The sequence below is a fragment of the Embleya sp. NPDC056575 genome, assembly GCF_042793325.1.
Lineage (GTDB): Bacteria > Actinomycetota > Actinomycetes > Streptomycetales > Streptomycetaceae > Embleya.
In genome coordinates, this window is record NZ_JBHTVA010000048.1 from 1 (window position 1) to 57,671 (window position 57,671).

Sequence of the window (57,671 nt, forward strand, 5' to 3'; positions counted from 1 at the left end):
CCGGGGTTTGCCTCCCGTTTTTGCGCCCCTCCGCGGGTTGGGGGGGGGGGGCGCGGTGCCCCCCTACTCGGCCCCCCCCGGCGCCCGATCGCGCCCTGCCCGCTACTCCATGCCGGTGCGTCCCGGCGACCAGAAGGGCTTGGTGAGCACCGATCTGCGGTCCCAGCCGTGGTCGGCGACCAGGCGGTCCCGAACCAGCTTGACCGTCCTCGCCTCGCCCGCCACATACGCCACCCCGGGCGTCGCGGGCAGCGCCAGTCGGCCGACCGCCGCGGCCAGGGTCGCCGAGGACGCCGCCGACGCGTCGCCGCGTTCGAGCCAGGTGAGCCGTTCGGCGTGTGGCATCGGCAGCCGATCGGCCGCGCCCGCGGTCTCGATCACCCCGTACACATCCGCCCCGGAGCCCACCGCCGCCAGCATCGCGCCCAGTGCCACCGACGCGGTCTCCTCGCCGACGAACACGTGGTACGGCGCGTCGGGACGCAACACGAAGCCGCCCTCGGGCCGGCCGAACCGGACCCGGTCACCGCACCGCGCCGCCCGGCCCCACGCGGCTCCCGGGCCCGGGCCGCCGTCGTGGTCCAGTACGCACAGATCCAGCGTCCCGGCCGTCGGGTCGTGGGCCCACACCGAGTAGGTGCGCAGCAGGTTGCCCATCCCCTTGCGCCAACCCGCCATCGAGAGCACGTCGTTCACATGCACCCGGACCTGTTGGCCGGGCCGGCAGACCACCCCGCGCAACCCCGCGTCCTCGATCCGGATCCGGCGCATCCGGGCCGCGATCGGCTCGGTCTCGACGATCGTGCCGGACAGGAACACCCGGTCGAGCAGTCGGTTCATCGGCCCCCGGCGCCGACTCGTCTCGGGGCTCATGCGGCGCTCCCGGAGGACACCCGGACGCCCGAGGCTCCGGCCCGGTCGCGATAGCCCACCGCGACCGCGGCGGTGGCCACCAGGACCAGGAGGCCGACCACCAGCAGGCCCATCGACATCGCGTCGGTGAACGCGTCCACCACGCGGGCCTGTTCCGCGCCGCGGGCCCTGGACAGTTCCACCGCCGGCTGACCGTCGAACCGCACGGCCAGGATGGTGCCGAACACCGCGACCCCGAGCGCGGCGCCGATCTCACGCGCCGCGGTGTTCAGGCCGGAGCCCAACCCCGCCTGGTGCCTGGGCAGTTCGGAGACAACGCCGAAGGAGAGCGCGGGCGCGCACAGTCCCATGCCCGCGGACAGGATCAGCAGGTAGGCGGCGTAGACCGCGTACGGGGTGCGGGCGTCCACCGTCGCCACGCACAACAGCCCGACCCCGATCAGGCCCAGGCCCAACACCACCAACGGCCGGGCGCCGAAGCGTTGTTGCGCCTTGACCGCGACCTTGGGCGCGAGCGCCATGCCGACCGTGAGCGGGACGATCGCGAAGCCCGTGCGCATGGCCGAGTAGCCCTTGACGTATTGCAGGTACTGGGCGTTGATGAAGAACAGCGCGAACAGTCCGAAGAAGCTCGCGCCGATCCCGAGCACGCCGGCCCGCAACTTGGCGGACTTGAACACGCGCGGGTCGAGCAGCGGATTCCTCGCCCGCAGCGCGTACAGCACGAAGCCGAGCAAGAGCACGCCGCCCAGCGCGAAGCCGCCGATCACGTGCGTGGAGCCCCAGCCGAACTCCGGGCCCTCGATGATCCCGTACGACACCGCGACCAGGCCGGCGATCAGCAGCGCGGCGCCGATCGGGTCGAGCGCGGCCGGATGCGTCTCGGTGCGGGGCGTGACCCACTGGACGACCGCGGCGAGCACCAGGGCGAGCGGGACCATGATCCAGAACAGGCCCTGCCAGGGCAGGTATTCCTGGACCAGACCGCCGCCGACGTTGCCGAGCAGGCCGCCCAGGCCGACCGCGAGCGTCCAGGACGCCATCGCCTGCGGGCGGCGTTCGGCCGGGAAGACGTGCATCAGGATGGACATGGTCGCGGGCATGATCAGCGCGGCGCCCGCGCCGGAGATGCCGCGACCGGCGATCAGCGTGGCGGAGTTCGTGGCGAGCGCGCCGACCGCGGCCCCGGCGGCGAACACGCCGAGCCCGGCGAGCAGCGCGCCCTTGCGGCCGTAGCGATCGCCGAGCGCGCCGGCGGGAATCAGCAGGCCGGCGAAGACGATCACGTACGCGTCGACGATCCACAGGATGCTGTCGGCGGACGGATGCAGCCGGGACGCGGCCAGTTGCGGAATGGCCAGGTTGATCGCGGCGACCATGCTCTGCGCGACCAGCACACAGGCGCACATCGCGATCAGCACGGCGCGCGAGGAGCCGGCGCGTTCGGTTTCGGCACCGTCGGCGCGCCGCGCCGACGTGCCCGGGACGGGCGTGGACATGGGTCCCCCAGGAACTGACTGTCTGCGAAGGAAGGGAAGCACGGGTGGTGCGGGGAACTGCGTGTCCGGACTCCTTCACCGTAGGCTGAGGCACCGATTTACTCCAATGCATGTATCGCATGGAAAGGATGCGTGTGACGCAATCCGGGATGGACCTCAACCTGCTCACCGCGCTCGACGCGCTCCTGGAGGAGTGCAGCGTCTCCGGCGCGGCGCAGCGGATGCACCTGTCCGAGCCGGCCATGAGCCGCACACTGGGCCGGATCCGCAAGGCGCTGGGCGACCCGGTCCTGGTCCGGGCCGGGCGGACGATGGTTCCCACGCCGCACGCGCTGGCCATCCGATCCGAGGTGCGGGTGGTGCTGGAGCGCGCCCGGACGTTGTTCACCGCGGCCGGCGAGGTGGACCTGCGGACGATGTCCCGAACCTTCACCGTGCTGTCGCACGACGCGTTCACCGCGGCGTGCGCCGCGGAGCTGTTCACGCGCGCGGCGCGGGAGGCCCCGGGGGTACGGCTGAAGTTCCTGGCGGAGAGTCACACCGACACCCAGGCGCTCCGCGACGGGATCGCCGACCTGGAGGTGGGCGTGATCGACGCCACCGCGCCGGAGGTGCTGACCGAGCACCTGTTCGACGATCGTATGGTCGGCTGCGTCCGGGCGGGGCACCCGCTGCTGCGCGGCCGGTGTACGCCGGAGCGGTTCGCCGCGGCCGAGCATCTGATCGTGTCCCGACGCGGCAAGCTGCACGGTCCGGTCGACACCGCGCTGGCCGAACTCGGACTCACCCGGCGGGTGGTGGGCGCCGTGCCGACCTACCCGTCCTCGCTGTTCATCCTGCTGGAAGGCGACCTGGTCGGCCTGGTCGCGGCGCAGTTGATCAATCTGACCGAGGCGCGGGGGTTGCGCACGTTCGAGGTTCCGCTGTCGTTGCCGCCGCTGCCGATGGGGTTGGCCTGGCACCCGCGCCACGACGCCGATCCGGGGCACGCGTGGTTGCGCGGGTGTGTGCGCGATGTGTTGACGGCGGGCAGGACGTGACGGCGCGCGGTGCGCCGCGCGGGGGTCGGCCGGGTCAGGCGTCGAGGCGCATCAGTTCGATCCGGGTGCCGTCCGGGTCGGCCAGGAACACCAGTTCGGTCGATCCGGTCTCGCTCGGCAGGCTCGCCCGGGTCCCGGTCAGCAGCGTGCCGCCGTGTTCGACCAACCGGGCGGCGGCCGCGTCCACGTCCTCGACCAGGAAGGACAGGTGGGTCAGGCCGAGGTGGTTGCGCCGCCGCGACGGTTCGCCCTGCGGTTCGGGCGAGGCGTAGTACAGCAGCTCGACGACCATGCCCTCCTTGGCGATCAGTTGGGAGACCAGGCGTACGTCCCCCTCGACCTCCAGGGTGTGTGCCACCTCGTTGCCCACGTCGTAGCGGGCCACGGGGGCGAAGCCCAGGCCGTCGCGGTAGAACCGCAGCGCCCGATCCAGGTCGGTGACGCACACGCCGAGGTGGGACGGGGTATAGCTGACGGCGTCGGACACGGCGCGACTCCCGAGGTTGCTGACGGTACGTCAGGTCCAGTGGTGGCCGCACGCTAGCAACGACGGGCGCAATGATCCACCACCGTCTCGGGCGGCCCGGTCGCCCCGGCTCAGTCGGTGATCAGGTCGCCTTCGAGTACGGTGACCGCCGCGCCGGACAGCCGGACCCGGTCGCCGACCAGTTCCACCCCGACCGTGCCGCCGCGCGCGGACAGTTGCCCGCCGGTCATCCGGCGGCGATCCAGGCGCGGGGCCCAGTAGGGGCCGAGCACGCAGTGCGCCGAGCCGGTGACCGGGTCCTCGGCGACGCCGACCGAGGGCGCGAACACCCGCGAGACGAAGTCGACCCGCCCCTCCCCCGCGGCGGTGACGATCACCGCCCGATACGGCAGCGTGGCCAGCGTCGCCAGGTCCGGCGCCACCGTACGCACCGCCGCCGCCGACGCCACCTCCACCAGCAGGTCGTCACCGCCGGCCGCCACCAGGATCGGCTCCACCCCGAGCGCCAGGCCCAGTTCGGTCGGGATCGGCACCTCGCGCGGCGGCAGCGCCGGGAAGTCCAGGACCACGCCGGCGCTGTCGAGCGACGCGGTCAGCACCCCGCTGCGGGTGGCGAAGCGGATCCGCGACGTCGGCGCCGACCCCTGCCCGAACAACACGTGCGCCGTGGCCAGCGTCGCGTGCCCGCACAGATCCACCTCGGTCTGCGGGGTGAACCAGCGCAGCCCGAAGTCCGCCGCGTCGCCCGTGGCCGGCACCGCGAACGCGGTCTCCGAGTAGCCCAGTTCGGCCGCCACCGACTGCATCCAGGCGACGTCGTCGGCATGTGCCGCGTCGGGCAGGCACACCCCCGCCGGATTGCCTCGGAACGGCCGGTCGGTGAACGCGTCCACGACGTAAATGCGCATGCCGTTCACCGTACCCAACGACGTCGAACACGCGGGCGTACCCAGGACCATCCGAACCACGCCACCCCGGCGACGGCGAGCGTGCCCAGGCCCGCGAGCAGCCACGGCCACCAGCTCAGGTCCACCCGCTCGTCGCCCCGGTAGAGCAGTTCGTCGCCCGCGACGTCCGTGCGCGGCGCGAGCCGGGCGTCCGGGAGTTGCTCCTTGATCGTCTCGGCCAGCGGGCTGTGCACCTCCCCCACCACGCGCGCCCGCGCGTCGTAGTGACCGGCGTCCGCCCACATGCCGTCCGTGCGGTGCGTACGCGCGGCCAGATTGACCGAGAAGTAGACCGGCTGCCCGGGAGCCAGCAGCGGCGCGCCGTCCTTGAGGCCGACCACACCCACGCCGTCCACCCGCAACCGGGTCACCTGGAGCGGCACCCGGGTGGTGCCGGCCACCAGGCGCAGGCACATCTCGCGCCCCGAGGACAGATCGAGTCGCCGGTCCGGCGGAACCGGCCGGAAGGCACGGCAGTCCACCGCGTCCGGCTGCTCCGGCGGCGGCATCAGCCAGGTCGCCTGCACACCCTTGTCCCGATCCGCGTCGACGAACCGGGCCGCGTGCCGCAGGTACAGACCGGTCCGCACCTGGGCCAGCGCGACGCCCGGGTCGGCCGGATCGTCGCGCAACACCCGCGTGTTCGGCAACACCCGTTGCAGGGCCGGCCCCGCACTGCTGTCGCTGGCCAGCGGGACGGCGAAGCCGGACACCGCACGGCCCTCCTCGCCGAGCCGGTCGAAGTCCTTGCGCAGGTCCGGGCCCACCGCGTCGCGGGCCGCGTCCGAGATCAGCACGACCCCGTCGACCGAATCCGGCGCGGAGGTGCGCAACACCACGAGCGCCCGCTCCAGCGCCGCGTGCACATCGCTCGGCTGCTCGGCCCCGACCGGCGGCGCACCGCCCGCCGGGATCCCGTCGGCCGGCTCGCCCGGGCGCGGCGGGGGCAGGCGCGCGGCCATCGCCGCCGGGTCGGTGACCGGCTCCAGGCCGTTGCCGTGCTCGGTCGCCACGCCGTCGAAGGTGACCAGCGCGACCCGGTCGCGCGCGGACAACCGGGCCAGGAACGCGGTCAGCGCGGACCTGGCCGTGGCATAGCGCCCGGTGCGCTGCATCGAGGCCGAGGTGTCCACGAGGATCACGTAGTTCACCCGCTCCCGGTCCGCGCCCAAGGTGGTGATCAGCCGCTCGGCGCCATAGGGGTCGGGCGGTTCGGTCCTCGCGGTCGTGGGGCGCGCGACGGCCGCGGCGCCACCCGGCGGCACCGCGGCCAGGAGGGCTATCAGCGCGAGGATCGCCGGTATCGCCAGCACCCGCAGCGCGTCGCCGTGCTTGAGCGCGGTCCGCAACTGCTTGAGGTGGCGGCGGAACGTCTCGAACTCCTCCTGCTCGCGTTCGACGATCGACGCCGCGGCCTCCGGCCCCCACGCGTGCGCGGCGATCGACACCCGGATCGCGCGCAGCTCCTCCCGGGCCTGCGTGGGGGTACCGCCGCGCACGATCAACTCCCGTTCCAGGCTGGGCAGCAGCAGGTCGCGTTCACGGTCGGGCGCGGCGTGCCACCAGCGGCCGACCTCGTGCACGTACAGGTCGCGCCGCGGGCGGGCCGCGCCGTCCACGATCTCGCCCGCCCACACCCCGGCCGCCGCCACCGCGTCCACCCCGCGCAGCGCGTTGCGGAACCAGCCGCTCGCGGCGCGCGCGGCCAACTCCGGGCGGGCCCGGGCGATCGCCGCCCACCACGCGTCGTCCAGGCCGGGCAGCTCGGCGAGCCGGGCATCGGCGAGCACCGCGTCCGCGACGGCGGCGGTGACCGCCGGATCGCCGGCGCGCACCAGTTCGCCGAGCAGCTCGGGGGTGACCGCCACCGCGCGCAGCAGCGCCGCGATCCACCCGGCGAACCGCCCCTCGGCGACCGACTCGTGCCGCAGCGCCAGCAGATCGGCCGCCACGTAGGGTCCGTCCGTCGGCGCACCGCCGAGCGCCAGCCGCAGTACGTCCGCCCGCACACGCGCGGCGACCGGAGCCCCGGAGCCCAGCGGCTTCTCCAAAAGCGCGGCCAGTCCGCGCGCGGCGGGGTCGGCGCGCCGCTCGGTGAGCGGGACCAGGGTCGGCCACAGGTCGTGCAGCACCGCGGCGATCGTGGCGGTGTCGGTGTGTCCGGCCACGCGCAGGGTGAACACCGCCTCGGCGGGCGGGATCTCGGCGGCCCGCAACCGCTCGCCCGCGAGCAGTGCGTACGGCGCCAACCACTCCGGCGCCCGGTCGTCCCACGGGCGGATCACCTCCAACCACGCGCCCAGGTCGGCGCCCGCGGTGTCCAGGAGGCGGCGCAGCACCACGGGGTGGTTCCACAGCGCGTCGTAGAGCGCGGGCACCTCGGTGGTCGGGGTGGGCCCCAGCAGTCGGCACAGGTCGGCGACCAGGGCCTCCGGCGAGACCACGTCGGTGTCGGTCTTCCCCGCGCCGTTGACCGAGGGTTCGGGCACGCGCAGGGCCCGCGCGTCGAGGCCGGCGGGCGGGGTGGAACCGGCCAGGAGCGGCGGCACGGGGCCGAGCAGGACGTGCACGAGCCGATCCCCGCGCCCCGCCGCCACCGCCGTATTCCACCCCAGCGCCAGGCTCGCCGGGCGGGCGCGCAGCGCGGCGGCCATGTCCCGGGTCACCTCGTCGCCGTCCTCCGCGCGCCAGCGCTCGGCGATCGGCGCGGCCAGCGCGACGTCGCCGCCGAGCAGCCGCTCCAGTGGCGACGGGGGCGACGGGGGCGACGGGGGCGGGGACGCCGGGCGGGCCGGCGACGGCGACGGGCGTGCCGATGCCGCAGGCGCCTCGACGCCCGGCGCACGCGAACGCGGCCCGGCCCGGTCGCCGGCGGCGAACCGGGCGGCCTCACGGCCCGGTTCCGCCCCCGGGGCCGGCCCGACCCGCACGCTCGACCCGCTCTCGTCCCCCGCTCCCGCACCCGGTCCGCGTCGGGCGCCCACCTCGGCGAGCAGCCCGAGCAGGCGATCCCCGGCCACCGGCGTGCCCGCCTCGCGCAGCGTCGCGAGCGCGGCCACCAGCGGGTCGAGCCCGATGCGGCGGCGCAGCATGGTCAGTTCGCCCAGGTAGGCGCGGGCGGCGGGGAGGTCGGGCACGGCCGGCACGCCGTCCAAGGCGACGCGGACCGTCCCCGGCGTGGGCACCCGGCCGAAGGCGAGTCGGGGGCGCAGTCGGCCGGTGGGGCCGAGCGAGGTGGCGAAGCGCAGTCCGGCGCGGCAGCCGTACGGGAGCAACGCGGTGATCCGGTCCAGGAGTTCGAGCCGGGCCCGGCTGTCCAGGCGGTCGGCGCCGGTGATCACCACGGGGCCGGCCAGGACCGCCGCCGCGACCCCCGCGAGCCATTCGAAGTCGGCCGGGTGCAGACCGACGGCCGGCGGCGGCCCGGGCAGCCGTACCCGGAGCGGCCGTTCCCGGTCGGTGGGCAGGTCGATGCCGCGAAAGGCCAGCCACAGTGCGGTGTACGTGGCGCCGGCGGCGGCGATCTCGGCGTAGGGCGCGGTGAAGTAGCGCACCCCTTCCGGATCGCGCAGCGTCATCGCGACGAACGAGTCCTCGCGCCCGGCGCCGGTCACCCCGACCCAGCCGGGCGGCGCGTACTCGTCCAGCGTGGGTCGCACCAACCGCTCGAAATGCTCCCGCCGTTCGGGTCCCGCGCTGCACGCCGGCACCGCGCCGTCGTGGTACCAGGCCCAATGCGCCCGCAACGTGCCCGCGGTCTCGCGGGGGCGGTCGTGTCGGTCGGTCGCGTCCACGTGAACCTTTCCGTGCGGGATACCGGTCGAGGTCGGGCCCGGTACCCGCACACGATGTCAGCGAGGCGGCCGGGGGGTCGGGGTCGGGGGGATCAATCCTGCCGGTGCTACCGGTGTGTGTTGTTCCCCGGGATCGGGCCGGGTGATCCCCGAGTAGCGGCTGTTCTGCGCGGAGGCGTCGATCGGAGCCGGCTCCGCGATGGTCGACTCCGGGTCGGCGCCGCCGGGCCGCGGTGCGGGCGGTCGGCGCAACACCCGGGCGCGGACGCCGTACAGCATGGTGGCGTCGTCGACGCCCAGCCGGCGCCGGGACGTGTGCACGCGCCCGTCGCGCTCGTGGCGCGCGGTCAATGTCACACCGCGTCCGGAGCGCGGCCGGCGGCCCCGGGCCAGGAAGGACGTGATCGCGCCGGCCGCCGGATCGTGCTCGTGGGTCCAGCGGTGGCGCATTCCCAGGGCCGGGTGTGCCGTGCTCTCGGGGAACTCCGATCGGTCCTCCTCCATGCTCAGTTCGATGTACACACCGGCCGGGAACCAGCGCCACGCCGCCGTTCCCCCCGCCGCGACCAGTGCCATCGCCGCCACCAGGAGGGCCCACACCGACCACATGACCGATCCGCGCACCCGGCCCGTGTAGGCCAGTCGGCCGTCGCTCAGGCCGGCGGCGGCGTACGGGCCCGGCACCCGCAGCAGGTCGGCGAACTCGGCGGCCCGGGTGGCCGTCACGGTGCCCTGCACGGTCGTCGACGCGGTGTAGGTCCGCGATCGGGCGAACAGGTCGGTGCGGGTGCGCTCGTGCGCCCGCACCTCGATCGCGAAGTATCGCGGCACCCCGGCTTCCAGGATGATCGGCTCGCGCGGCAGCGCCCGATCGATCGCCGGATCGCCGGTGTGCAGGTCGGCGACGGTCAACCGGATGCGGTGCGCCGTGGAGACCAGGGTCAGGCAGAGCGTGCCGCGGGCGGACAGGTCGATCGGGTCGACCGGCGGCTCGGCGCCGGCGCAGTCGGCGTCGGTGGGGCGGGAACCGCGCGGGTGTGCGGGCGCCGGGGCGAACCGGGCCCGGACCGTCGCGTCCCGGTCCGCCTGCACCACCGCGACCCCCTTGCGCACGCGCGCGTCCTGTTCGAGGGCGCGCACCCGGGCCGCCTGCTCGGCGACCGAGCCGCTGAGCGTCTCGGCCCTGGGCAGGACCTTCGCGATCAGGTTGACCCCGCGCCCGTTGTCGCCGAGCGGCATCGCGTACGCGGCGATCGGGCCGCGTTCGGCGACCGCGTTGGCGTACTCCTGCCGCAACGCCTCCCACCCCGGCGCCGATTCGTCGGCGAAGCGCGGATTGTTCGGCGCGTACAGATCGGCGTCGGTGAGCACCACGATCGCGGTGGGCGGCCGATATCCGCCCGCCGACGGCCGGGCCGCGGCGACGATCCCGGACACCGACACCATGGCCGCGCCGAAGTCGCTCTCCACGTCGTTCGGCTTGGGCAACCCGGCGAGGAACGCGGAGACCGCGGCCTCGCCCCGGGGCGCCGCGTCCAGTGGCCGAAAAACGGTGGTGGTCGCGCCGAATCGGATCACCGAGATCCGGTCCCGGGGCTGCATCGCGGTCAACAGGTTGCGCAGCGCCGTCTTCGCCTCGTCGTAGCCGCCGTTCTCCCGCATCGACGTCGACACGTCGAGCACCATGTAGAAGTCGGCCGGTTGGGCGTCGACGCCCAACTCGTCCAACAGGCGTGCGGTCGAATCGGCGGGCGACTCGCCGTCGGCCCGGGCGACGGCGTGTGCCGGGGACGCGGCCGCGCACAGCGCGAGGATCGGCGACAGTACGGAAACCACGAGCCGGGTAAGGGCCCGGGGTCGGCGGGGGTTCGGGGCGATTCGGGACATCGGTCATCCCCTCTTCGCGATGCGCACCGCGCGCATGCCGAGAATGGGTTCCAGCACACCCTGGGGGTGGGGCGGTCCGTCGAGGCGGTTGCCGTGCGGTTCGACGTTGCGGCAGTTCTCCGGGTCGATCCGGCCCGCGGAGCGACGAAAGCCGGCCGCCGAGGTGGCGTAGTAGCGGATCCGGCCGAAGTGCCGCTCCAGGATGCCGGGCAGTTCGGTGGCGGCGGGGTTCGGGCACGGCCCGTCGCGCTCGCACAACCGGCGGAAGTACGCCTCGGGGTCGCGCACCCGGACCCGGCCGTCGCGGCCCAACTCGGCCCAGGCGCCCAGGCGGGCCTCCCGATACAGCGCCATGTCGTCGATCTTGGTGACGCACACGGCCGGTTCGAAGGGCAACAGGCCGCGGGGGTCGGTGCGCGGCTGGAGGTCGGCGGCGGCTTCGGTGAGCGTGCGGTCCAGCGCGCGTACCGCGTCCTCGCCCGTGCCGCTCGCGTCGGTGGGGTCGAACAGCACGATCAGGCCGGTGCAGTCGGCCAGGGCCTGCTTGACCGCGTCACGCCGGGTGCTCGGATCCGGCAACTCGGTGATCGTGGCCACGAATCGGCAGTGGTCGGTGAGCCGGTGCAGCGGCACGACGCGCGGGTCGCGCCGGAAGAGGAAGCGGTATCGCGTCGGCTCGGCGGTATCGACGCTCCCGTCGGGCTCGCCCGGGAACCGGTGTTCGTGCAGCAGCGCCTGGTCGGTGTGCCGCAGGAAGCGCTGGGTGGCGTCGTCCGTTCCGAACACCTTCCACCGGCGCACGTGGTTTCGGCCGGCGCCGTGCCCGAGTGCGCGCGAGCGCTCCTCGGCGGCCTCGGGGACCATCGCGACGAACGTGGTGCGACCCGATTCCGGCGCGCCCCACAGGGCTATCCGCTTCTCCAGGACCGCGCCACCGGTCGGCTCCCCGTCCCGGGTACCGTACGACCGCGTCATCGGCGCACCCCTTTCCCATCCGACTCGCCGGCCGAGGCTCTGGTGACCACGTCGAGCAGCAGCGGCGCACCGGTCGTGTCGGTGAGCGCGGCGCGACCGAATCGCAGCAGGTCGGCGGGCGTGGTGCGGCCGAGCGTGAAACACCCGTCCGCGCCCAGCAGTCGCCACGCCTTCAGGGTGCGATCGTGTACCCGGGGGTCCGCCGCGCCCGCATATCCGGGGTCGTCGGTCACCAGCAGGTACCGATCGCCCGGCCGGGCCGCCCGTCGGGCGGCCAGGTCCGCGTCCCATCGGCCACCGCCGTACGCCTGCGCCGGGTCCAGTCCCTGCACGTAGGGGTGCGGGCCGCGCAGGCCGACGGTCACCACGAGGGTGGGCCGATCCACCCGCCGGCCGAGCGTGCTCGTGCGCAGCAGTGCGCACACCCGCTCCAGGGGTGCGGCGTACGGGTCCACCGCGGGTGTCCCGACCCAGTCGGCGATCGCCGCGCGGGTCGTGTCGGGCGGGGCGAAGTCGACCCGGCGCAGCGGGTCGTGGCGGCTGCGCCGGGGTCGGGGGTGGTCGTCGTAGCCGAGCACGGCGGCCTGCCCCCAGTACGCCGACCGATCCCCGCAAGCCGCCTTCGCGAGCAGCGCGCGGACGAAGTCGAGCCGCGTCGAGGTCTGTTCGGGGGTGCCGCCCAACTCGACCACGCAGAGGAGGTCGTAGGCGGTGGGCCGGGCCGGCTGCCAGAAGGGACGGGGCAGCGCGGCGGCGGCCGGCGGCCCCGCCGACCGAAGGTCGGTTCGGCCGGCACCCAGCACCCAGGCGGCCCCGCCGGAGGCGGTGACGTCGACCCGTCCCGGCCCGATCATCCGCACGGTGAGGCGGACTTCGCCGGGCGGCGCGAATACGGTGACCCGTTCCAGTTCGGACCACCTGCCGGGGTCGGCCACGTCGGCGACGGCCACCGCGACGGCGTGCCCGTCCGGGCCTTCGCCGCGCAGGCCCAGGGTGATCTCGGCGAGCGGGGGGCCGTCGGCCGCACCCGGCGTCGCCCCTCGATCGAGGAGCACTGTTCGATCCGAGTCCTCCGCTCCCGGGTCGACGCCGACCAGGTGCAGCGGGTGGCGGGCGGGCACGTCGAGGGCCAACAGTTCGATCAGGGCGGGGAGTTCGATGCTCTCGTCGTCGAGGGGGCCGCCGCCGAGCACGGCGGCCGGGCGCACCTGCTCCCGCACCACCTCGGCCGCGAGCGCACACCAGGTCCACTCCGGGCGGCGTTCCACCAGCACCAGGGCCCAGGCCCGCTCCCACGGGGCACCCGGCAGTGCGCGCCAACCACTCGGATCGGCCCAGTTGTCCCGCAGCGTCGACCGGGCCCGCGAAGCCAGCGCCTCGGGAGCCTCGGCCGTGCCCACGGCCGGCCGCCGGCCCACCCCGCCGGCCAGGGTCAGGTCGCGGGCCGCGTCGTCCTCGGGCAGCCAGGGCACCACCTCGCGCCAGTCGTGGCGCGTCCGGTTCGCCGAGGGCGCGCCGACGAAACCGCGTTCGTCGAGCGTCACCCACTGTGCGGCCAGGTACCGGGTCCCGATGTCCACGAACAACAGCAGGTCCAGTTCGCCGGCGGTCAGCGCGGTGAGCAGGGTGAGCACCGCGGCCCGTCCGGTTCCCGGGACCGATGCGGCGACGGCCGACGCAGCCTCGGGGACGACCGGGCCGAATCTGACCAGATCGGCCAGCGCGTGGGGCACCTCCGTCGACCCGCGCGCCGACGCGACCCGGAGCACGGCCGCGTGGTCGAAGGCCCGCGCCGCGTCCTGGTAGGCGGTGGGCCCGGGATCGGCCGGCGGCCACGCGCAGGTCCGGCAGGGGCCCACGACCGGAGCCGGCCCCCAGCAGACGGGGCACACCACCTCCGGGAGCGTGTCCCGATCGCCCGGCGCGCGCGGACCCGTCGACGCCGTGCTCACCGGTCACCGCCCCGTCGCTGAACTCCCGGCACGAATCCCCCCGTTCGTCCCCTCCGGAGCGCCCCGCCACGCCTCACCGGACGTGGAGCCCCGGGTATGTCGACATCGCGGGTCGGCGAACAACCCTGCACGCGGTGACGACCACTTACCCGCAGTGGCCGATCGTAGTCCCGCGCGTGGCCGACTCGAAGCGTTTCCCATGGGTTGTGATCAGTCGTCCGCCGGCCCGTGATCCGAGCGTCGGTCAGTCGACCACCACCGGCCCTTCCAGCGACGTCACCGTGCCGTCGAGCCCGGCGAGGATCAGCCGCCCCCGGGCGGCGACCGCCACGGACACCCCCACGTCGGAACGGATTTCGGCCACCCGACGACCGGTGGCCAGGTCGTGGGTACGGATGCCCCCGGCCTCCCCGGCCACATGGACCAGCCCGTCCGCCAGGGTCACCCGCAGCCCGGGTTGCGGCACATCGGCCGTGCGCCATACCCGACGTCCCGACTCGGCGTCGAACGCGTGGAGGAATCCGTCGGTGGTCACCGCCACCACCAGCCCGGCGCCGACCACGGGTGTGCTCAACACCCCACCGGGCAACCGCGCCCGCCAGGCGAGTTCCCCGTCGGCCCAGCGCAGCGCCGCGATCCCGGCGGTGGCGAGTGGGACGTACACGTGCTCCTCGTCGGCCACCGGGGCGGCGTGCACCGCCTCGGACAGATCCTGCGACCACGAGGCGGATTCCGAGCCCGCGTGCCACGCCCTGGCCCCGCCCGCCCGATCCACCGCCGCGGTCCGCTCCCCCGAGACACACAGTCCGGCCGGTATGCCCGAGCGCGTCCCCCCGAGTTCCGTCGTGTCGTTCGCGCCGTCGAGCCACACGACGCGGCCGTCCACCGTGGCGACGAACAGCCCGTCCGTACCGACCGGCCCCGACACCAGCGCCACCACGGCGGCGTCGCCGACCCGCACCACCGCGTCCGGCGCGGACCTCCTCGTCGGGTCGTACCGATACAGCCCACCGTCGTCATGCCCCGCCCACACCCGCCCCGCCGCCACCACCGGCGCACACCGCGACGGTGCGCCGTGGTGAGCCGTCCACCGAGCCATCCCCGTCAGCGGATCGAGGACCACCAGCGTCCCCGCCACGTCCTGCACCACGATCAGCCCGTCCGTGACCACCGGCCGCGCCCGGATCCAGTGGCTCATCCGCGTGGTCCACGCCCGGGTCAGCTCGCGCCGACGCAACATCGGACCGTTGGCCCGGGCCTCCAGGCGTCGGGCCCGGGGCCGGTAGTCGGGTCCGAGGCGATCCAGCAGCGTCGCACCGACCCGGGCGAGCGGGCGGCTGTGCGGGCCGAGCAGGCCGACCGCGGCGGGCTCGCGGGCGGTGAGCAGGTCCTGGAAGTCGAACTCGGCGTGGCCGTTTCGATCGTGCAGGAACTCGGCGACCCGGAAGTACACCTCCAGGGCCGACCGTCGGCTCATCGCGGTCAGCAACGTCTCCCGGACCTGCTCGTCCAGGTCGTACACCACGTCGTCCGCGCGCGCCGCCTCGTCCCGATCCGGCGACTCGACCAGCAGGCCGCTCAGCATCACCTCGGCGACGAACGCGGGGTCCTCGCGCGCGAGCACCGCCGATTGCACGACGCGCATCGTGGCCGGGCTGATCGGCGCGGCGGCGAGTTTCCCGAGGAGTTCGACGGCGTCCGGGGAGGCGCCGGCGCGGAACTCGGCGAGCCGCACCGCCGGTGTGCGCCGGTCCTCGGCCGGTACCGGGGTCGGCGCGGGCCCGGCCGCCGCCCCGCGCGGATCGAGTACCCACGCGGGGCCCGCGAACTCGCGACCGCGCTCGTCGGTGATCATCCGGGCCCAGCGGGAGAGTTCGCTCCATCGGCCGGCTCGGCGATCCGCCGGGTCGTCCGCCCACAGGCCCTCGGGGTGCAGGCCGATCAGCGGGACGGCGACCCGTTCCGGCGGCCCCGTCCAGTGGGGGTCGTGCCGGAGCCGAAAGGCCGATCGGCGGGCGGCGCCCGCGCCTCGGCCGCGAAAGACGACCGGGGTGGACGGGATCCGCGCGCGATCCCACCAGCGTTTGGGCAGCAGGTTCAGCAGCACCACGGGACACCGCTTCGCCCACAAGGCGAGCATGGCCGCGGTCTGCGGGTGGGACCAGGCGCGGCCGACCCCGTCGGTGACGACCATGATGATCCGCCGGCCGGTGGGGCCGGCCGGTGCGGCGGGTTGGGCCTGCGTGCCGAACGGCGTGCGCAGTACCGCGCGGCCGGGCACGTCGGTGTCGAGGGACCAGGAACGCACCGCGCGGAACGTGCCGTTCCCGCTCACGAGTCGGGTGAACTCGGCGAGCAGGCGCCGCCACGGGGCGATCGAGGGCGCGGTGTCCACGACGAGGGCGAGTTCGAACCAGCGCTCCCTGGCCGGTTCGAGCACCGGCACGATCAGGTCGGTCAGCGCCGCGTGTTCCGCGGTGGCCTCCTCGTCCAGGACCACCGCGTCGGGCGCGGCGCCGTGGTGGCGCAACCGGCGCAGCAGGCGGGCGAGTTCGAGCCGGTCGGGCAGGATCGAGGCGGCCGGTGGCCGGGCCTCGTCGAGCCATGCGGGCAGGCGCGGTGCGGTGGCGCCCGCCGGGCCGGTGCCGATCTGCTCGATCGACTCGACGGAGTCGGGCACGGCGGTGAAGGCGAGGGAGGTCTCGGGACGGGGGCCGCGCACCGCCGGCGGCGGGCGGCGGGCGCTCGGCGCGGGCGGGGGCTCCGGTCCGGGCGCGATCGGCGGCGCGGGCCCGGGTGCCGCGGGCACCGGGCCGGCCGGCGCCGCGATCTCGGCCGCCGCGGCGGGCGGGCCGCCGCTCGTGTCGATCACGGCGGTCAACCACGCCCAGTCCAGGACCGCGTCGACGGTGACCCCGGCGGGGTCCTCCTCCGCCATCGCTCATCCCCCGTTCAGGTCGTGGAACAAGAGGGTGGCCAGCGTGTCGTTGGTGGGCAGGTGGTCGCCGTTTCCGGCGCGCTCGCGGATCCCCTCGCGGAACTGCATCGCGTTGAGCAACTGGTCCGGGGAGAGCAGCGGCCCGTCGACGCCGTTCGCCAACTCCAGGTAGTGGTCGAGCAACGACTCGTCGAGGGGTACTCCCTCGGGCAGGCGGCTGCGCACGATGCGCTTGAGCACGTCGCGGTCCGGCGCGCGCAGTTCCAGCGGCACGCAGCGCCGCCGAAACGCGGCCGGGAAGGCGCGTTCGCCGTTGCTGGTGAGGACGACGATCGGGAACGCGGCGCAGCGCACGGTGCCGTCGCGCACCTCGACCCGGGCGCCGAAGTCGCCGTCGTACGGTGTCACCTTCGCGCTGCGCAGCCGGGCCCGGCGCAGTTCGGGGATCTCGAAGCCGCCGGTCTCGAACACGTGCAGCAGGTCGTTGGGGAGGTCGACGTCGCTCTTGTCGATCTCGTCGATCAGCAGCACCCTCGGGTGCGGGCGGCGCAGCAGGGCGTCGCCGAGCGGGCCGAGGGTGATGTAGGCGCCGATGTCGTCGACGTCGGCGCCGGCCGGGCCCGCCGCGCCCTTGGCGCGCAGGTTCATGTCGTGCAGGCGGGCCAGCACGTCGTATCCGTACAGCCCCTCGCGGAGGGTGGAGCGGCTGGTGATCCCCCAGCGCAGCACCGGGCCCAGGCGCAGCCGGGTCGCGATGCTGCGGGCCAGGGTGGTCTTGCCGGTGCCGGGACGGCCGGTGACCAGGAGCGGCCGGCGCAGGTGGATCGCGGCGTTGACGAGGTCGTAGACGCGGCGGTCGCCGTGGAATTCGCCGGAGTACGGCTCGCCGGCGCGTTCGCCGGGCAGCGCGGCGGGCTCCGGCACGTCGTCCCCGACGTCGTCGGTGCCGAACAGCCGCCACGGCGGCGGAGGCGGGAGTTCGACCGGACCGGTTCCGGCCGGGGACGCGGTCGCGCCGCCGGCGTCGCCGCGGTAGATCCACCACGGCGCGGCGGGCTCCCCCGGATCGTGGTCCCCGGCGGTGCTCGTCGTGGCCTGTCTCATCGCTCGTCCCCCCCGCCCGCCGGGGCGCCGCGCAGCAGTCCCGCACCCTGCCACGGACGCCAACCGGGATCGTCGAACACCAGCACGACCCGCTCCGGCGGCGTGGCCCTGCGCCCCAGGGTGCGCCGCAGGTGGGTCACGACGGAAGGCAATTGGGTCAGGTTTCGGTTCTTTTGCTCCAGCATCCGGTACAGGGTCCGCCCCACCGCGCCACCGGAGCAACCGCCGTGCGCGCCGTTCGTGCCGGCGCACGCGTCGGTACAGGTGGTCCCGTGCGTCCACAGCAGGGCCCAGTCGCCGCGGCCGACCGCGGTCTCGACCGCGCCGGGTCGGCCCGGCCGGTGCTCCCACCGGTAGTCCTGGAGGAAGCCGACGGGCTCGTCGTCGCAGTCGTGGCCGCCACCGCCGCACAGGTGCCGATTCAGGTGCCGCACCGCCGGATTGGCGCGCAGGCTCGCGGATTCGGCCCAGGTGTCGTAGTGCATCGGCCGGGCCACGCCGTGCCGCACGATCGGCCGCAGCACCACCTCGTGGTGTTCGCCGAGCACGATGTGGTCGTCGGCGCCGCCGATCCGGACCGCCTCGAAGGGTTCGTTGAACAATTCGGTGGGCAGCACCAGTTGCACCCGGGCCTTGGCCAGGGAGGTCCAGCCGGTGCGGATCGTCAGGTAGAAGTCGGCGAGGTGGTCGGCGAGTCGCTCCCGGGGCAGGGCGGTGCCCGAGGGCAGGCCCGCCGGCGCCTCGAGATGTTCGAGGCCGACGTAGAACCGCGGTTCGGCGTCGTAGCGCACCCGGTCCGGCCCGTCGGGCGAGTACACGTTCTCCCGGATGAACACCACCAGCGTCAGCGGCTGCCGTTCGCGTACCTCGGCCGGGCGGAACGCGTCGATGTGTCCGGCCTCGCGCAACTGCTCGGCCCAGTCCGCGACGTGTGTCTGGTGGCATCCGACGTACAGCCACTCCAGGAGGTGCCGGATCGGGTGCCGGCCCGGCGGCCCGGGCAGCGACATCAGCGCCGCTCCCCACGCGGGGAGGTCGGCGCCGGCGAAGACCCACTCGGGGACGCCTCGTTCGCGCAGGTAGGTGCGCAGCACGGCGGGTTCGCCGGCGCCGATGTCCAGGTCGGCGAGGAGCGCGAGCAGGCGATGTCGGTACAGGCCGAACTGGTTCTCGGGGTCGCGCTCGCCCTCGCGCCAGTCGGCGGCCCCGGGCTCGCGGTACATCGGCGACTGGCGCAGCGGTCGGCCCCCGGGGCCGCTCGCGGCGAGCCGGGTGTCGATCTCGTCGAACATCTCGCGAAAGGCCGGCACGGTCAGCGCGTCCGGGCCGCGCAGGGTCAGGTGTTCGATCAGGGCCGTGGTGAACGCGGGCCGGTCCGCCGGGCGGTAGGCGAACTGGCCGTCGTCGGCCGCGAAGACGGCGGAGATCCGGGCCTTGGCCGATTTGTCGCTCGGGCCGGCCGCGGTCAGGTTCAGCGGGATGGCCCCGGGGTCACCGCGACGGTCGGCGCAGGTCTCGAAGACCAGGAACTGGTCGACCCGGCGCGGCACCTCGCCGCAGCGGGCCAGGAGCTCGTCGACGGCGATCGCCCGGACCGAGAGCCGGGAGTCACCCTCCAGGTGGAACGCGGGCAGTTCCAGCCACCGCCCGTGCGCGTCCAGCCGGCCGTGGCCGGTCCAGTGCAACAGGAACCGGTCGCCGTCCCGCCAGTGCTCCCCGAGCCCGCCGATCACCCGCTCGAAGTCGACGTGTCGCAGCTCGCCGGGCCCGGCGCCGGGTCCGACCAGGATCGAATCCGCCGCGATCAGCTCGCGCAGCCGCTCCGCGGTCGGATTCGACGCGGCCCGCACGGACGCGAGCACGGTGATCCGCTCGGCACCGGAGGCGCCGCTCGTGTGCAGCCACTCGACCAGTTCCAGGGTCTGCGCGAGCGCGCCCGGCAGATCGCCCGGGCCGCCCTCGCGCGCCGGATAGTGCTCGACGCAGACGAACAGGGCGTGCACCGTCACCGAGCGCCCTCCACCGCGCGCGCGATCTCGTCGTAGAGCCGCGGGCAGCGCCAGTAGGCGCCGTGGGATCGGGGGAAGGGTCGGCGCACCCGGACCTCGACGTCGCGCACCGCCGTCCCGAAGACCGGTGCGGCGCGGAACGACAACCAGTCGCGGGCGTTCCACACGTTGGTCCACGGAATGCCCAACCGGCTCGGCGGGTTCGCCTGCGCCGGATGGGTCGCGAGCGCGCCGACCGCGCCGAGGTAGCCGATCTGCGAACCGACGGTGATCAGCGCCCGCACGCCCGGAAGCGGATGGCGCCGCCGCTCGGGCGTGTCCGGCCCGGCCGCCTCGGCCAGCGTCTCGAACGAGGCGATCCCGCCCAGGGAGTGCGCGAGCAGCACCACCGGCCCCTCGATCCGGGCGATCCGCGCCGCGAGGTAGGCGCGCAGCGTCGCGCCGTGCGCCTGGTAGTGGAGGATGTCGCCGATCGCGGGCACGCTGCCGCCCAGGGTGCCGCCGCGCAGCGTGTTCTGCAGCGGCCAACTCGCGTACATCAGGCCGCTCTTGAAGGTCCGCCCGACCCAGGTGCCGCCGGCGGTGGTGCCGCCGCACGCGTCGCGCACGGCGGCGACGAGGGTGTCGCGCCACTCCGGCGACCACGCGGTCGGCGCCTCGTACCGCGCGGCGAGCGCCTGCTCGAAGCCGGCCACCACGGCCCGGCCGATCACGTCGTAGTCGGCGCTCGCGGCCAACGCCTCAACGGCGCCGGTGAATTCGGCCGAGTCGGCGACGTCCCGCGCCGCCGCGGCGAAGACGTCCGGCCACTCGGGCGGCGCGCCGGGCAACACCGCGGCGAGGTCGATCCCGACCACGTCGTGCTCCACCGCCCAGCGCAGGTCCTCCGCCGCCTCGGTCCGCCGCCCGCCGGGCGCCGCACCCGCGGCCACCTCGCGCAGCTCGTGGCGGGGGTGTCGTTCCAACACCGCCCACAACCGCAGTTCGGCCTCCTCGGGGTCGACCTCGGCGGCCGGTCCGCCCTCGGCGGGGTCGGCGATCCCGATCAGCGCGCGCAGTGCGGGCGAGACCTCGACGCCGAACGCCGCGCCCCAGTCCACCGGTTCCACCCGCACCCCCGGCAGCCGCGCGGCGACCCTGGCGGTGATGGTGCGGACCGCGGCCGAGTCGGTCACATCGCGCACCCCGGTTCCGTGCACGAAGACGAGCGTGGTCATGGGCTCTCCCCCCGGAGTCGATCTCGATCCGCCCCGCCCGCCGTACGCTAGTGATCCAACCGACCCGATGGAGTGTGTTCCGAGGCGCCCCCGCGATCGCTCAATGTGTGCAGGCGGGGATCTGTTTGCTCACGTCGCCGCCGGTGTCCAGGAATATGGCGGGCACGAAGCCGGTCCTGCCCTCCACGTCGATCTGCGCCCAGGTCTTGCTGGAGGAGCCCGCGTAGTAGGCGATCGAGCCCTCCGTGTGGCAGTTCGCGCGCACCTCGGTGCCGGTCTTGATCTGCACGACCTTGTCCGACTGGTACGACGTGCCCTTGTACAGCACCAACTGGCCGCCGGTGTGCACGGTGGCCGCGACCGAGCCCGGCTTGGGCCCCGCCGCGCTCTGCCCGGGCCCGGTGGTGGCCTTGCCCGTACCGGATTTGCTCGCACTCGGCGACGCCGACGAACTCTTGCCGCCGGTCGCGTCCGCCGACTTCTTCTTGTCGTCCGATCCGCCGCCGTCCACCGTGAGCAGCGCCACGAAGAAGACGATCACCAGCAGGATCAACCCGCCGGCCACCATCAGGATCCGCACCGGGTGTCGACTCAGCGCGTTCAATCCGAACCGCCCGCGCGGCGGCCCGCCGATGGGGTTCGGTGTGGAGAAGAACTCCGCCCGCCTCCGGTTGTCCATACGACCCCCTGCGTCCCCGCGTCGCCCGATATGCGCCTGTCCGCCGGCGAACCCCGCTCGATGGAGGTCTGCCCGCAATGCCCATCAGACACCAACGACGCCCACAAGACGTACCCTTGAGTCCACAAATCGATCGCCGCGACCGACCACGACATGGCCGTCCGGCCCCGGAGTCAGGCCGTCGGCAGCCAGTCCACCCGGCCCGCCAGCAGCACGTATCCCACGAACGCGACGATGTCGATCAGGGCGTGGGCCACGAGCAGCGGCATCACCCGCCCCCAGCGCCGGTAGAGCAGGCAGAACAGCACGCCCATCACCACGTTGCCGAAGAACCCGCCGATGCCCTGGTAGAGGTGGTAGGAGCCGCGCACGACCGAACCGATCGCCACCGCCTTGACCCACGGCACCCGCAACTGGTCGAGCCGGCGCAGCAGATAGCCGAGGACGATCACCTCCTCCAGGGCCGCGTTCTGGATCGCGGACAGGACCAGGACCGGGATCCGCCACCACACGTCGGGCAGCGTGGTGGGCACCACGGTCAGGTTCGCCCCGGCCGCGTGCGCGCCCAGGTACAGCGCCAGGCCGGACCCGCCGATCGCCGCGGCGACCGCCGTCCCGCGTCCCAGGTCCCACCACGGGCGGGTCCGGTCCACCCCCAGGACGCGCAGCGAGGTGCCCTCGCGCATCAGCAGGTGCGCGACCAGGAAGACCGGCACCAGGGCGGTGGCGATCCCGAACAGCTGCCAGGCCAGGTCCAACCAGGGCCGATCCACCGCGCGCGAACCGTTCAGCACCGCGGCCTTGTGGCCGAGCCCGCCCGGCGCGGTGAGCGAACCCAGGAAGGAGATCAGCGAGGAGACCCCGGACGCCCCCAGGGACAGGGCCAGCACCAGCACCACCTCGGAGCGCAGCACGCGGCGCCGGGGCTCGGTGGGCGTCTCGACGGGCTCGGACGCGGGCTCGGTGATCACAGGCACACGGTATCGAGCGCGGATAAGCCCGCCGTCAGCCCACGGGCCATGTGTGCACCGGGTCCCCGCCGCGCATGTGCTCGGCGTAGCGCAGGGTCATCGCACGCAGTGCCTCCAGCCGGTCCATGCCCTTGGCGTCGCGGTAGTGGTGATACTGCGCGCTCTGCCAGCCGGCCCCGTTGACCCGCAGCAGACAGCGCTGCTCGATGATGCCCAGGTACTCGTCCCGCTCGCGCGGGTCGATGCCCCACCGGTCCAGCCCCTCGTACGCGCGCGGCAGCAGGTCGTCCAAGACCAGTCGGGTGACCGGAACGGTGCCGTGGCCGGGCCAGTTCAACTCGGCGTCGATACCGAAGCGGGCACCCGCGTGGAAGTTCTCGGTGGCCACCTCGAACGGCATCCGCTCCCACACCGGACGCTCGTCGTCCACCAGCGAACGCACCAGACCGTAGTAGAACGCCGCGTTGGCCATGATGTCGACCACGGTCGGTCCGGCCGGCAACACCCGGTTCTCCACCCGCAGATGCGGCTTTCCGCGCGCGACGTCGTACACCGGGCGGTTCCACCGGTAGATGGTGCCGTTGTGCAGCTTGAGTTCGCGCAGATGCGGCACGTCGCCCCGATCCAGCGCCTCGATCGGATCCTCGTCGTCGCAGATCGGCAACAGCGACGGGAAATACCGCAGGTTCTCCTCGAACAGGTCGACCACCGAATCGATCCAGCGTTCGCCGAACCAGGTCAGCGGCCGAACACCCTGTGCGATCAATTCCTCCGGCCGGGTGTCGCACGCCTGCTCGAACAGGATCGGCCGGGTCTCGCACCACAACTCGCGACCGAACAGGAACGGCGAGTTCGCGCCGATGCCGCACTGCACCCCGGTGATGGACTGCGCCGCGTTCCACAGCGGGGCGAAATTGCGCGGCGTGACCTGGAGGTGGAACTGCACGGACGTGCACGCGGCCTCGGAGACGATCGTGGTGGAGGTGGTGTCCAGCCGCTCCACGCCGTCGATGCGCAGCCGGATGTCCTCACCCCGGGCGTTCAGGATCTGGTCGTTGAGCAGCGTGTAGCGCGCGTTGTCGGATATCGTCTCGAACGCCATGTGCGCGTCGGTGAGGGTCGGCAGAATTCCGATCATCACGATCCGCGCGTCGAGTTCGGCGGCCTTGCGATCCGCGTAGTCCAGACTCGTGCGCAGTTCCTCCACCAATTCGGAGAACACCGGTCCGGTCAGCCGGTGCGGCGGAATGTTGACCTCGATGTTGAAGAGGCCGAGTTCGGTCTGGAAATCAGGGCTGGCTATCCGCCGCAGTACTTCGGCATTGCTCATCCGGGGTCGCCCCGCGGCATCGGCCAGGTTCAGTTCGATCTCGACACCCATCAGCTTTCGAGCGCTCTCGAACCGGTTCTCGTCGAGCATGCGTTGGAGTGTTTCCAGACATCGACGCAATTTGTGCCGGTAACGCTGCCGGTCGGACCGGCCGAACTCGGTGACCTCGACCTTTTCGCCCATGAATGCCCCTCCCCAGGAACCCGGCTCCGGTACGGAGCCGGTCGAGTGGTCGCAATCCGGTACCTGTCGGATCGGGACGTGCCGAACGTTCCCGCCGACGTTCCCCCCAACCGATGCATCGGGCCGACATTGGGAACATTACCGATCGACCGTGACGAATCACAGGGGAACCACGAGGCCGACAACCACGTCACTGATCACATCGAGGATGCATCCGGTGGTCGATCTTCAAGCCTTGTCGGCGATCACCTAGGGTGGCCTCTTCCCAAGGCGCCGAAGCGAGATCTTTTTGGGGGTTGTCGTGCGGGGGTTGATTCGGGCACTGCCGATACAGGGTCTGCGATTCCAGGCAGTGGTCACGGTCATCGCGATCCTCGTCTGTGGCGCACTCGTGTGGAATGTCGCCGGTGACGGTCGCTGGTCGTCGGCGGCGGCCTCGCCTCAGGCCGGCGACGCGCCCAAGGAGATACAGGCACCGCGGCAACCGGGCAGTCCGAACGCGCAGGAGCCGGCCACGCCGCCGGCCGCGCAGCAGCCGCCGGTCGATTCCACCCTGGTGAGCAAGGTCAAGGGCGAGGGCAAGGTGGTCGCCCTGACCCTGGACGACGGGCCGTGGCCGGAGTGGACCGACAAGGCCCTGTCGATCCTCGCCCGCAACGACGTCAAGGCCACCTTCTGCATGGTCGGCCAGCAGGCCAAGGACCACCCGGACCTGGTCCGTAAGGTGGTCGCGGCCGGCCACACGTTGTGCAACCACAGCATGACGCACGACATCAACCTGAAGAAGCGCACGCCGCAGGAGATGCACGGCCAGATGCAGGAAACCCTGGAGTGGATCCACAAGGCCTCCCCCGGCACGCCGGTGCGCTGGTTCCGTGCCCCGGGCGGCAACTGGTCCGAAGAGGTCCGCCAGACCGCCGCGTCGCTGGGCATGGGCTCACTGCACTGGACGGTGGACACCAACGACTGGCAGAAGGCCGGCGTCCCCAAGATGCTCCAGAACGTCCACAGCCAACTCGCCCCCCGAGGCATCATCCTGTGCCACGACGGCGGCGGCGAACGCAGCCAAACCATGACAATGCTCGAACAGATAATCCCCGAACTGAAGTCCAACGGCTACACCTTCGTAACCCCGTAGCCCACCCACCACCCCGTCCGGCGCTTGAGGACAAAGCAACCCGCAACCTCCACACACGGCGCCACCAAACCCGGCCCGTCCGGCGTTTGAGGACAACACCCGACCGCAGCCCACACACCGAACGACACCCACACTCCAGCCCGTCCGGCGTTTGAGGACAAAGCAACCCGCAACCTCCACGCACGACGCCACCAAACCCAGCCCGTCCGGCGTTTGAGGACAACACCCGACCGCAGCCCACACACCGAACGACACCCACACTCCACCCCGTCCGGCGTTTGAGGACAAAGCAACCCGCAACCTCCACGCACGACGCCACCAAACCCAGCCCGTCCGGCGTTTGAGGACAAGGCCCCCGGATGGGCGGCCAAACGCATACTCCCGCGCCCACCGGGCAGGAGCGCGCACACGCGCTCTGCCTCCGGAGGCCCCCATCGACACCCCCCTCGCCATCGGCCTCCTCCTACTCCTCATCGCCGGCAACGGCATGTTCGTCGCCGCCGAGTTCTCCCTCGTCACCGTCGAGCGCAGCGACGTCGCCGCCCGAGCCGAAGCCGGCGACCGCGGCGCCCGTCGGGTACTCCACGGCCTGCGCACCCTCTCCTTCCAACTCTCCGGCGCCCAACTCGGCATCACGCTGACCTCGCTGATCGCCGGCTACCTCGCCGAGGCCGCGTTCCGCCTCCCCAGGTTCGCCGCCCTCGTGCTGGCCTCCGCGTTGCAGATGGTGCTCGGCGAACTCGTGCCCAAGAACGCCGCGATCGCCCGCCCCCTGGGCGTCGCCCGCGTCGCCGGCCCGTTCCAGATCGGCTTCTCCCGACTCTGCCGCCCGCTGATCGTCTTCCTCAACGGCTCCGCCAACGTCCTCGTACGCAGGCTCGGGATCGAGCCGCAGGAGGAACTCGGCTCGGCCCGCTCCCCCGACGAACTCGCCCAACTGGTCCGGCATTCGGCCCGCGCCGGCGCGCTGCCCGTCGGCACCGCCCGGATCCTGAACCGCGCCCTGCGCTTCGCCGGCAAACAGGCCGCCGAGGCGATGACCCCGCGCACCGAACTGGTCACCCTGCCCGCGACCGCGTCGGTGACCGAACTCCTCGACACCGCCCGGGCGTGCGGCCACAGCCGGATCCCGGTGCGCGGCCAGGACCTGGACGAGATCGTCGGCGTGGCCGTGGTCCGCGACGCGCTGCGCGTGCCCGCCGCGGAGCGCCCGCACACCCCGCTCACCCGGATCGCCCGCGCCCCGGTCCTGGTGCCCACCTCGCTCGACCTCCAACGCGCGGTGGAGCGCCTGCGCGAGGGCCGCACCCAGCTGGCCGTCGTGGTCGACGAATACGGCGGCACCGCCGGAGTGCTGACCGCCGAGGACCTGGCCGAGGAACTGGTCGGCGACCTTGCCGACGAACACGACCCGGCCGACGAGCCGGACGCGCCGCCGCAGCGCCCTCCGAGCACCCACGTGCTGCGCCTGTCCGGCCTGCTGCGCGCCGACGAGGTCGAGGAGGCCGGCGGCTGGCGCATGCCGGCCGGCGACTACAACACGCTGGCCGGCCTGGTCCTGGCCGAACTGGGCCGGCTGCCGCAGGTGGGCGACCACGTGGACGTGGCCGGCCGGCGGCTCACCGTGGTCCGGATGGACCGGCACCGGATCGACGAGGTGGAACTGCGGACGGAGACCGACGAGTAATGGGCGACCTGCTGCTGTCGCTGGTCCTGCTCGCGGCCAACGCGTTCTTCGTCGGCGCCGAGTTCTCGGTGATCTCCGCCCGCCGCACCCGGATCGCGCCCCGGGCCGAGGCCGGCTCGCGCCGGGCGACGATGGTGCTCACCGCGATGGGTCGGCTGTCCACCATGCTCGCCGCCGCCCAACTCGGCATCACGGTGGCCTCGCTCGGCCTGGGCGCGGTGGCCGAACCCGCGCTCGCGCACCTGCTCGGCGCCCCGATCGAGGCGCTGGGCCTGCCCGCCGGCGCGGTGCACCCGATCGCCTTCGTGGTGGGCCTGGCCGTGGTGGTGTTCTGCCACATGGTGCTCGGCGAGATGGTGCCCAAGAACATCGCGCTGGCCGGCCCCGAGGAGTGCGCGATGTGGTTGACCCCGCCGCTGCTGGTGTTCGCCCGGGTGACCGCGCCGATCCTGTGGCTGTTCAACCACGCCGCCAACCTGTGCCTGCGCGTCTTCGGGGTGCGGCAGGTGGACGAGGTGCGCAGCGTGTACACGGTCGAGGAACTTCCGGCGCTGCTCGCCGAGTCGCGCGAGCACGACCTGCTCGACGTGGGCGAGCACGACCGGCTCGCCGGCGCGCTCGCGCTGCACTCGGGCACGGCCGCCGAGGTGCTGCGCCCGTGGTCCGACGTGGTGGCGCTGCCCGCTCCGGTGTCGGCGGCCGCCCTCGAAGAGGTCGCGGTACGCACCGGCCTGTCCCGCTTCCCCGTCCTGGACCCCGCCGGGCACCCCGAGGGCTACGTCCACGTGCTCGATGTACTCGCGCCCGAAACGGACGGCTCGGTACCGGTCTATCCGCTTGTCACCGTCGCCCCGGACACCGCGCTGACCGGCCTGTTGGCCCGCATGCGCGGCTCCCGCACCCATCTGGCCCTGGTACTGGCGCCGGACTCCGCGCCGCTGGGCCTGGTCACCCTCGACGACGTGATGTCCTCACTTTTCCCCTGATCGAGACTGTTCCAAAAGGTCTTCAATCGGGTGTCAGTTCGCAATACACCGTTACTTTTCGCAGCCGTTTCGGTACAATGCGCTGACCGGCCCTGCCGGGTCCTCTGTACGCCGCCGGGTCGTCCCCCGGTCGGATACCCGGTTCCCCACAGCACAGCGCCGCTTTCCCCTCCCCGGATTTTCCGGGTTTCTTGGACTCTGCATCGAAATGAGGCGGTCTCATGGTCCTGCGTGTGCCCGAGGCTCCCGAATCGGCCCGACGAGCGGCGCGAGCCGTGCTCGATTCCCGTGAATCGCTTCCCGTCGACTGCCGCGCCGATCAAGCCGCGCTCACGGCCGGATTCCCGCACCGCGTCTTCGAGATCGACCTGCTCGACCTGGTCTCCGAGCGCGGTGTCCGCAGCGCTCGGCAGGTGGGTTGGCGCTGGCTCATGTGGTCCGGCGACACGGTCGTCGGCGGCATCGAGGTCCGCACCGGCCCGACCGGCCACGGCGTCGGCCGATTCGTCGAAGGCCCGTTCACCGTCGCCACCGCGCCCGCCGCCGCAGCGGCCCGCGCACTCCCGCAGACCCATCTGCGCCGCGACGAGGCGCGCCTGCTGAACGTCCCCGGGATGTACATGGTCGCGCTCTGGCTGGCGGACGAGGCGGGCGGTGTCGACCTGCTCATCCCGCTCGCCCCGGCGCCCTGCGGCGTGCAGGCGCTACGCGGATACACCGCGGCCGAACTGGCCGAAGTCCTGGCCGCGCGTACCCGCCGGCCGGCCGCCGTGGGGGCTCCGGACAGCTGATCACACCCGGCCGTTCACACGTGTGGTCACATCTTGGGCGCAGTCGGGTGAGAACCGCGATAAGTCCTGCGCGAGGCGGTTTCAAGGCGGAGACTGTGATCTGCCGGGCAATGGGGCCCGGCGCGCTCCGCGCAGACAGAGAAGGTACGAGGATGTGCCAGCACCGACCGCATTGCCCCCCGGCGGACAGCCCCGATCGTGAGGCCGCCGTCGTCGTGGCCGCTCATTTCGAACAGGGATGGAGCCTGCTGTGCAACGGCGTCGTCCTGTTCGAGGACACGGGCGAACTGCTGCCGGACGGACGCACCATCGCCCCGCACCGACCCCGTGTGGGGTTGGTTTCGGCGGCCTGAACCGTTCGCACGGCCCTGACGAGCCGGAGGTCCCTCGGAACGACCTCCGGCTCTCGTCTGCCCGCAACCGGTTCCGACGGCGGCTCGTGGCCGGAGCCGGGGTCGACCCGGGGTCCTTGCGCCCGCGGTCCCGATACAGTCCGAGCGGCACCGGCTACGCGCGACGACTCGGAGTTTTGTCCCCATGGGCATTGGCGACACTGGCGACACCCCTCGGCCCGGTCGCCCGCGTGACCCGCGCACCGACGAGTCGATCCTGGCCGCGGCCCGCGAACTGGTCGCCGAGCAGGGGTACAACCGGGTCAGTATCGACGCGGTCGCCCGCCGCGCGGGGGTGACCAGGCCGACCGTGTACCGCCGCTGGCCGTCGAAGGCGCACCTGGTGCACGAGGCGGTGTACCCGGCCCGCGAGATGAGCTTTCGGCCGCTGCCGCACGAGGACTTCGCCACCGGCGTGTCGCGCTTCGCCGAGGCCGCGCTCGACTCCTTCCGCCGCCCGGAGACCGCGGCGGCGGTGCCCGGGCTGCTCGCCGAGTACCGCGACCAGCCCGAGCTGAAGGATCTGCTCGTGGCCCGGATGGATCCGGTCCGGGCGATCTTCCGGGCCTTCGTCGCGGACGCGATCGCGCGCGGCCAGGCCCGCCCGGACCTGGACGCGGATCTGCTGTTCGAATCGCTCAGCGGCGCGTTGATGTTCGGCGTCCTGGGCAGCGACCTGGCCGCCAAGCCCGGCTTCGCCGCCTCGGTGGCCCGCCTGCTGACATACGGCGCGGCCCGCCCCTGAGCGGTGGCTCGGGGACGGGCCGCGCGGGCGCCGCGGATCAGTTGGCGCCGTACGCCTCGATCGGCGGGCAGGAGCAGACCAGGTTGCGGTCGCCCTGGGCGCCGTCGATCCGACGCACCGGCGGCCAGTACTTCTCGGCCGGCACCACGCCGGCGGGGAAGACCGCCTCCTCGCGCGTGTAGGCGTGCGCCCACTCGCCGGCCAGCAGCGCGGCGGTGTGCGGGGCGTTCGCCAGCGGGTTGTCGTCGGCCGGCAGGTCACCCGAGGCGACCCGGTCGATCTCGCCCTTGATCGCGATCATCGCGTCGCAGAACCGGTCGATCTCGTGCAGGTTCTCGCTCTCGGTCGGCTCGATCATCAGCGTGCCCGGCACCGGGAAGGACATCGTCGGCGCGTGGAACCCGTAGTCGATCAGCCGCTTGGCCACGTCGTCCACGCTGACGCCGGTGGCCTTGGTGATCCCGCGCAGGTCGATGATGCACTCGTGGGCGACCAGGTCGTTCGGACCGGTGTAGAGCACCGGGAAGTGCGGCGCGAGCCGCCTGGCGATGTAGTTGGCGCCGAGCACGGCCACCTGGGTGGCCTCCTTGAGCCCCTCCGGGCCCATCAGGCGCAGGTAGGTCCACGGGATCGGCAGGATCGCCGCGGAGCCCCACGGGGCCGCCGAGATCGGTCCCACGCCCGTCTCCGGGCCCGCGGTGGGCTGGAGCGGGTGGTTGGGCAGGTACGGCGCCAGGTGCGCGCGCACCGCGACCGGGCCGACGCCGGGACCGCCGCCGCCGTGCGGGATGCAGAAGGTCTTGTGCAGGTTCAGGTGCGAAACGTCGGCGCCGATCGCGCCGCCGGGCTGGGCCAGGCCGACCAGCGCGTTCAGGTTCGCCCCGTCCACGTACACCTGGCCGCCGGCCTCGTGGATCGCCGCGCACACCTGCTCGATGCCCTCCTCGAACACGCCGTGCGTGGACGGGTAGGTCACCATCAGCACCGCGAGGGTGTCCCGGTACTGCTCGATCTTCGCGTGCAGGTCGGCCAGGTCCACGTCGCCGTTCTCACCGGTCTTGACCACCACCACGCGCATCCCCGCCATCACGGCGCTGGCCGCGTTGGTGCCGTGCGCGGAGGAGGGGATCAGGCACACGTCGCGCGCGGTGTCGCCGTTGGCGTGGTGGTACGCGCGGACCGCGAGCAGCCCGGCGAGTTCGCCCTGGGAGCCGGCGTTGGGCTGGAGCGAGACCTTGGCGTAGCCGGTGATCCGGGCCAGCGAGTCGGCCAGCCCGTCGATCAACTCCAGGTAGCCCGCCGCCTGGTCGACCGGCGCGAAGGGGTGCATGTTCGCGAACTCGGGCCAGGTGATCGGCTCCATCTCGACCGTGGCGTTGAGCTTCATCGTGCACGAGCCGAGCGGGATCATGCCCCGGTCCAGCGCGTAGTCCTTGTCCGCGAGCCGGCGCAGGTAGCGCAGCATGTCGGTCTCGGAGCGGTGCGTGTGGAAGACCGGGTGGGTCAGGAACTCGGTGTCGCGCAGCAGCCCCGAGGGCAGCGCGTCGGCGGTCTCGGCGTCGAGCGCGGCCACGTCACCGCTCACCCCGAACGCGCCCCAGACCGCCTCGACGTGCGCCCGCAGCGTGGTCTCGTCACACGTGATCGCCACGTGGTCCGCGTCCACCGGACGCAGGTTGACGCCGGCCGCGCGGGCCGCCGCGAGCACCTGCTCGGCCCGACCCGGCACCCGGGCGGTGACCGTGTCGAAGAAGTCGCCGTGCACCACCTCGACGCCGCCCGCCCGCAGCCCGCCCGCCAGCACGGCCGCGTAGCGGTGCGTGCGGCGCGCGATCGAGGCGAGGCCGTCCGGCCCGTGGTAGACCGCGTACATCCCGGCCATCACCGCGAGCAGCACCTGCGCGGTGCAGATGTTGCTGGTCGCCTTCTCCCGGCGGATGTGCTGCTCGCGGGTCTGCAGCGCGAGCCGGTACGCGGGCGCGCCGTCGGCGTCCACCGACACCCCCACCAGGCGGCCCGGCATGCTGCGGGTCAGCTTCTCGCGGACCGCCAGGTAGCCCGCGTGCGGGCCGCCGAAGGCCATCGGCACCCCGAACCGCTGGGTGGTGCCGACCGCGATGTCGGCGCCCATCGTGCCGGGCGCGCGCAGCACGGTGAGCGCGAGCAGGTCGGCGGCGACCGCCACCAGGGCGCCCTGCGCGTGCGCGGCCTCGATCACCGGGGTCAGGTCGCGGACCAGACCGTCGGTGCCCGGGTACTGGAGCAGCACCCCGAAGCAGCCGCCCTCGGGCAGCCCCTCGGCGGTGTCGGCGACCACGACCTCGATGCCCAGCGCCCGCGCGCGCGTGCGCACCACGGCGATGGTCTGCGGCAACGTGGCCGCGTCCACGACGAACACGTCGCTCTTGGCCCGTCCGGCCCGGCGGGCCAGCGTCATCGCCTCGGCGGCGGCGGTGGACTCGTCGAGCAGCGAGGCGCCGGCCACGTCCAGGCCGGTCAGGTCGGTGACCACGGTCTGGAAGTTGAGCAGCGCCTCCAACCGGCCCTGGGAGATCTCCGGCTGGTAGGGCGTGTAGGCGGTGTACCAGGCCGGGTTCTCCAGCACGTTGCGGGTGATCACCGGCGGGGTGAAGGTGCCGTGGTAGCCGAGCCCGATCATCGAGGTCAGCACGGTGTTGCGGGAGGCCAGCTCGCGCAGTTCGGCCAGCACCTCGGCCTCGGTGCGCGCGGCCGGCAACTCGAAGCCCGCGAGCGCGCGGATCGCGGCGGGCACCGCCGCGTCGGTCAGCTCGTCCAGGGACCCGTAGCCGATCGCGGCGAGCATCTTCGCCTGTTCGTCGGTGTCCGGACCGATGTGCCGGCCGGTGAACGGCGACGCGGCCTCCAGGCCGGTCAACGAGCCGGGGCCGGAGGGGAGTACGGCGTGAGCACGCGTCGGGGCAGGGGTGCGCGGTGTCATCGCGAAAGGCCTCCTGGATCGCTCCTGGACGGACACGCGGGTCGCGCGCCCACCGGCCTCCCCCTCTGTCATCGGTACCTGAGAGCTTCACCCCGCCCGGAACACCGGCGGGGCCGGTCCCACGAACGCGATTTGCACCGTCGGCGAGGATCCGACCCGACTCGGCGAGCCACGTGCGGATCCTGCTTTCCAGAGTGCCCACGACCACGCGGTACGGGTGCCTGAGAGATTCCGGGGAGGAGTTGCTCCTTCGGCGCCTCGTGCGGACGACACGAGAACTCTCCCGCGCGAACGTAATGGGCGGCTTCAACGGTATCAGCGTGGCATCGGATGCGGACGGGACGCCAGGCCGGAGGGGTGCGGGTTGTCAGGTCGACGGGGGCGGCGGAGGCGGCGGGCCGGGGTCGGCGGACCCGGCGGACCGGTCGCCCGGGCCGCCCGTGCCCGGCAGGGGCAGCGGCTCCCCCGGGCGCAGCGCCGGGTCGGCGAGCGCGAACGTGCGCACCCGGCCCGGTTTTCCGCCCGGGACCTCGAACCGCACCGTGACGCGGCCGACGCCGCTGCCCTGGACCCAGCCGGGGCCGAAGTCCTCGTGGACCACGTCCTGGCCGGGGGACCAGGAGACCCGCTCGGGGCCGGCCTCGACGGGCTCCTCCCCCGTCGGCCCCGTGTCGTCGTCCTCCGGCTCCTCCGCCGGCGTGTCGGCGGCGCCGAACAGGTCCTGCTGGGCGAAGTCGGCCAGGCCGCTGACGCCCACCCCGAGCAGCCGCACCCCGCCCGTGACGTCCACCTGGGCGGCCAGGCGGCGGATCGTCTCGCGCACCACGCCCGGGTCGTCGGTGGGGCCGCGCAGCGTCTCCGAACGGGTGAGCGTGCTGAAGTCGTAGCGGCGCAGCTTCAACACGATGGTGCGGCCGGAGCGGCCGGCCGCGCGCAGCCGCTCCACGCAGCGGATCGAGAGGCGGTCCAATTCCCTGGTGATCCGCTCGCGGTCGACCAGGTCGGTGGCGAAGGTGTCCTCGACCGACACCGACTTGGCGTCCCGGTCGGCCACCACCGGACGCGCGTCCAGGCCCGCGGCCAGGACGTGCAGGCCGTGTCCGTGCGCCTGGCCCAACAGGCGCACCAGTTCGCTCTCGTCCACCGCGGCCAGGTCGGCGACGGTGTCCAGGCCGGCCCGGCGCAGCACGTCGCCGGTGGCCGGGCCGACCCCGGGCAGCGCGCGCACCGGGAGCGGGTCGAGCATCGCCCGTTCGCTGCCGGGCACCACGACGCACAACCCGTCGGGCTTGTCCGCCTCGGAGGCGATCTTGGCCAGCAGTTTGGAGGTGGCCGCGCCGACCGAGCAGGTCAGGCCGGTGGCGGCGTGGATGTCGGCGCGCAGGCGCACGGCGATCTCGGTGACCCGGGCGGTGTCCAGGGCGTCGCCGTGCGGGCCCGCGTCCAGGTCGATGAACGCCTCGTCCAGGCTGAGCGGTTCGACCAGCGGGGACAACCGGTGCAGCAGCTCCATCACGGTGTCGCTGACCTGCCGGTACAGGCCGAAGCGGGGGCTGAGGAAGGCCGCGTTGGGGCAGCGCCGGCGGGCCTCGCCGATGGACATCGCGGAGCGTACGCCGAAGACCCGGGCCTCGTAGGAGGCGGTGGCCACCACACCCCGGGCGCCGATGCCGCCCACGATCACCGCCTTGCCGGCCAGGCTGGGCTTGGCGACCTGCTCGACCGACGCGTAGAACGCGTCCATGTCGAGGTGGAGGATGCCCGGCGCCTGTCTCACACCGCGCAATCATGACGCACCGGTCCGACATCCCCGGTGAACGATCGTTCGGGCGCGCCGAAGCGAGGCACCGGGCGTCGGCCGGTCGCCCCGGCGGTCAGTCCTCCAGGGCGCGCCGGATCGCGTCGCTGGGGCGCGTGGTCGCCCGGGGGTCCGGCTTGAACACGATCGTTCCGGTCGCCTTGATCGCGGCGAGCACCTCGCGACCGGTTCCGTACACGGTGGGCCCGATGTGGCCCCATGTCAGTGATCGGTCCGGAACACCGTAGGCATCGATGCCGGCGGCCTTGCACAGCGCCAGCGCACGCCGCAGGTGGAAGCTCTGCGTGACCACGATCATCCGCTCGATGCCGTAGACCCGCTTCGCCCGGATGCAGGACTCCCAGGTGGAGAATCCCGAATCGTCGCTCACGACGCGTTTGTCCGGGACTCCGCGCTCGACGAGGTAGCGTCGCATCACCCCGGTCTCGTCGTAGCGGTTGCCGCCGCCGTCGCCGCTGACCAGGATCACCCGGGTCTTGCCGGTCCGGTACAGCCGCAGCGCCACGTCGAGGCGGCGAGCCAGCAGATCCGACGGCCGATCCCCCCGCACGCCCGCGCCGAGCACCATCGTCACGTCGCGCGCGGGCACCCGTTCCACCGAGCGCACCCGGTCCCCGGCGTACAGATGCAGCCCCGTCATCGGGGCCAGTCCGGCCACCGTGAGCAGGACGGCGGCCTGGTAGCCGCGCCGTTGGGCACGCCGGGAGCGGGGCAGGGTGGGGCGGCGAATGGGCACATCCACGTGGACGTCCCGCCCCGCGCACCGGTTCCCATCGGCGGTATCGCCGCTCAGACCGCGCGATCTCGACGCCTGCGGGCCAACTCGTCACCCGGATGGACCTGCGGGGTCGGCTCCCCGGTGCCGGTGTGCTCGCCCTGGAGCTGCGCGAGCGAGCCCTCGACCTCGCGCCACACCGCCCCCACCGCGATGCCGAAGACCCCCTGGCCGCCCTGGACCAGGTCGATGACCTCGTCGTAGGACGTGCACTCGTACACGCTCGCCCCGTCGCTCATCAGGGTCATCCCGGCCAGGTCGCCGATGCCGCGTCCGCGCAGGTGGGCGACCGCGATCCGGATGTTCTGCAGCGAGACGCCGGTGTCCAGGAGCCGCTTGACGATCTTCAGCACCAGGATGTCGCGGAAGCCGTAGAGCCGTTGCGTGCCCGGGCCGTGGGCCGAGCGGACCGTGGGCTCGACCAGGCCGGTGCGGGCCCAGTAGTCGAGTTGCCGGTAGGTGATGCCGGCCGCCGCGCAGGCGGTCGGGCCGCGGTAGCCCACGTCCTCCGACGGAGTGCCGGGTGGGACGACGTCCGGCCGCCGGAGGCCCGCACCGGGGTCGGTCGCCGGCAGAGGACGTGCCGTGCGGGCGCGCTCCGCCGCCGTGATGTCGCCGGTGCTGCTCACGCCGACCTCCCTTTCGTCCCCGCGCGCCCGGGTACGGCGCGAGGAGTCTCTTTCAGTCCCGGGCCGCAGGCGGCGAGGTGCAACGCGCAGGGGTCATCCCGGAACTGTCGATTTCGACGGTAGGCAGTCACCAACAGCGCGTCAACGACCGGGCCGTTCGGCACGCCGAGTGACGCTGCTCGCACGAGTGGTTTGAAGCCGGTGCACACGGGTAGGTCTGCCGGCTTTGCCACTGATCGCTTATGCCCGGAACCGATCGACCCTGATCAGGCCCGAGACGCGAAGAACCGCCGACCGGGACCCGGTCGCCGGGGAGGCGAGGGGGTCGGTCGACGGTTCCGAGGATGCGCCGGGCCGGGGCGGGCCGGCTATTGGCTCGTGGTGCCGAAGTCCTCGGGCGAGATGTCGTTCAGGAACTCCCTGAACTTCTCGATCTCGTCCTCCTGCTCGTTGGGGATCACGATGCCGGCCTCGTCCAGGACCGCGTCGCTGCCCACGATCGACGTCCCGGTGCGCAGCGCGAGCGCGATCGCGTCCGACGGGCGCGCGCTGACCTCCACGCCGCCGGAGAAGACCAGCTCGGCGTAGAACACGCCCTCACGCAGGTCGGTGATCCGGATCTGGGTCAATTCCTGCCCCAACGCCTCCAGCACGTCCCGGAAGAGATCGTGCGTCAGAGGACGCGCGGGTACCACGCCCTGTTGGGCGAACGCGATGGCCGTCGCCTCTACCGGGCCGATCCAGATGGGGAGATAACGATCGCCCCCCGTCTCCCGTAGGAGCACGATCGGCTGGTTAGAGGGCATCTCCACCCGGACGCCCACAACCTCTAGCTCGTTCACATCGCCACACTAGCGCGCTCGGCTGTCGGTGACCGATCCCCGGGGGCCGAATTGGTCGGGGATTCGTCGTTTTTTCTTCGTGGCGCCGCCGGGAGCCGGCGCGGGTCCGGGGCCCGGCGGCGACCGTACGCCGGGGTAGGGCACCGAGCGGGCGCGCCGGTCAGCGACCCAGGCGTGGCGCGAGCGCGGTGGTGACCAGGACGGTGTGCAGGCGCGAGGTGAGCGCCAGCAGGTCGCGGACGGTCTCCTCGGCGCCCGCCTTCGCACGGGCGCCCCTGCGGTGCAGGAGCGGCGCGACGATCTGCTCGACCAGGGCGGCCTCGCGGTCCGCCGCGGCCTTGGCCTGGCGCAGGTGGCGCGGCTCGACGCCGTAGCGGCCGAGCGCGGCCACCAGACGGGCCACCACGAGCGCGTCCCCGTCGTAGAGCACACCCTCGTCTGCCGCGTCCGCACCGGCCTCGTCGGGACGCGGCCGGTGCGGCTGGATCAGGCCGAACTCCTCCAGGCGGGCCAGGTCCGCGTCCTGGATGCCGGCCGCCGCGATCAGCCCCGGCCGGTCGAGGAGCACCGTGCCCCCGTCCCGGCCGGCCGCTCCGGGATCGCCGTCCCCGTTGCGGGGGTGCTCGGATTCGGCCGGGGTCGGGCCGGCCGGTTCGAGTCCACGATCCATCGCGTCGAGCTGGTCCTTGATCACCCGCAGCGGCAGGTAGCGGTCGCGCTGCACACGCAGCACGTAGCGCAGTCGTTCGATGTCGGCGGGGCCGAACTTGCGGTAGCCCGACGGGCTCCGCTGCGGCTCGATGAGCCCTTCCGCCTCGAGGAACCGGATCTTGGAGATGCTGATGTCCGGGAACTCGGGACGCAACAGGGTCAACACCCCGCCGATGCTCGAGGAGACCGATCCGGCCGCCGCCGGACTCACCCCATCAGCCCCTGCCTGCTCGGGAAGAAGACCAGCCGGTACTTGCCGATCTGGACCTCGTCGCCCGGTGCCAGCGGGACCTCGTCGATGCGTTCGCGGCCCACGTAGGTGCCGTTGAGGCTGCCCACGTCGGCGACCGCGAAGCCCCCGGCGGTGCGGCGGAACTCGGCGTGCTTGCGCGAGACCGTCACGTCGTCGAGGAAGATGTCGCTCTGCGGGTGCCGACCGGCCGTGGTGCGGTCCGAGTCGAGCAGGAAGCGGCTGCCGGAGTTGGGGCCCCGACGCACCACGAGGAGCGCGGTCCCCGGCGGCAGCGCGTCCACCGCGGCCTGCGCCTCGGGAGTCAGGATCTCGCGGGGCGCGGGTTCGGCGTCCAGCGCCTCGATGCCGCTGATCGAGATGGTCGAGGTCTGCTCCGACGCCCGCTCGGCGCCGGCACCCAGGCGCGCGCCGCAGTTGGAGCAGAACCGGCCGCCGGGCGGGTTGTGATGCCCGCAGGTGCCGCACACGACCACGTCGGCCTCCTGACCCGTCCCGGTCGAACCTCGACCTTCGGTCGAGAGTTGTCCGAAACTTATGCGCGCCGTGTGTTCCTGGTCAACAGCGACATGCCCGGCGGTGGCGTCGGATTCGCCCATCCGGGGGGCGGGGTCGGGAGCGGGCGACGCGCCGGTGGAGGCCCCGTAGGGGGAACCCGGCGGCATCGTCGGCGGGGCGGCCGGCGGATTGCCGGACCTTCCCGCATCGGCAGCCGGCGCGTCGCCGGAGCGACGGGAACGACCGAACAATTTCGCGAACAACTTCACGGGCGAACCTCCCCGAGAGAACCTGGCCCGCCCGTGGGGCAGGAGGAGTGGGTCGTGGTGATGGACTGCCTACCGCTTCGCCGGGCCGTCAGGAGCCCAGGCTGTTCTGATAGGCGGCCGCGTCCAAGAGCGCGGCCGGGGCGGCGGGGTCGTCGAGGCGCACCTCGAACATCCAACCATCGCCGTAGGGATCGGAGTTGACCAACTCCGGTGCGCCGTCGAGCGCGTCGTTGACGGTGGTCACGACGCCGTCGAGCGGCGCAAAGAGGTCGCTGACACTCTTGGTCGATTCCAGTTCGCCGCAGGGCTCTCCGGCCACGACACGGGTGCCGGCCGGCGGCAGCGTGACGTAGACGATGTCACCGAGCGCGTCCTGCGCGAATTCGGTGATGCCGATCCGCACCGTGCCGGAGATCTCTTCCATGACGCGCACCCATTCGTGCTCCGTCGTGTACGCGAGATCTGCGGGGTACATGCGGACAGCCTGCCCTTCTTGCCTGATGAGTGATGCACCGACGGCGACCGGCGGACTGATTCTGTCAGGTGTGCTCACCCGTTACCGGCGCCCGGTGCCGAGCGAGCGTAACCAGGCTTGTTCGCAGGCCGCAAGGCGTCGATCTGCACGTCCTGCGAGGGGGTGACGATGGCCCCCGCCTGCTTCTTCTCCAGCGTCTTCACCACGCCTCCCGGGATGTTCAGCGCGGGCTGGAGATCCTGCGGATTGCCGATCACCTTGAACACGTACGGCGGCAGCACCTTGACGTCGTCGATCACGATGTCGCCCGGGGGCGTGCCATTGAACCAGGTACCGGCCACCACGCGGACATCGTTGATCTGGATCACCTCGGCGCCCGCCGCACGCAGTTCCTGAAGCGTGTCGAGCAGCACGTCGCCGGTGACCTGACGCTGCGGATCGGTGATCGTCAGCGTGATGCCGGGCCCGCTCGCCTTGACGGTGCCCGCCAGCACGCCCAGGGCGTCCGCCTTGGCCGCGTTCTGCTGCCGGGCCTCCTGGACCCGGTCGTTGCTGCTCTGCAGCTGTGTGCGGCTGTTCTCCAGGCGGTGCTTCTCGTCCTCCAACCGCCGTGTGCGCGCGTTGAGTTCGTCCAGCACCCGGACCAGGTCCTCCTGCCGCGCGCCGCGCAGCGGGTCCGACTCGTTGTTCGATCTGACCTGGATGGCCAGCCCGGCGCCGAGCGCGAACAGCAGCACGGCGCCCACGAGTTGGGCCCGGCTCACGCGCGGCGGCCAGAACGCCTCGATCAGCCGGCGCCGACCCGGCTGGTCGTCGACCGGCTCGGCGGCGTGCGACGCGACCGGGTGCGGATCGGCCAGCTCCGCCTCCTCGGGCGGCGCGGCCCCGAGCGAATCCGATTCCGGCCCGGGCGTGTCGCGCGCTTCCGCACGCGCCCCCGCGTGCGGGAGTTCGGACGGGTCGCCCGGTTCGGGTGTTTCACGCGGTTCGCGCGCCGGGAGCCTGTTCCGGATCTCGTGTGCGGACTCGCGCACCGGCGCGGTGATCGGCGCGATCTCCGACGTCACCTCGGCGGCCTGCTCGCGGATCCGCTCCCGGATGTGCCGGCCCTCGTGGTAGAGGTCGACCGGGCGCCGGGTCTCGATCGTGGGCTTGCGGGCGGACGGCGCCTCCGGCTCCGGCTCGATCCCGGGGGCGGGCACCGGTTCCGGATCCGGGTCCGCGGCCGGAATCGGAACCGGGGCAGGGGCAGGGGCAACAGCAGGAGTAGGGGCCGGAACCGGGGCCGGGGCAGGTTCCGGCGCCGGCGGGCGTTGTGGCTCCTCCGGCGGGCGTGGGAGCCCCAACTCCCGGGGGTCCTCGTCGTGACGGGCGTGTCGCCCGCGCGTCTCGTCCGTTTCGTCGGCCATGTGTGACTCCCCGTCAGGCCCGGAAGACGTGCCGCCGGATGGCCGCCGCGTTGGAGAAGATCCGGATGCCGAGCACGACCACCACACCGGTGGACAACTGCGCGCCGACGCCCAGCTTGTCGCCGAGGAAGACGATCAGGGCCGCGACGACCACGTTCGACAGGAACGAGACCACGAAGACCTTGTCGTCGAAGATGCCGTCGAGCAGTGCGCGCAGACCGCCGAAGACCGCGTCGAGGGCGGCCACGACCGCGATGGGCAGGTACGGCTCCAGCTCGTGCGGGATCACGGGTCGGGCGAGATACCCGACCACGACCCCGAGGACCAGGCCGAGGACCGCGATCACTGTTTACCCTTTCGTTCGGTCGCCTTTTGCGATGTTGTCGGCGCGCCGGTCGGCCGGGCCGAACCGCTCGGCGGTGCGCCGGTGCCCGTGGGCGTTGCGGGCGGTGGGCTCGGGGTCGGCTTGGCCGGGGTGCTCGGCGGCGGGGCCGGCGGCGGTGCGCCCGCCGGGTTCGCGTAGCGCAGCGAGGTGCCCAGGGCGGCGGGCAGCTTCATCTTCTTCTGCGCGCTCAGGTTGACCCGGATCCCGTAGTTCTCCTGCAACTGACGCAGATACCGCCCGTCCGCGCCGACCATGAACTCCACCTGCATCGGCTTCGCGTTGCCGATCGCCAGGATCGTATAGGGCGGCGCCAGCGGGCGGTTGTCGACCAGGATCGAGGCACCGGCGGCGCGGATCGCGGACAGCGCCGTCAGCCGCTGGTTGTTGATCGAGATGGCCTCGGCGCCGGCCTTCCACAGGCCGTTGACCAGCCGCTGGAGGTCCCGGTCCAGGATCCGGCCGTTGGCCGCGGCCTCGGCCTGGCGCGGGTCGCTGGTGCCGTTGGTGTTGTCCGAGCCCTTGGCGTCGTCGGCGACCACCTTCAGCCCCGGCCCCTCGACCGGTTCGGATCCGGTGAGCAGCGCGAGCAGTTCGACCCGGTCCTTGGCCCCCTTGGGCAGGGAGACCTCCTGGATCGCGTCCACCTCGTCGCGCAACCGTTCCACGGTGGACTGGAGGCCGTCCACCTCGGCCTCGTCGGCGTGGATGCGGTCGACCAACTGGTGCCGCTCGCGCTCGGCCTGCGGCGCGGCGGCGTGCACCTTCATCGCGGCGACCATCAGGATCATCGCGATCAGCGCGACCCCGACGACCGCGAGTATCCGGGCCAGCGGGCCCTTGTTCATGCCGGTGTCGCCCCGCACCGCACGCCGCGCGGTGGCCTCCGCGTAGCCGGCGTCGAGGCTGTTGGTCATCATGTCCACGAGCAGGGACATCGAGGCGTCCGGCCGCCTGTACCGGCTTGTTCCCGGTGTCTCCCGCGATGACATGCGCCCCATCGTTCCATGCCGGTCGGAGTGCCCGTTGCAGGGTCCGATACGGGATCCGGCCGCGGATCGCGTGCGGCGATCCACGGCCGAAACAGACCCTACAAGACACTCCCGGCCACCGCCGACGGCGGCGGTGGCCGGGATCGAATCCAGGGCGTCAGTCGCCCGCGTGCTCCACCACCCGGCTCCACTCGTCGAGGAGTTCGTCCGCGGCGTCGTCGTCGGGGCCCTCGGCCCACACGTGCGTGACCGCCTCGGCCGGGTCCGGCAGCACCAGCGCCCAGCGGCCGTCGGTCTCCACCACGCGCACGCCGTCGGTGGTGTCGATCTCCCGGTCGCCCGCGGCCTCGACCACGCGGCGCATCACCATGCCCTTGGCCGCCCACGGCGTGGCCACGTCCCGCCGGCGCACGTGGGCGCGCGGAATGCGCGCGTCGATCTGGCTCAGCGTCAGCTGGGTGCGCGCGACCAGCCCGATCAGCCGGACGAACGCGGCGGTGCCGTCGAAGACGGTGCTGAACTCGGGGATGACGAACCCGCCGCGCCCGTCGCCGCCGAAGATCGTGTCGTCGGACTGGGCGACCCGCGCCAGGTCGTCGGGCGAGGTGGTGGTCCACTGCACCTGGACGCCGTGATAGGCCGCGACCTGCTCGGCGATCCGGGTCGTGGTCACCGGCAGCGCGATCTTGCCGCCGCCTCGCTCGGCCGCCACGCAGTCGAGCAGTACGAGCAGCGCGCGGTGGTCGTCGATGATCCGCCCGCGCTCGTCCACCAGCGACATGCGCTCGCCGACCGGGTCGAAGCGCACGCCGAACCCGGACTTCGAGGAGGCCACGATCTCGCCGAGCCGCAGCAGTCCCTCGTGCCGCTCGTCGACGGTCTCGGTGGGCCGGGCGTCGTCGAGCCCGGAGTTGACGGTGAGCGCGTCGATGCCCAGTCGGCCCAGGATGCTGGGCAACAGCAGCGCGGCGTTGCCGTGCGCTGCGTCCACCACCACCTTGAGCCCGGACTCGGGCACCCCGGTGATGTCCAGGGCCTTCAGCAGCGATCCGGAGTAGCTGTCGAACGGCCGCGCGGGGAACGTGAGTTCACCGATCTCGCCGGGGAAGGCCCGGCGATACTCCTGGCGTGAGAAGACCCGGTCGAGCTTGCGCTGCGCGGCCTGCGAGAGGTCCGCCCCGCGCTCGTCGAAGAACATGATGTCCACCGAGTCCGGCACCCCGGGGGTGGTGCGGATCATGATCCCGCCGGCCGAGCCGCGCGCGGTCTCCTGACGGGCCACCGGCATCGGCACGTTCTCCAGGTCGCGCACGTTGATCGCGCTGGCCTGGAGCGCGGAGATCACCGCGCGCTTGAGCGCCCGGGCACCGCGCGAGTGGTCGCGCGCGGTGGTGACGGTGGCGCCCTTCTTGAGCGTGGTGGCGTAGGCCCCGGCCAGCCGGACAGCGAGTTCGGGGGTGATCTCGACGTTGAGGATGCCGGAGACCCCACGCGGGCCGAACAGGTACTTCTGGCCCCGCGACTCCCAGATCACCGAGGTGTTGACGACCGCGCCGGCCTCGATCGTCTTGAACGGGTAGATCCGCACGTCGCCGGCGACCAGCGACTCCTCCTCGATCAGGCACTCGTCGCCGATGACCGCGCCCTCCTCGATCCGGGCGGCGCGCATCACATCGGTGTTCTTGCCGATCACACAGCCGCGCAGATTGGTCTGCGGGCCGACGTAGACGTTGTCGTGCACCACCGCCTTGTGCAGGAACGCGCCGCGCTTGACCACCACGTTGGAGCCGAGCACGGTGTGCTCGCGCAGTTCCACGCCGCCCTCGACCTTGGCGTAGTCGCCGATGTAGAGCGGGCCCTTGAGGATCGCCTCGCGGTCCACCTCGGCGCCCTCGGCGACCCATACGCCCGGGGACAGCTCGAAGCCGTCGATGTCCACGTCGACCTTGCCGGTGAGCACGTCGGCCTGGGCCTTGAGGTAGCTCTCGTGGGTGCCGACGTCCTCCCAGTAGCCCTCGGCGACATAGCCGTAGATCGGCTTGCCCTCCTTGAGCAGCTTGGGGAACACGTCGCCCGACCAGTCCACGGACACACCCGCGGCGACGTAGTCGAAGACCTCGGGTTCCATCACGTAGATGCCGGTGTTGACGGTGTCCGAGAAGACCTGACCCCAGGTCGGCTTCTCCAGGAACCGGTCCACGCGGCCCTCGTCGTCGATGATCGTGATGCCGAATTCGAGGGGGTCGGGCACCCGGGTCAGACAGACGGTGACCAGGGCCCCCTTGGCCCGGTGGTACTCGACCAGCGCCGTGAGGTCGAAGTCGGTGAGTGCGTCGCCGGAGATGACCAGGAACGTGTCGTCCTTGAGCGCCTCCTCGGCGTTCTTGACGCTGCCCGCGGTGCCGAGCGGAGTCTCCTCGTTCGCGTACGTCAGGCTCATGCCGAGTTCTTCGCCGTCGCCGAAGTAGTTGCGTACGAGCGACGCGAGGAACTGGACGGTGACGACGGTCTCGGAAAGCCCGTGGCGCTTGAGGAGCCGTAGCACGTGCTCCATGATCGGTCGGTTGACCACCGGCAGCAGCGGCTTGGGCATGCTGGAGGTCATCGGGCGCAGGCGGGTGCCTTCGCCTCCGGCCATGACGACGGCCTTCATCGGTCTCGTCCTCCTATCGCGTCACACCACCCGCACCCACGGCTGAATTGCCGGGGCCGGGTGGCGTGGCTTGAGTATCTCGTGATCGCCGCGTTGTCCGGCGATCCCTTCGCTACCCGGCGGTCGCTGTGCGACTCGCCTTGTCCGCGGCCACGAGCCGTTTGGCCTGGGCTGCGTAGAGGACTCCTGCCCACCAGTACAGCGCGGTACCCCACCACGCGAACGCCCATCCGAAGATCGCGGCGAGAGTTGCGACACGTCCGGTGCCGTCGCTGAGCAGCAGGAGCGGGAAGGCGTACATGAGATTGAAGGTCGCGGCCTTGCCGACGAAGCTGACCGAGAGCGCGCCGTAGCGGTGCCGGCGCAGGATCAACAGCACCACGCCCATGAACAACTCGCGACCCAGGATGATCGCGGTCAGCCAGATCGGCAGGATCTCGCGCCAGGTCAGGCCGACCAGGGTGGCGAGGATGTAGAGCCGGTCGGCGGCCGGGTCCAGGATCGCGCCGACCTTGCTGACCTGGTTCCAGCGGCGGGCCAGCTTGCCGTCGAGGTAGTCGCTGATCCCGCTGAGCATGAGCAGCGCGAGCGCCCACAGGTCGTGTTTGGGGCCGCCGAACTCGGGCGCCAGGATGAGCCACAGGAAGACCGGGACACCGAGCAGGCGGGCGAAGCTGAGCAGGTTGGGGATCGTCACGATCCGGTCGCTGGGAGCGTCGACGCCGCCCTCCCGGGTAGGCGGCGGGGCCGCGTCCACGTGGGCGTCCACGGGGCCTCTGCTTTCTTCCGGTGGGTCTTCGTTCGAGGTCAGCCTATGTCGCGCCGGACGGGCTCAGCGACGCCCTGAGCCGCCGGAGACCGGGTCCGGGGCGGGGCTGTCGGGCGTGGCGGTCGCGGTCGCGCTCTCGGCGGCCGGCCCGGGAAGCGTCGGCAGCGGGCCGCGGTCGCGCAGGATGCGCAGGACCAGGATCAGGGTGAGCACTATGCCGGCGAACAGGTAGCCGTTGCCGAGCACGAACTCGAGCGGCGTCCAGTGCCGTTCGCGGTCGCCGTCCCGGGGAGCGAGCCAGATCAGGCCCCACGGCTGGAGCGTCTGCGTGCCGTCCCAGTCGCCGAAAACGTTCAGGCGCATCGGCCAGGCCGCGAAGAACGCGAAGAAGGCGCCGGTCAGCCACCACCACAGCGGTCTCGCCCGGGTCAGCGCGGTGTGCGTGAGCAGGACGAACACGGGCACCACCCACACCCAGTGGTGCGACCACGAGATGGGCGAGACGAACAGCGACAGGCCGCCGGTGATCACCACGCCGACCAGTTCGTTGCCGTACAGCGAGGCGCGGGCCGCGGCCAGCAGGCCCAGCGCCCCGATGACCAGGCAGAGCAGCAACCACAATCCCTTGGCCGGCCCGCCGTCGCCGAGCATTCGGGTGAACATGCCCTGCACCGACTGGTTGTTGAGGGTGCCGACGCTGAGCTTGGAATTGACCTTGCCGCTGATCGACACCAGGTTCGCCCAGTAGTACGCGGACGCCGACGGCGCGGCGACCAGACCCACCAGGACGGTGCCGACGAACGCGCCGGAGGCCACCGCGGCGGCCCGGAACCGGCGGGTGATCAGCAGGTACACCACGAAGATCGCGGGGGTGAGCTTGAGACCGGCCGCGACGCCGACCCCGATGCCCTTGTAGCGGCGATCGTCGGGCAGCGCCAGGTCGAGCACGATCAGCGCCAGGAGCAGCAGGTTGATCTGCCCCCACACGAGCGTCCATTCCACCGGCTCCAGCCACAGGACCACGGCGAAGGTGGCCGCGCTGACCCCGAACCGGCCCGCGCCGCGGCGGTAGCCGAGCATCCCCCACGAGGCCCAGACCACGGCGAACAGCGACAGCAGGCTGAGGCACGCCATGAACCACTTGAGGCCGGCGAAGCCCAGCGGCAGCACGATGTAGAAGAGCAGCCCGGAAATCGGCGGGTAGATGAAGGGCAGTTCCCATTTGCCGTAGTTCTCGGTGTAGATCCGGTCGCCGTCGCGCAACCTGTGCACGGCGTCGTGGTAGACGCTCAGGTCGAGCATGTGCCACATGTCGCGGCGGTTGAGGTAGGTCCACAGCGCCCACAGGCCGAGCGAGAGCACCATCAGGGCGCCGCCGACGAGCGCGACGCGTCCCGGCCGACGGGGCTCCCGGCTGTGCTCGTGCCCGAACGGGACGCGGGGCGCGAGCGTCAACAACTCGCGGCAGGAGGAGACGAGCACGCGGGGCAAGGACATGTCGGTCGGGGACTCCACAACTGCACGGTTCAATGGGCGCCAGTCCGGGTGGCGCCGGGTCAGGATATCCACACGGTCGAAACGGCCCGGCGTCCAGTGCCGCGGACGGGAACCGCGGACCGTGACCCCGCGTCCGTCCGGACGGGGGCTACACCCCGGCCGGGGTGGGCGTGGAGCTCCCCGGGGACGGTCGGCCCACCGGTTCCGGCGGATCGAGCGTAACGGCTTCCACCGACGCGCTCGCGCACTTTCGCCGGCTCGCGGCCAGAGCCACCGTGATCGTGAGCAGCGCGGCCAGCCCGGCGAGAGTGTACGCGTCGGCCAGCACCAGTTCCCACCCGGCCAGGCGCAGTTCGCGGCCGTCGCGGTAGGGCACCTGCCAGATCAGCCCGGTCGGCACCGGCACCGGCAGCTCCACCCGGCGTCCCGGCACCGCGGCGGTGAGCGCGACCAGGGCGAGCGCGGCGAGCCCGGCCCCGATCCGGAACGGACCCGCCCGCCGGGCGGCGTCGACCAGGAGCACACCGCCGGGCACGATCCACACCCAGTGGTGGGTCCACGAGATCGGCGACACGAGCAGTCCGGTCAGCGCGGCGACGCACAGTCCGGCCAGGTCGCGGCGCGGGTCGTCGGGTCGGCCGCGGCCGATCACCGCGGCCAGGGCGAGGCCGCCGACGCCGACCGCGCCCGCGATCGCGAACCACAGCGGCCCCGGCGGGGTCGCCTCGTGGGTGAGGCGGATCAGTATCCCGCGCAGCGACTGGTTGCCCGGGACCTGGACCGGGCCGACCCGGGTGTCGTCGAGGAACAGGCCGCCCCAGTAGCGCAGCGACTCGCGCGGCAGCACGGCGAAGGCGACGAACAGCCCGGTCCCGAGCGCGAGGACGGCGTTGCGCCCCTCGCGCGTGCGGCCGGTCAGGAACAGGTAGGGGATCAGGATCGCCGGGGTGAGCTTGAGCCCGGCCGCCAGGCCCACCCCGCAGCCGCGCAGCCGGGCGTCGGGCGCCCGGGAGAGGTCGGCCAGGATCACCGCCAGCAGGAGCAGGTTGATCTGGCCGAACCGCAGCGTCTCCTGGACGGGTTCGCTCCACAGCAGCACGGCGGCGGTGATCGCCGCCGCGGGCAGTCGGCGCGGGCGGCGCACGCCGACCATGCCCCAGGCGAGGTGCGCGGTCAGGGTGAGCAGCGCCAGGTTGCCCGCGACCGACACCCAGCGCAGCACACCCCACGGCAACCAGGCCAGCGGGGTGAACAGCAGCGCGGCGCACGGAGTGTAGGTGAACGGCAGGTGGGCCATCCCGACGGACATCGAGTAGAGCCGCCCCCGACCGTCCAGGATGGCCCGCCCGCCGGCCTGGTAGACCCGCAGGTCGCCGAGCCACCACATGGTCGCCGGTCGGGTCAGCGCGAGCACGACGTAGGCGGTGACCGACCCCGCGATCAGGGCCGCGGCCAACACCGGGAGACGTCCGAGGAAGCGCTGGGAGCGACGTGACGTCTCGGGCATGCACCTGATCGTGCCACCGCCGACGCCCGTTTGCTCCGCACTACTCCGTGCGTGTCACAGTGTTGTGTTCATCGGATGTTCCGGGCCGTTCCGGGCCTTTCCACACCGATCCGGCCCGTTGCACCGCCTACGTCGAATTCTCGACCTACTTGTCCGAAGGCTTGTCCTCGGGCTTGTCGGCCGGCTTGTCCGCCTGCCTGCTCTCCTGCGCCCGGGCCCGCGAGCGGCCCACCTCGGCGTAGAAGCGCAGCACGTCGAGGTCGTCGACCGAGCCGGGGTTGACCGCGTCCTCCAGGGCGCGCCCCTGGAGCAGCTTCTTCACCGGGATCTCGATCCGCTTCCCGGTGAGGGTGTGCGGCACGCCCGGCGCGGCGATGATCTCGTCCGGGACGTGCCGGGGCGAGACCTCCTCGCGGATCACCGCGCGGATCCGGGCCTGGAGCGCCTCGTCGAGCGTGTGGCCGGGCGCGGGGACCACGAACAGCGGCATCCAGTAGCCGCCGTCGGGCAGCTCCAGGCCCACCACCAGCGACTCGCGCACCTCGGGGAGGCGTTCGACGGCCTCGTAGATGTCGCTCGACCCCATCCGCACGCCCTGCCGGTTCAGCGTCGAGTCGGAGCGGCCGTGCACCACGACCGTGCCGCGCTCGGTGAGCGTGATCCAGTCGCCGTGCCGCCACACGCCCGGGTAGGTGTCGAAGTAGCTGGCCCGGTAGCGCACGTCGTCGGGGTCGTTCCAGAAGTGGATCGGCATCGAGGGCATCGGCTGGGTGATCACCAGCTCGCCGACCTCGTCGACCACCGGCCGGCCCTGCTCGTCCCACGCCTCGACCGCGCAGCCCAGGGCCCGGCACTGGATCTCGCCGAGATACACCGGCAGGTCCGGGCTGCCGCCGACGAAGGCGCTGCACACGTCGGTGCCGCCGCTGACCGAGGCCAGCCACATGTCGGCGCCCACCGCGTCGTAGACCCAGCGGAAGCCGTCGGGCGGGAGCGGCGAGCCGGTGGTGCCCAGCGCCCGCACCCGGCTCAGGTCGTGCGAGGCGCGCGGGGTCAGCCCCTTCTTGCGGCAGGCCATCACGTAGGCGGCGGAGGTGCCGAACCAGGTCACCCCGGCCCGCTCCGCCACGGTCCACTGGGCCTCGGGGCCCGGGTAGCCGGGGCTGCCGTCGTAGAGCACGATCGTGCTGCCCGCGAGCAGGCCGCCGACCAGCATGTTCCACATCATCCAGCCGGTGGAGGTGTACCAGAAGAAGCGGTCGTTCGGGCCCAGGTCGAGCTGGAACGCGGCCTCCTTGAGGTGTTCGAGCACGATCCCGCCGTGGCCCTGGACGATCGCCTTGGGCAGGCCGGTGGTGCCGGACGAGTACAGGATCCACAGCGGGTGGTCGAAGCCGACCGACTCGAAGTCGAGCCCTTCGGCGGGCAGGTCGCGCCCGATCACCTCGGCCCAGGGCAGCACGCCCTCGGGCGTCGGCTCGTCGAGCAGCGGTACATGCAACACGTGTCGCACGGTCGGCAGGCCCTCGCGCAGTTCGGCGACCACGTCGGCGCGGCGGACCTCCTTGCCGCCGTAGCGGTAGCCGTCCACCGCGAGCAGCACCACCGGCTCGATCTGCTGGAACCGGTCGAGCACGCTGCGCGCGCCGAAGTCGGGCGCGCAGGCCGACCACACCGCGCCGATCGAGGCGCAGGCGAGCAGCCCGACCACCGCGTGCGGGGTGTTCGGCACGTAGGCCGCGACCCGGTCGCCGGGGCGCACGCCCAACTCGCGCAGGGTGGCCGCACAGGAGGCCACCTGGCGGCGCAACTCGGCCCAGGAGATCTCGCGCGGGGTCAACTCCTCGTCCAGGTGGACGATCGCGGGGCGCTCCGGGTCGCCGTCCTCGGTGTGCCGCAGCGCCTGCCGGGCGTAGTTCAGCCGGGCGTTCGGGAACCAGCGGGCACCGGGCATGGTCCGGTCCGCCAGCACCACCTCACGATCGCCCAGGTCGAGGTCGAACCAGTCGCACAGCGAGGCCCAGAACGCCTCGGGTTCGGTGGTCGACCATTCCCACAATCGGGCGTAGTCCTCGGCGTGGACGCCGCGTTCGGCGGCGAGCCACGCGCGATAGCGGGTGATCGCCGCGGCGGCGACCCGCTCGGCCGACGGTTGCCACAGCAACTCGGCCCGCTCGCTCGATTCCGTCATCTTTGTTGCCCCCTCCACGCGGTATGCCCCCCGACCCTGCCATCTCGCGCCCGTGCGCGCATCCCCCGGGCGAGTCGGAAAGGATCTTCGTGCGGACTCTGGACGCGGCGGAGCGAACGCGGGATGTTACCGACGGGAAACAAGTCCGGCGGCACATCCGGCGAAGGAGGCCCCGCATGCCCACCCCACACCCCACCGTCAGCGACCGCGGCACCGACCGCGAACGTGTCGCGCAACGGCTGCTGGCCGCGTCCCACGCGCACGCGTTCGACCCGATCACCGACGTCGACTGGGACGCCCCACTGGTCGACGGCGCCTACTTCCTGCCCGCGCATCGGGTCACTTTGTACGGCACGCCGCTGTGGGAGCGGATGAGCGAGCGGCAGCGCGTCGACCTGTCCCGGCACGAGGTCGCCTCGATGGCCGGTGTCGGCATCTGGTTCGAAGTCGTGCTGATGCAACTGCTCATCCGGCACGTCTACGACCGGCCGCTGACCTCGCGACACGTGCAGTACGCGTTCATGGAGATCGCCGAGGAGTGCCGGCACTCGACCATGTTCGGCCGATTGATCGACAAGCTGGAGTGCCCGGAGTACGGACCCGGCCCGTACGCGCACATGGCGGCGCGGGCGATGAAGACGTTCGGCTCGGGCGTGCAGGCCTTCGCGATGGCGCTGATCGCCGAGGAGGTCCTGGACACGATGCAGCGCGAGATGATGGCCGACGAGTCGCTGCAGCCGATCACCCGGCGAACCGCCCGGATCCACGTGGTCGAGGAGGCCCGGCACGTGCGCTACGCGCGCGACGAGGTGGTTCGGGGCGCGCCGCACCTGTCCCGGGCGGAGCGGGCGATCACCCGGCTCGCGCTGGCCCGGGCCGCGCACATCATCGCCACCCGTCTGGTGCACCCCGGGGTGTACGAGGCGGTGGGTCTGGATCCGGCCGAGGCGTATCGCACCGCGCGGGCCAATCCGCACCGGCTGGACACGCTCGCCCACTGGTCGCGGCGGCTGATCGCCTTCTACGACGAGCAGGGCCTGCTCGGCGGGCCGGGCCTGCGGCTGTGGCGGGCGTCGGGCCTGATGGGACACCCGATACCGGCCCCGGCACGCCGGCGGGTGTGACCGTAAATACCCCCGGTCGGGTTGGCGCGCGGAACTGACGATCCGTCAGACTGTGGTCCGTACACACATCGGACGAGACGGCCAGACGAGTTGGAGGGCCCCGTGACGAAGGACCACAAGCCCGTGGTCCCCGGTTGGTTCACCACGTCCGGGGAGGATTTCTCCCTCCTCGGCACCCGGTGTACCGCCTGTGGGACCGTGTTCTTCCCGCGCCGGGAGACGTTCTGCGGCAACCCGGCGTGCTCCGGCACCGAGTTCGCCGAGATACCGCTGTCCAAGCGCGGCACCGTGTGGTCCTACACGAACGCCGGCTACCGCCCGCCGGCGCCGTTCGTGTCCGATCCGGACGTCGAATGGCAGCCGTACACCATCGTCGCGGTGCGCCTGGAGGCCGAGGGCCTGATCGTGCTCGGCCAGGGCGCGCCCGGAGTGGGCGTGGACGACCTGAAGGTCGGCGACCCGGTGGAGATCGTGCCCGGCGTGCTGTACGAGGACGACGAGTACGTGCACACCACGTGGAACGTACGGCCGGTGGAGGTTCGGGCATGAGCAACGACCGCGAGATCGTCGTCCTGGGCGCGGGCATGCACCCGTGGGGCAAGTGGGGCCGCAACTTCGTCGAGTACGGCGTCAAGGCCGCCCAGGACGCGCTGAAGGACGCCGGACTGGCGTGGCAGGACATCCAGTTCGTGGCGGGCGCGGACACCATCCGCAACGGCTACCCGGGCTTCGTCGCCGGCGCCACCTTCGCCCAGGCGCTGGGCTGGACCGGTGCGCGCATCTCCAGCTCGTACGCGGCCTGTGCCTCCGGCTCGCACGCCATCGCGAGCGCTCGCGCGCAGATCCTCGCCGGCCTGTGCGACGTGGCCCTCGTGGTCGGCGCCGACGCGGCCCCCAAGGGCTTCTTCGCGCCGGTCGGCGGGGACCGTCCCGACGACCCCGACTGGGTGCGCTTCCACCTGCTCGGCGCCACCAACCCGGCCTACTTCGGGATGTACGCCCGGCGTCGGATCGACCTGTACGGCGCCTCGGTCGAGGACTTCGCCCGGGTCAAGGTCAAGAACGCGCGCAACGGCCTGGGCAACCCGAACGCGCGCTACCGCAAGGCGTTCACCGCCGAGGACGTGGCCGCCTCGCCGATCGTGTGCGACCCGCTGCGGCTGATGGACATCTGCGCCACCTCCGACGGCGCGGCGGCCGTGGTGCTGTGCAGCAAGGAGTTCGCCGCCCGGCACACCACCGATCCGGTGCGCGTCTCGGCGGTCTCCACGGTCACCCCGACCTTCCCGAGCGCGCTGATCGAGCTGCCCGACATCGCGACCGACTCGTCGGCGGCGGTCGCCCCGCAGGAGTTGTCCTTCCGCGCCTCGCTCGCGCACGCCGCGTACGAGGAGGCCGGCATCGGGCCCGAGGACCTGAGCCTGGCCGAGGTCTACGACCTGTCCACCGCCCTGGAGTTGGACTGGATCGAGGACCTGGGCATCTGTGCGCGCGGCGAGGCGGAGAAGCTGCTGCGCGACGGCGCGACGGAGATCGGCGGCCGGATCCCGGTCAACGCCTCCGGCGGCCTGGCCTCGTTCGGCGAGGCGGTGCCCGCGCAGGCCATCGCCCAGGTCTGCGAGTTGACCTGGCAGCTGCGCGGCGAGGCCGGCGCTCGCCAGGTGGCGGGCGCGCGGGTGGGGATCACCGCCAACCAGGGCCTGTTCGGGCACGGTTCGTCGATCGTGCTCACCCGCTAGGGTCCGCGCGGCGACAGAGCGACAAGTCACCGAAACGATCCCGGAGTCCCGGCCGCGCCACGGCCCGGGCCGGCTCCGGGGTCGTTTCCGTTGTACGGAGGTGTGCATGGGTATTCCGGACGGCATCGGCGTGGTCGACCTGCTGATGGGTCTGCCGAATCGGGACCGGCGCTGGTGGGCGACCGCGATGGCGGGCACCCTGCGGGACGAGGACAGCCGGACCGGGATGACCCACCCGGCCGGCTACATGTTCAAGGACCTGCCCGAGCTGGAGCGCACCGATTCCTCGGCCGAGGATCTGCTGCGCGAGATGGACCGGTTCGGCGTGGAGAAGGCGCTGATCCCGGTCTCGTTCGAGGACCCGGACACGCTCGACGCGGTGCGCCGGCACCCGGATCGGCTGCTCGGCAGCTTCCAGGTGGATCCGACCGAGGTGATGGCGGGCGTGCGCGGGTTGCGCCGGGCACGCGAGGAGGCGGGCGTCCTGGCCGCGACCTTCTTCCCGTGCGGCTGCACACCTCCGGTGCCGATCGACGACCGGCTGGCGTATCCGCTCTACGCGACCTGTGTGGAGCTGGGCCTGCCGGTGTTCGTGAACGCGGGCATCCCCGGGCCCCGGGTGCCGGCCGCCGCGCAGGAGGTGATGCGCTTCGACCGGGTCTGCTACGACTTCCCCGAACTGACCGTCGTGCTGCGCCACGGCGGCGAGCCGTGGTGCGATGCGGCGGTCAAGCTGATGCTCAAGTGGCCGGGCCTGCACTGGTCCTCGTCGGCGTTCGCGCCCAAGCACTACCCGCGCGCGATCGTCGACTACGCGAACACGCGCGGGGCGGACAAGGTCATGTACGCGGGCTACTTCCCGTACGGGCTGACCCTGGAGCGGATCTTCGCCGAGTTGCCCGGGGTCGGCTTCAAGGACGAGGTGTGGCCGAAGTTCCTGCGGACCAACGCCCTGCGGGTGCTCGGGCTGTGATCGGCGGGCCGGCACTCAGCCGGCCGTCGGGGCCAGGGCCAGTGCCGCCTCGATCGGGTCGGCGCCGGGGCGAGGGTCGATGACGGCCAGGACCGGGACGGTGACGCCCGCCGCGACGTAGCGGGCGATCCGCGCCCGGCACTCGGCCGGTTCGCCGTGCACGATCAGGTCGTCGAGCACCGTGTCCGGCACCAGGTCGAGGGCGCGCTTGCGGTCGCCCTCGGCCCACGCCTCCCACATCGGCGCCAACTGCTCCTCGCGCCCGAGCCATCGGTGGAAGTCGGCGTAGACCGGGACGGTGAGGTAGGCGGTGATCATCCGTCGGCCGATCGCCCGCGCGGTGTCCCGGTCCCCTGTCGGCACGACGAAGATCCGCGCGACGATCTCCTTGTCCGGGCCGCCCTCGCGCACGTACGGCGCCACACGCTCGACGTCCTTCGCGGAGAGCCAGTTCAGGATCGCGCCGTCGGCCTCCCGGCCGGCGAGCCGCAACATGCCCGGGCGCAGCGCGGCGACCAGGATCGGCGGTGGGCTGTGCGGCGGCCGGGACAGCCGGAAGCCGCGCACCGCGAAGGTCTCGTACTCCTCGGTGACCTTCTCCCCCGCGAACGCCGCGCGCAGGAACCGTACGGTGTCCCGCACCCGCTGGTAGGGCCGGTCGAACTCGGCCCCGTTCCAGCCCTCGACGATCGGCGCGGAGCCGGCGCCCAGGCCCAGGTGGAAGCGGCCGGGGGCCACCTCGGCGAGCGCCGCCGCGCTCATCGCCAGAGTGGCCGGGCCGCGCGTGTACGGCGAGACGATCGCGGTGCCCAGGCGCACGTCCGGGTCGGCGAGGGCCGCCACGGCGAGCGGGGTGAAGCCGTCCGAGCCGTCCACCTCGGCCGACCAGACGTCGGTGTAGCCGGCCCTCCGCAACTCGCGGATCAGGCGGGGGTGTTCGGTGAGCGGGGCGTCGAGCGGAACGGTGATCCCGAAGCGGGCCTGATCCATGCGTGCTCCTCCGCGTACTCCCGAAGACGGTCGTGGTGGTCGATCAGGACTACCACAGCGCGGGCGTGCGCACGACGCGCCGCTCAGGCTTCGCGCGCGTCGGCGGCCGGGCGGTCGGGCGGGAGGCGGACGAACAGCGTGCCGACGCCCGCGCTCGCGAACAGGGCCGCCATTACACCCCATCCGACGCCGCCCACCGCCTGGAGCAGTCCGGTGATCAGGATCGGGCCGAGCACGTTGCGCCCGACCGAGCGGCCCATGCCGAACGCGGCCAGGTATTCGGCCCGGCGGTCGTCCGGCGCGACGGCGTAGGACAACGTCCAGGCGGCCGACACCGCGATCACCTCGCCGCAGGACAGCAGCAGCACGCCGATCGGGAACACCACGGCGGCGGGGGCTCGTTCGGCCGACCACAGCAGCACGCACGCCGCCGCGAGCAGCGCGCCGGCCGCCACCTGGCAGCGCCGCGCGGCGCGGACCGACATCGCGAGCCGGGCGGCCGGCATCTGGCACACCACGCCGAAGACGGTGTTGACCGCGTACAGCGCGCCCAGCCAGGACGCGGACAACCCGCCGCGGGTGGTCAGCCACAGCGGGATGCCCAGATTGAGCACCGGCAGCCACAGTTGGAGCAGCGTGTCGATCGAGGCCAACCCCCACACCCGCCGATCGCGTAGCGCGCCCCACCCGGACACCCGCGTCACCGCGCCCCGGGCCGGCGGCGCCGGAATGGTCGCGAGCAGTGCGGCCACCAGGACGAACGCGGCGGCGCCCACGAGCACGACCGCGCGAAACGCCGCCGCGTCGTCCAGGCCGATGGTCAGGCCGCCGAGCGGGGCACCGAGGCTGATCCCGAGGTTGGCCACCGTGCGGTAGGCGGCCAGGGTGCGCACCCGGTCGGCGCCGTCGGCGAGTTCGGCCACGAACGCCTGGGTGAGCGCGGACACGCTCTGGTCGGCCGTGGTGACCACGGCGACCGCGGCGAGGAAGCCCCACCACTCGCCGACGACCGCGTAGCCGGCGGTGCCGGCCGCGCGGGCCAGGTGCAGGGCGACCAGGGTGTTGCGTACCCCCACGAGGTCGGCGAGCCGGCCGATCGGCACCGCCGTACCGAGCGCGATCAGTCCGGCCAGCCCGAGACCCAGGCCCACGCCGCCGGTGGACAGGCCGACGATCCGGGTGAAGTAGACGGCGGAGAACGCGACGAACAACCCCACGCCCAGGTAGTCGACCAGCCCCACCGCGAGCAACCGCCGAACCGGACGCCGAACCCGGACGTCGGCGCCGCCCCCCGCGACCTCGACGTCGGTCGTGCCCTGCCCGACTTCATGTCCGGGCACACTATTCTGTGTCATGGACACAGTATTTTGGACCCGAGGACACAATCGCGCCATGACCGATCCCGCCGAAGCCGTCGGCTACACCCTCGCCGCCAATCTGCGCGCCGCGCGGCAGGCCCGGGGCTGGCGGCTGGACGAACTCGCCGGCCGCTCCGGGGTGAGCCGCAACATGCTCCAGCAGATCGAGACCTGCCGGACCAACCCGAGCATCGCCACCCTGGCCCGGATCTCGGCCACCCTCGGCATCCCGATCGGGCGGCTGGTCGAGCCGCCCGAGGAACTGGGCCACGTGGCCCGCCGCGACGACGCGCCGACCCGCCCCGGCGGCCGGGAGAGCGTGTTCCGCCTGCTGATCAACGACACCACCGCGCCGTTCACCGAGCTGTGGGAACTGCGCCTGGCGGCACACGACGAGGTGTCCGCCGACGCGCACCCGACCGGTACGCGCGAGCTTTTGCACGTGCACGAGGGCACGGTGACCGTCGAGGTGGGCGGCGCGACGTTCACCGTCGGCCCCGGCGACGCGCTGCGGATGCGCGGCGATCGGCCGCACGTATACCGCAACACCCGCGCCGAGCCGGTCCGGCTGACCATGACCGTGGTCTACGCGGGTGTGCCCGACCCCCGCTACCGGGAGGTCGGCGCCGCCGCCTCCCGGGGCGCCGTGGCCTGGTAGCCCGCGAACAGCGGCACGTAGCCGGTGGGATCCGTCACCACACACGCGAACGGTCGGTCGAAGCACACCGAGCGCGGCTTGGGCGTCCAGCTCACGGGGGTGAGCGTGACGGCGCTCACCGCCGCCGCCTCCACGCCCTCCTCGGTGACCCGCAGCAGCGACTCCTGGACCATCGCGTCGATCCGCACCGGCTCGTCGCACGCCCAGCGAAAGTCCGCGGCGTCGCCCAGCGGCGCCGTCACGCCCAGCGCCCGCAGTCGGGGCACCACGTCGAGCCGGGTGCGCAGCTCGAAGCGCGGCACGGCCACCTCCACCGCCGCGCCCTCGTACGGCTTCCCCGTCTCGCGCGGCGCCCACCCGGCCGTGATCGCCGACGCGGGCGGGGCCTGCGGCGGGCCGAGCGCGAAGCGCACCCGAGCGGGCCGCTCCCCCGCGCACGGCAGTTCCACCACGGTGACCTCGCCGTCACGGCCGTCGATGGTCCACACGTCGGCGGCGGGCACCTCCCGGTGCATCATCGGGACCGCCGCCCGGGTGCCGTCGGCGGCGTGGAACGGCCGATCGCGCGTGCGCGCGGG

Annotated in this window: 46 protein-coding genes, 1 CRISPR repeat array and 1 riboswitch (1 of these 48 running past the window's edge); of the genes, 12 read left to right on the forward strand and 34 right to left on the reverse strand. The window is 72.8% G+C overall.

The window, feature by feature from the left end:
• Positions 1–102 precede the first annotated feature (102 nt).
• On the reverse strand, positions 103–873 hold the full coding sequence (locus ACFRCG_RS31845) for a siderophore-interacting protein (protein WP_380037819.1): 771 nt from the start codon (positions 871–873) through the stop codon (positions 103–105).
• Positions 870–2,372 carry an MFS transporter gene (locus tag ACFRCG_RS31850; protein WP_380037821.1) on the reverse strand — a complete coding sequence of 501 codons (1,503 nt, stop codon included), beginning with the start codon at positions 2,370–2,372 and terminating at the stop codon, positions 870–872. Before ACFRCG_RS31850 ends, ACFRCG_RS31845 begins: the two co-directional genes overlap by 4 nt.
• 128 nt (positions 2,373–2,500) lie before the next feature.
• On the opposite strand from ACFRCG_RS31850, the gene ACFRCG_RS31855 reads away from it, so the two are divergent.
• Positions 2,501–3,412, forward strand: coding sequence for a LysR family transcriptional regulator (locus ACFRCG_RS31855; protein ID WP_380037823.1), 912 nt, complete (start codon positions 2,501–2,503; stop codon positions 3,410–3,412).
• Between the two features lie 34 nt (positions 3,413–3,446).
• Here ACFRCG_RS31855 and ACFRCG_RS31860 read toward each other — a convergent pair whose 3' ends face one another.
• The 13 genes from ACFRCG_RS31860 to ACFRCG_RS31920 all read right to left on the reverse strand — a co-directional run bounded on the left by ACFRCG_RS31860 (position 3,447) and on the right by ACFRCG_RS31920 (position 23,885).
• Positions 3,447–3,899 carry a VOC family protein gene (locus tag ACFRCG_RS31860; protein WP_380037825.1) on the reverse strand — a complete coding sequence of 151 codons (453 nt, stop codon included), beginning with the start codon at positions 3,897–3,899 and terminating at the stop codon, positions 3,447–3,449.
• Between the two features lie 110 nt (positions 3,900–4,009).
• Entirely contained in the window at positions 4,010–4,807 is a 798-nt protein-coding gene (locus tag ACFRCG_RS31865; protein ID WP_380037827.1) for a PhzF family phenazine biosynthesis protein, read from the reverse strand.
• A 5-nt stretch (positions 4,808–4,812) separates the two neighbouring features.
• Positions 4,813–8,640, reverse strand: a complete 3,828-nt coding sequence (locus tag ACFRCG_RS31870; protein WP_380037829.1) for a VWA domain-containing protein — start codon at positions 8,638–8,640, stop codon at positions 4,813–4,815.
• A gap of 57 nt (positions 8,641–8,697) precedes the next feature.
• The gene (locus ACFRCG_RS31875; protein ID WP_380037831.1) at positions 8,698–10,527 is read right to left on the reverse strand and encodes a vWA domain-containing protein; all 1,830 of its coding nucleotides are present in this window, start codon (positions 10,525–10,527) and stop codon (positions 8,698–8,700) included.
• A gap of 3 nt (positions 10,528–10,530) precedes the next feature.
• Positions 10,531–11,502: a hypothetical protein gene (locus ACFRCG_RS31880; protein WP_380037833.1), complete on the reverse strand. Its 972-nt coding sequence runs from the start codon at positions 11,500–11,502 to the stop codon at positions 10,531–10,533.
• The gene (locus ACFRCG_RS31885; RefSeq protein WP_380037835.1) at positions 11,499–13,454 is read right to left on the reverse strand and encodes a hypothetical protein; all 1,956 of its coding nucleotides are present in this window, start codon (positions 13,452–13,454) and stop codon (positions 11,499–11,501) included. The genes ACFRCG_RS31880 and ACFRCG_RS31885 overlap by 4 nt, the downstream gene beginning before the upstream one ends.
• Before the next feature lie 244 nt (positions 13,455–13,698).
• A complete protein-coding gene (locus ACFRCG_RS31890) occupies positions 13,699–16,392 on the reverse strand; it encodes an SAV_2336 N-terminal domain-related protein (protein ID WP_380037837.1) in 2,694 nt (897 codons plus the stop codon).
• A 3-nt stretch (positions 16,393–16,395) separates the two neighbouring features.
• Positions 16,396–17,496 (reverse strand): AAA family ATPase, encoded by a 1,101-nt coding sequence (locus ACFRCG_RS31895; protein ID WP_380037839.1) that lies wholly within the window; start codon positions 17,494–17,496, stop codon positions 16,396–16,398.
• Positions 17,493–19,505, reverse strand: coding sequence for a hypothetical protein (locus ACFRCG_RS31900; RefSeq protein ID WP_380037841.1), 2,013 nt, complete (start codon positions 19,503–19,505; stop codon positions 17,493–17,495). The genes ACFRCG_RS31895 and ACFRCG_RS31900 overlap by 4 nt, the downstream gene beginning before the upstream one ends.
• Complete coding sequence (locus ACFRCG_RS31905; protein WP_380037843.1) at positions 19,502–20,722, reverse strand: hypothetical protein; 1,221 nt, start codon at positions 20,720–20,722, stop codon at positions 19,502–19,504. Before ACFRCG_RS31905 ends, ACFRCG_RS31900 begins: the two co-directional genes overlap by 4 nt.
• A 100-nt stretch (positions 20,723–20,822) precedes the next feature.
• On the reverse strand, positions 20,823–21,401 hold the full coding sequence (locus tag ACFRCG_RS31910) for a hypothetical protein (protein WP_380037845.1): 579 nt from the start codon (positions 21,399–21,401) through the stop codon (positions 20,823–20,825).
• Between the two features lie 173 nt (positions 21,402–21,574).
• Positions 21,575–22,378, reverse strand: coding sequence for a CPBP family intramembrane glutamic endopeptidase (locus ACFRCG_RS31915; RefSeq protein WP_380037847.1), 804 nt, complete (start codon positions 22,376–22,378; stop codon positions 21,575–21,577).
• Positions 22,379–22,406: 28 nt separating this feature from the next.
• On the reverse strand, positions 22,407–23,885 hold the full coding sequence (locus ACFRCG_RS31920) for a glutamate--cysteine ligase (RefSeq protein WP_380037849.1): 1,479 nt from the start codon (positions 23,883–23,885) through the stop codon (positions 22,407–22,409).
• 352 nt (positions 23,886–24,237) lie between these two features.
• On the opposite strand from ACFRCG_RS31920, the gene ACFRCG_RS31925 reads away from it, so the two are divergent.
• The 6 genes from ACFRCG_RS31925 (at position 24,238) to ACFRCG_RS31950 (ending at position 29,624) form a co-directional block, all read left to right on the forward strand.
• A complete protein-coding gene (locus ACFRCG_RS31925) occupies positions 24,238–25,023 on the forward strand; it encodes a polysaccharide deacetylase family protein (protein WP_380037851.1) in 786 nt (261 codons plus the stop codon).
• Positions 25,024–25,031: 8 nt separating this feature from the next.
• Positions 25,032–25,373: direct repeats of the CRISPR family, unit length 26 nt; unit sequence CCAGCCCGTCCGGCGTTTGAGGACAA.
• A 137-nt stretch (positions 25,374–25,510) separates the two neighbouring features.
• Entirely contained in the window at positions 25,511–26,710 is a 1,200-nt protein-coding gene (locus ACFRCG_RS31930; RefSeq protein WP_380037853.1) for a hemolysin family protein, read from the forward strand.
• Positions 26,710–27,696 carry a hemolysin family protein gene (locus tag ACFRCG_RS31935; RefSeq protein WP_380037855.1) on the forward strand — a complete coding sequence of 329 codons (987 nt, stop codon included), beginning with the start codon at positions 26,710–26,712 and terminating at the stop codon, positions 27,694–27,696. The genes ACFRCG_RS31930 and ACFRCG_RS31935 overlap by 1 nt, the downstream gene beginning before the upstream one ends.
• A 221-nt stretch (positions 27,697–27,917) precedes the next feature.
• Positions 27,918–28,487 (forward strand): hypothetical protein, encoded by a 570-nt coding sequence (locus tag ACFRCG_RS31940; RefSeq protein ID WP_380037857.1) that lies wholly within the window; start codon positions 27,918–27,920, stop codon positions 28,485–28,487.
• 152 nt (positions 28,488–28,639) lie between these two features.
• On the forward strand, positions 28,640–28,840 hold the full coding sequence (locus ACFRCG_RS31945) for a DUF5999 family protein (protein WP_126640671.1): 201 nt from the start codon (positions 28,640–28,642) through the stop codon (positions 28,838–28,840).
• A 184-nt stretch (positions 28,841–29,024) separates the two neighbouring features.
• The gene (locus ACFRCG_RS31950) at positions 29,025–29,624 is read left to right on the forward strand and encodes a TetR/AcrR family transcriptional regulator (RefSeq protein ID WP_380037859.1); all 600 of its coding nucleotides are present in this window, start codon (positions 29,025–29,027) and stop codon (positions 29,622–29,624) included.
• A 37-nt stretch (positions 29,625–29,661) separates the two neighbouring features.
• Here the strand turns inward: ACFRCG_RS31950 and gcvP are convergent, their stop codons facing one another.
• The 16 genes from gcvP to ACFRCG_RS32030 all read right to left on the reverse strand — a co-directional run bounded on the left by gcvP (position 29,662) and on the right by ACFRCG_RS32030 (position 50,251).
• Positions 29,662–32,583: an aminomethyl-transferring glycine dehydrogenase gene (gene gcvP, locus ACFRCG_RS31955; protein ID WP_380037861.1), complete on the reverse strand. Its 2,922-nt coding sequence runs from the start codon at positions 32,581–32,583 to the stop codon at positions 29,662–29,664.
• A 199-nt stretch (positions 32,584–32,782) separates the two neighbouring features.
• Positions 32,783–32,879, reverse strand: a riboswitch (glycine riboswitch).
• Positions 32,880–32,950: 71 nt separating this feature from the next.
• Positions 32,951–34,360, reverse strand: a complete 1,410-nt coding sequence (locus ACFRCG_RS31960; protein WP_380037863.1) for a DNA polymerase IV — start codon at positions 34,358–34,360, stop codon at positions 32,951–32,953.
• 97 nt (positions 34,361–34,457) lie between these two features.
• A complete protein-coding gene (locus ACFRCG_RS31965; RefSeq protein ID WP_380037865.1) occupies positions 34,458–35,144 on the reverse strand; it encodes a vancomycin high temperature exclusion protein in 687 nt (228 codons plus the stop codon).
• Between the two features lie 47 nt (positions 35,145–35,191).
• On the reverse strand, positions 35,192–35,806 hold the full coding sequence (locus ACFRCG_RS31970; protein WP_380000939.1) for a MerR family transcriptional regulator: 615 nt from the start codon (positions 35,804–35,806) through the stop codon (positions 35,192–35,194).
• Between the two features lie 368 nt (positions 35,807–36,174).
• On the reverse strand, positions 36,175–36,648 hold the full coding sequence (locus ACFRCG_RS31975) for a bifunctional nuclease family protein (protein WP_020548711.1): 474 nt from the start codon (positions 36,646–36,648) through the stop codon (positions 36,175–36,177).
• 160 nt (positions 36,649–36,808) lie between these two features.
• The gene (locus ACFRCG_RS31980) at positions 36,809–37,570 is read right to left on the reverse strand and encodes a MerR family transcriptional regulator (RefSeq protein ID WP_380037867.1); all 762 of its coding nucleotides are present in this window, start codon (positions 37,568–37,570) and stop codon (positions 36,809–36,811) included.
• Positions 37,567–38,085, reverse strand: coding sequence for an FHA domain-containing protein (locus tag ACFRCG_RS31985; protein ID WP_126640676.1), 519 nt, complete (start codon positions 38,083–38,085; stop codon positions 37,567–37,569). The genes ACFRCG_RS31980 and ACFRCG_RS31985 overlap by 4 nt, the downstream gene beginning before the upstream one ends.
• Positions 38,086–38,464: 379 nt before the next feature.
• Complete coding sequence (gene gcvH, locus ACFRCG_RS31990) at positions 38,465–38,851, reverse strand: glycine cleavage system protein GcvH (protein WP_380037869.1); 387 nt, start codon at positions 38,849–38,851, stop codon at positions 38,465–38,467.
• 74 nt (positions 38,852–38,925) lie between these two features.
• Positions 38,926–40,053, reverse strand: coding sequence for a DUF881 domain-containing protein (locus ACFRCG_RS31995; RefSeq protein WP_380037872.1), 1,128 nt, complete (start codon positions 40,051–40,053; stop codon positions 38,926–38,928).
• 220 nt (positions 40,054–40,273) lie between these two features.
• Complete coding sequence (locus ACFRCG_RS32000; protein ID WP_020548716.1) at positions 40,274–40,606, reverse strand: small basic family protein; 333 nt, start codon at positions 40,604–40,606, stop codon at positions 40,274–40,276.
• Positions 40,603–41,580 carry a DUF881 domain-containing protein gene (locus tag ACFRCG_RS32005; RefSeq protein ID WP_380037874.1) on the reverse strand — a complete coding sequence of 326 codons (978 nt, stop codon included), beginning with the start codon at positions 41,578–41,580 and terminating at the stop codon, positions 40,603–40,605. The genes ACFRCG_RS32000 and ACFRCG_RS32005 overlap by 4 nt, the downstream gene beginning before the upstream one ends.
• Positions 41,581–41,791: 211 nt before the next feature.
• Positions 41,792–44,287, reverse strand: coding sequence for a sugar phosphate nucleotidyltransferase (locus ACFRCG_RS32010; protein ID WP_380037876.1), 2,496 nt, complete (start codon positions 44,285–44,287; stop codon positions 41,792–41,794).
• A 112-nt stretch (positions 44,288–44,399) separates the two neighbouring features.
• Complete coding sequence (locus ACFRCG_RS32015; protein WP_201260924.1) at positions 44,400–45,056, reverse strand: CDP-alcohol phosphatidyltransferase family protein; 657 nt, start codon at positions 45,054–45,056, stop codon at positions 44,400–44,402.
• 63 nt (positions 45,057–45,119) lie between these two features.
• Positions 45,120–46,553, reverse strand: coding sequence for a glycosyltransferase 87 family protein (locus ACFRCG_RS32020; RefSeq protein ID WP_380037878.1), 1,434 nt, complete (start codon positions 46,551–46,553; stop codon positions 45,120–45,122).
• 148 nt (positions 46,554–46,701) lie between these two features.
• Positions 46,702–48,060, reverse strand: a complete 1,359-nt coding sequence (locus ACFRCG_RS32025) for a glycosyltransferase 87 family protein (RefSeq protein ID WP_380037880.1) — start codon at positions 48,058–48,060, stop codon at positions 46,702–46,704.
• A gap of 145 nt (positions 48,061–48,205) precedes the next feature.
• Positions 48,206–50,251 carry an acetoacetate--CoA ligase gene (locus tag ACFRCG_RS32030; RefSeq protein ID WP_380037882.1) on the reverse strand — a complete coding sequence of 682 codons (2,046 nt, stop codon included), beginning with the start codon at positions 50,249–50,251 and terminating at the stop codon, positions 48,206–48,208.
• A 176-nt stretch (positions 50,252–50,427) separates the two neighbouring features.
• On the opposite strand from ACFRCG_RS32030, the gene ACFRCG_RS32035 reads away from it, so the two are divergent.
• The 4 genes from ACFRCG_RS32035 to ACFRCG_RS32050 all read left to right on the forward strand — a co-directional run bounded on the left by ACFRCG_RS32035 (position 50,428) and on the right by ACFRCG_RS32050 (position 54,087).
• Entirely contained in the window at positions 50,428–51,375 is a 948-nt protein-coding gene (locus tag ACFRCG_RS32035; protein WP_380037884.1) for a diiron oxygenase, read from the forward strand.
• A 102-nt stretch (positions 51,376–51,477) separates the two neighbouring features.
• Positions 51,478–51,924, forward strand: coding sequence for a Zn-ribbon domain-containing OB-fold protein (locus tag ACFRCG_RS32040; protein ID WP_380037886.1), 447 nt, complete (start codon positions 51,478–51,480; stop codon positions 51,922–51,924).
• The gene (locus tag ACFRCG_RS32045) at positions 51,921–53,114 is read left to right on the forward strand and encodes a lipid-transfer protein (RefSeq protein WP_380037888.1); all 1,194 of its coding nucleotides are present in this window, start codon (positions 51,921–51,923) and stop codon (positions 53,112–53,114) included. The genes ACFRCG_RS32040 and ACFRCG_RS32045 overlap by 4 nt, the downstream gene beginning before the upstream one ends.
• Positions 53,115–53,220: 106 nt before the next feature.
• Positions 53,221–54,087, forward strand: a complete 867-nt coding sequence (locus ACFRCG_RS32050; RefSeq protein ID WP_380037890.1) for an amidohydrolase family protein — start codon at positions 53,221–53,223, stop codon at positions 54,085–54,087.
• A gap of 15 nt (positions 54,088–54,102) precedes the next feature.
• On the opposite strand, the gene ACFRCG_RS32055 is transcribed toward ACFRCG_RS32050, so the two are convergent.
• Both ACFRCG_RS32055 and ACFRCG_RS32060 read right to left on the reverse strand, forming a co-directional pair.
• A complete protein-coding gene (locus ACFRCG_RS32055) occupies positions 54,103–55,077 on the reverse strand; it encodes an LLM class F420-dependent oxidoreductase (protein WP_380037892.1) in 975 nt (324 codons plus the stop codon).
• Between the two features lie 83 nt (positions 55,078–55,160).
• Positions 55,161–56,432, reverse strand: a complete 1,272-nt coding sequence (locus tag ACFRCG_RS32060; RefSeq protein WP_380037894.1) for an MFS transporter — start codon at positions 56,430–56,432, stop codon at positions 55,161–55,163.
• A gap of 37 nt (positions 56,433–56,469) precedes the next feature.
• On the opposite strand from ACFRCG_RS32060, the gene ACFRCG_RS32065 reads away from it, so the two are divergent.
• On the forward strand, positions 56,470–57,093 hold the full coding sequence (locus ACFRCG_RS32065) for a helix-turn-helix domain-containing protein (protein WP_380037896.1): 624 nt from the start codon (positions 56,470–56,472) through the stop codon (positions 57,091–57,093).
• Here ACFRCG_RS32065 and ACFRCG_RS32070 read toward each other — a convergent pair.
• A protein-coding gene (locus tag ACFRCG_RS32070) for a serpin family protein (RefSeq protein ID WP_380037898.1) crosses the window boundary here: on the reverse strand, positions 57,045–57,671 show its 3' portion. The gene runs 498 nt beyond the window's last position; 627 of the gene's 1,125 nt are visible here — the last part of the coding sequence; its start codon lies beyond the right edge, outside the window — the gene reads right to left on this strand; it ends in the stop codon at positions 57,045–57,047. The two genes, ACFRCG_RS32065 and ACFRCG_RS32070, sit on opposite strands and share 49 nt — an antisense overlap.

Excerpts from the sequence above, each read along its gene's own strand:
- ACFRCG_RS31845 (WP_380037819.1), bottom strand. The coding sequence starts at position 873 with ATGAGCCCCGAGACGAGTCGGCGCCGGGGGCCGATGAACCGACTGCTC.
- ACFRCG_RS31850 (WP_380037821.1), bottom strand. The coding sequence starts at position 2,372 with ATGTCCACGCCCGTCCCGGGCACGTCGGCGCGGCGCGCCGACGGTGCC.
- ACFRCG_RS31855 (WP_380037823.1), top strand. The coding sequence starts at position 2,501 with ATGCGTGTGACGCAATCCGGGATGGACCTCAACCTGCTCACCGCGCTC.
- ACFRCG_RS31865 (WP_380037827.1), bottom strand. The coding sequence starts at position 4,807 with ATGCGCATTTACGTCGTGGACGCGTTCACCGACCGGCCGTTCCGAGGC.
- ACFRCG_RS31875 (WP_380037831.1), bottom strand. The coding sequence starts at position 10,527 with ATGTCCCGAATCGCCCCGAACCCCCGCCGACCCCGGGCCCTTACCCGG.
- ACFRCG_RS31880 (WP_380037833.1), bottom strand. The coding sequence starts at position 11,502 with ATGACGCGGTCGTACGGTACCCGGGACGGGGAGCCGACCGGTGGCGCG.
- ACFRCG_RS31890 (WP_380037837.1), bottom strand. The coding sequence starts at position 16,392 with ATGGCGGAGGAGGACCCCGCCGGGGTCACCGTCGACGCGGTCCTGGAC.
- ACFRCG_RS31895 (WP_380037839.1), bottom strand. The coding sequence starts at position 17,496 with ATGAGACAGGCCACGACGAGCACCGCCGGGGACCACGATCCGGGGGAG.
- ACFRCG_RS31905 (WP_380037843.1), bottom strand. The coding sequence starts at position 20,722 with ATGACCACGCTCGTCTTCGTGCACGGAACCGGGGTGCGCGATGTGACC.
- ACFRCG_RS31910 (WP_380037845.1), bottom strand. The coding sequence starts at position 21,401 with ATGGACAACCGGAGGCGGGCGGAGTTCTTCTCCACACCGAACCCCATC.
- ACFRCG_RS31920 (WP_380037849.1), bottom strand. The coding sequence starts at position 23,885 with ATGGGCGAAAAGGTCGAGGTCACCGAGTTCGGCCGGTCCGACCGGCAG.
- ACFRCG_RS31930 (WP_380037853.1), top strand. The coding sequence starts at position 25,511 with ATGTTCGTCGCCGCCGAGTTCTCCCTCGTCACCGTCGAGCGCAGCGAC.
- ACFRCG_RS31935 (WP_380037855.1), top strand. The coding sequence starts at position 26,710 with ATGGGCGACCTGCTGCTGTCGCTGGTCCTGCTCGCGGCCAACGCGTTC.
- ACFRCG_RS31940 (WP_380037857.1), top strand. The coding sequence starts at position 27,918 with ATGGTCCTGCGTGTGCCCGAGGCTCCCGAATCGGCCCGACGAGCGGCG.
- ACFRCG_RS31945 (WP_126640671.1), top strand. The coding sequence starts at position 28,640 with ATGTGCCAGCACCGACCGCATTGCCCCCCGGCGGACAGCCCCGATCGT.
- ACFRCG_RS31950 (WP_380037859.1), top strand. The coding sequence starts at position 29,025 with ATGGGCATTGGCGACACTGGCGACACCCCTCGGCCCGGTCGCCCGCGT.
- gcvP (WP_380037861.1), bottom strand. The coding sequence starts at position 32,583 with ATGACACCGCGCACCCCTGCCCCGACGCGTGCTCACGCCGTACTCCCC.
- gcvH (WP_380037869.1), bottom strand. The coding sequence starts at position 38,851 with ATGTACCCCGCAGATCTCGCGTACACGACGGAGCACGAATGGGTGCGC.
- ACFRCG_RS32005 (WP_380037874.1), bottom strand. The coding sequence starts at position 41,580 with ATGTCCCTGCTCGTGGACATGATGACCAACAGCCTCGACGCCGGCTAC.
- ACFRCG_RS32010 (WP_380037876.1), bottom strand. The coding sequence starts at position 44,287 with ATGAAGGCCGTCGTCATGGCCGGAGGCGAAGGCACCCGCCTGCGCCCG.
- ACFRCG_RS32020 (WP_380037878.1), bottom strand. The coding sequence starts at position 46,553 with ATGTCCTTGCCCCGCGTGCTCGTCTCCTCCTGCCGCGAGTTGTTGACG.
- ACFRCG_RS32025 (WP_380037880.1), bottom strand. The coding sequence starts at position 48,060 with ATGCCCGAGACGTCACGTCGCTCCCAGCGCTTCCTCGGACGTCTCCCG.
- ACFRCG_RS32030 (WP_380037882.1), bottom strand. The coding sequence starts at position 50,251 with ATGACGGAATCGAGCGAGCGGGCCGAGTTGCTGTGGCAACCGTCGGCC.
- ACFRCG_RS32035 (WP_380037884.1), top strand. The coding sequence starts at position 50,428 with ATGCCCACCCCACACCCCACCGTCAGCGACCGCGGCACCGACCGCGAA.
- ACFRCG_RS32045 (WP_380037888.1), top strand. The coding sequence starts at position 51,921 with ATGAGCAACGACCGCGAGATCGTCGTCCTGGGCGCGGGCATGCACCCG.
- ACFRCG_RS32050 (WP_380037890.1), top strand. The coding sequence starts at position 53,221 with ATGGGTATTCCGGACGGCATCGGCGTGGTCGACCTGCTGATGGGTCTG.
- ACFRCG_RS32055 (WP_380037892.1), bottom strand. The coding sequence starts at position 55,077 with ATGGATCAGGCCCGCTTCGGGATCACCGTTCCGCTCGACGCCCCGCTC.
- ACFRCG_RS32060 (WP_380037894.1), bottom strand. The coding sequence starts at position 56,432 with ATGACACAGAATAGTGTGCCCGGACATGAAGTCGGGCAGGGCACGACC.
- ACFRCG_RS32065 (WP_380037896.1), top strand. The coding sequence starts at position 56,470 with ATGACCGATCCCGCCGAAGCCGTCGGCTACACCCTCGCCGCCAATCTG.